We start from the raw sequence: 54,374 nt of genomic DNA, 5'->3' as shown, positions 1-54,374 counted from the left end.
AAAAGTTCACCTTGCTTACTTGTAAGGTGAATTTTTGTTATACTATAAAATAAAATTTTAAAAACCGGCTAATTGTTGAGAATAAGTCTCTTTATCCCGGAGCAACCGTCCGTAAGGCTCCCACTTCAAAACAACGAGAATACCAAGTAGTTTATAGTTTAAGTGGGAGTAACGGACGCTAGCACCCCGAATGGTTCAAGGGCCTTTAGGTCATCCTTTAGGACTAACAATCAGTGGGGGAGTACCTAAAAACACCCACTGATTGAAGTTTCCCTTTAATACGAAAGGGAATCGATGTTTAGCGGTTTGTACTATAGCAAGAAGGGAATGCTAATTTTATATAAGTTTTCACTAATAAAGGAGGGGGAAAACATGCGGAATGTAACGATAGAGCAACTGTATCATCATCCAATCGTTCAGAAATATGTAAACCGCTCTGGAATGGCGCATGCAATTGAGGTTGCTGAACACGCGGTGACTATTGCTGACCAAATGAACGTCAATCCTGATCAAGCAGCAAAAGCAGGGTTCCTCCATGATATTGGTCACTACGAATGGTATCAAGATGGAGAGTGGGATTTTGATCGGTATAAAGAGAATGACATCCATGCGATTAAAGGAGCGGAACGAGCACACAAATTATTAATTCGAAACGGAGAAGAACATAAAGCAGCTAAAGCAATTGCTTTGGCAGTATTGTTGCATACAGATTCCTACTTGCCAGAAGGCGACTTACAGCTAACACCATTGCAACAAGTGGTGGCAAAGGCCGATACAGCTGTAGAAGAAGAAAAAGGAGCTCATCATTACCGAACGATCAGTGAAGAAGAAGCAATCAACAGAATCAAGCAATTAGACAGAAAGGTTCAGCAGTTACTAAAATCGAAGCATGATATCGAACAAACCCATTAGCTCACCTAAAACTTAAGGTGTGTTAATGGGTTTTGTAATGACCTATTTAATTAGTGTGCTTCATTAGCATAATGATGATAGGTCTCCATTGCTAAGGTAACTCCTTGGGCAAAAGCAGCTCCCCCACCTAAAGCTGCACAAACACCAATTGTTTCTGCAATTTCTTCTTCTGTTGCGCCATGCTCCACTGCACCTTTTGTATGGTACATAATGCAATATTCATCTTGCGCATATACACTTATTCCTAGGGCGATTAACTGTTTTTCTTTTTGATTAAGTTTCCCTGGTTCGAAACAGTGTTCAGTAAACTTCATGTAAGCCTTGGTGACCTCGGGTAACTTTTCTTCAAAATAAGCAGTGCCCTCTTTATAGTCCAAAATTGATGCGTCAAAATAATTGACATATTGCTCGTTATTTTCTATATCCATGTCACAACCACCTTTGCAATTTTTTTTAGTTTCTGCAAGTTTGCCATAGTTATGCTTTTGTTTATCCATAATTTTTCTCGGGTATGGATAAAGTGAAACTTCAATCAGTGGGGGTTTTTAGATATTCCCCCACTGATTGTTAGCCCTAAAGGATGACCTAAAGGCCCCGGGGGGCTAGCGTCCGTTACTCCCACTTAAACAACTTGCTTTTCTCGTTGTTTTGAAGTGGGAGTCTTACGGACGGTTGCTCCGGGATAAACAAAGCAGAATAAAAAGGAGTGAGGTAAATGGTCGAAGATAAAGATGTAGAAGTAGATAAGCGGGAGAAGAAATCCGATCCAAGTAAGGTCGGCGTAGCTTTCATCAAATACGCGGCTTACTTAATTATTTTCTTTGGGATCCTTTGGTTTGTGATAAATTATATTATGAATTGATCCTCAGAACTGAAAGATGATGCTCTATCTAATAGGTGCAATAGATTTTCTAATATCACAGTAGGGTCTGATGGTGTCACGTTATAGCTTGTCACCATCAAACCCTTACAAAATATTGCATCTTATTAATATTAAAAAACTGGACTGGTTTCCCTGATTTTTCTTTCAAAGAATATTCATCGCGTGTCAAACAGCAAAGCAAAACGTAACCATTCTCATGATTGATGTAGTGTTACTCCCCACGTTCCGCAAAAAGTTGACTAATCTTCACAATGGTCTGAACGGCTTTTTCCATGTTATCAACCGAAATGTATTCATATTTGCCGTGAAAGTTCTCTCCACCAGTAAACAAATTCGGTGTAGGAAGTCCCATATAAGAAAGTTGTGAGCCATCTGTACCACCACGGATCGGCTCAATAACTGGTTCGATATCTAATTGGCGCATCGCATCAGCTGCAATGTCGACAATATGGCGAACAGGTTCAATTTTCTCACGCATATTATAATACTGGTCTTTAAGTTCCAAAGATATTGCCGCATCCCCATACTTTTGCTTGAATTCTATCACTAACTTTTCCATGGTGTGTTTCTTTTCCTCGAATGCTTTCCGATCATGATCTCGTATGATGTAATACAATTTGGAAGCTTCTGTATCGCCATTGAAAGAAAGCAAATGATAAAACCCTTCATACTCTTCTGTGAATTCTGGTGCTTGCTCTGCTGGTAAACGGTCTTGAAATGCCATCGCTAGTTTAATCGAATTCAGCATTTTGTTTTTTGCTGTGCCAGGATGTACGTTATTCCCCTGAAAAGAAACTTTAGCCGCTGCTGCATGAAAGCTTTCGTATTGCAATTGACCGATTGGACCACCATCAACGGTATATGCATAATCTGCTGCGAAAGCATCTACATCAAATTGATGTGGTCCTCGCCCGATTTCTTCATCCGGTGTAAAAGCTACTCGAATTTTGCCGTGTTCAATCTCGGGATGCTCGATTAGGTAAACCATTGCGGTCATAATTTCCGCAATCCCAGCTTTGTTATCTGCACCGAGTAGGGTAGTACCATCTGTAGTAATCAGTGTGTGTCCATGATATTTCTTTATTTCCGGATATTCACTAGTTTTTAAAACGACCTGTTTTTGTTCATTAAGCACGATATCGTTTCCATCATAATTATCGATTCGTTGAGGGTTTACATTCTTACCCGTGAAGTCCGTTGCCGTATCTAGGTGTGCTAAAAAACCAATTGTTTCTACTTTTTTATCGGTATTAGCTGGTAATGTCGCCATCACATAGCAATGCTGATCAATCGTTACATCAGTCATTCCAATTTGCTTTAATTCTTCAACTAATTGTTTCGCTAATGTCCACTGTCCTTCGGTTGAAGGGCAGGAGGGGTTATCTTCATTGGATTGTGTGTCAATTTTTACATAAGAAATAAAACGGTCCACTATTTGTTCTTTCATTTTCTTCAGCTCCATTCTAGAATCTTCCTTTATTTTAGCATAGCTTAAACAAAAACAATAAGGCAATGACTTTATTGCTTATGTTGCTCAAACCATCGTTCCCAAGTAGCTAAATCTCCATCTAAAACAAAGTGTTGATACTGTTCAGGAAGTTTAGATGCACCGGATCCTCCAATGACAATGGAAGGGCTTTGTTTTTCTTTTTCTAGTTCGCTTAGTAACGCGGTTAAATAATTCCTATTTGATGCAAGCGTTACGGATAGACAAACGATATCAAGGCTATCTTTCTTTAGCATCGTTAGGATTGCATCTATTGGTGTATTTTCACCAATAAAAATAACATCCACTCCCCGTTTTTTTAGAAATAACGAAAAAAGCAATAATCCAATCTGATGCATTTCGTTTGGGGGACAAATAGCGATTGCTTTGCCATGTTTCCCTGAGGATTCCAATCCATAAAATACTTGAGAAATCTGCTGTTCAATAAAATGACTAATGAAATGCTCGTGAGCGACGGTCAGATCTTTGCTCTCCCACTGGTCGCCTACCTTTACTAAAATAGGAATGAAAATATGATGAAAAATTGCTTCGGCATCATGAATAGTAAATAGTTGATTGGTAAGCTTTGTAGCATTTCTTATGTCATAGCTAGTCAAAAAATCAAAAATAGTATCAATGAAATATCGATAATCAATGGTTTCGCTTAGTGGCTTGGCTTTTTGTTTTCGCAACAATTCCATCGCTTGTTTGACTGTTATTTTTTTGGCTTGTTTTTGATGAATTACCCATAATAGATCATCTAAATCTTCTTGTTGGTAGACTCTTGCTCCACCTTCTGTTCTATTTGGGATGATAACACCATATCGTTGTTCCCATGCACGTAAAGTAATCGGAGACATTCCCGTTAACTCAGCTACTTTTTTGATGCCATACATTGTGTTACCTCTTTTCTTTACCGTATCAATATATTCCTTATTTTAGTTGATTCCGAATCAAATTACTAGATATGTATGCAAAAGACTATGCAAAAGTTATACAAAAAGGATATAATTATGGTAGAGGAGTCGTCAAATCACTAGTACAGTGCAAGTTAGGAAGTGGACACTTTTTATCGCTTCCATAACTAAAGTATCTGCTAGATACAGTTTCGACAGAGGAGGAGAACGTGATGAAAAAGATTGTCGTTGTAGGAGCGGGACCAGGTGGATTAGCAGCAGCGATGCAACTGAGTGCAGCTGGACACCACGTTACCGTTTTTGAAAAGCAAGGTCAATTAGGTGGACGAACGTCAAAGTTAACGCTAGGAGACTATCAATTTGACTTAGGACCTACCTTTTATATGATGCCAGAAGTACTAGAAGAAGCATTTGAAAGGTCAGGACGAAATCTACATCATTATGTGAATATGAAAGAAGTTGATCCACTGTATACATTAAAATTTGGCGATGTGTCGTTCTCCCCCAGTCGGAATGTCGAAGAAACGAGAGCTCAAATCGAACGTTTATTTCCCGGTAACGGAGAAGGGTATCAACGGTTTTTAGCGTTAGAAGAAAAAAAGTTTGAACGGGTTACTGCTTTGTTAAAACAACCGTTCACAAGATTTCGTGATTTTTTCACAAAAGAAATGATCCTTGCTTTGCCTCGCTTAAACGCATTTGACACTGTCTATGGCCGGTTATCTACCTATTTTACTGATGAACGCTTAAAGTGGGCATTTTCTTTTCAAGCAAAATATCTCGGGATGTCTGCTTGGGATTGTCCAGGGACTTTTACGATCTTATCTTTTCTCGAACATTATCATGGATTGTTTCATCCGATCGGTGGAGTAAATCAAGTGTGTGAAGCAATGGGACGTGTCGTTCGTGAGTATGGCGGAGAAATCTACTTGAACACCCCGGTGAAACAAGTGCTTGTTGAAAACGGATCTGCACACGGGGTCTTGCTAGAATCAGGCGAAAAAATTGCCGCAGATGATGTGGTAATTAATGCAGATTTTGGTTATGCTGCGAGCCATTTATTTGATCAGAGCAATCTGAAAAAATACAAAAAAGAAAAACTAGCAAAGAAAAAACTATCACTCTCTACTTTTATGTTATATCTAGGGGTAGATAAGCCGTTAGATTTACCCCATCATATGGTGTTTTTTTCTGAAAACTATCAAAAAAATGTTGAGGATATAACCAAGCGCGGCATTGTTTCCGAAGATTTATCGATCTATGTGCATAATCCGTCTAAGCTAGACCCAACACTTGCACCAAAAGGGAAATCTTCTTTATATATTCTCGTTCCTGTACCTAACTTGGATGCCGGGATTGATTGGGAAACGGTTAAGCCAAAGTTAAGAAAACAGATCCTCGATCGATTGGTAAAAGAATCAGGTTTAGAAGACTTGCGTGAGCATGTTGAAGTGGAAAAAATCATTTCGCCATTAGAATGGGAGCAAGATTATCATGTCTATCGAGGCGCAACGTTTAATCTGGGGCATCAGTTGAAACAAATGATGTATTTCCGACCACATAACAAATTTGATGATGTCGATCATTGTTTCTTGGTTGGTGGAGGAACACATCCGGGAAGTGGCTTGCCGACAATTTTTCAATCTGCCATTATTAGCACAGACTTGTTACAACAACAATACTCTTCTGGTGCAGATGCATCACGAAGCGATCAGGAAGAAGTTATCCCAATGAAGGAAACAGTCTAATGAATATAGCTGTTGTCGGTGCTGGGGTTGGTGGATTAACCACTGCTTTATTGTTAGAACAAGCAGGCCATGAGGTAACGATTTATGAAAAAGAACCGAGATTAGGTGGAAGATTAACCTATCAAACCAATGGAGAGTATACCGTCGATCAAGGGCCGACGATTGTGTTGTTACCAGACTTGCTATTAGAGATTTTAGCTGAAGTCGGGATATCTTCAGATGCAGTCGATCTTATTCGCTGTGATCCGTTGTATGACATTCATTATTCGGACGGAACGACATTACGAAAATGGCAAGACCAACGTAAACAGACAGAGGAAATAGCCCGCACATTTCCAAGAGAGGTAGCAGGATACGAACAGTATATGGAAGAGATGCGCAAAATCTATCATTTTGGAACCAAGGCATTCTTATCACGTACTTTTTCCTTGAAGCGTGAGTTTCTCTCTTTTGAAAATGTAAAATTTGTCTTAGCCTCCCAATCTTATAAAAGTGTCACCGCCTATTTAACAAGGTTTTTTGACGACATTCGAATGCGTCATGCTTATGCGTTGCAGACACTCTATATCGGTGGCGCCCCCCATCAAGTGCCGGCCCTTTATGGTCTTATTTCATATAGTGAGCACGAGTTTGGAATTTGGTATGTCAAAGGGGGTTATTATTCGCTTGTAGACGTGTTGGAAAAAGCATGTCAAGAGCGTGGGATTCGTCTCTATAAAGGCACACAGGTAAACCGAATACTTGTTGAACAAAAGAAAGTCCATGGTATTTCAACAGAACAAGGGGATTTTCATTACGATAAAGTTATTTATAATGGCGATTATCCAACGATTGAATCGCTGATTCCAAATGAAACAGTTGTGCAAAAAAAACTAAAACCTTCTTCAGGCTGTGTGATGGTTTATTTAGGGGTAAATAAACGGTATGACCAAGTGTTAACTCACCAGTTTTATTTATCGGATGATTTTGATCAGTATATGGAAAAGGTTGCCCAAGATAATCGTTTACCAGTGGACCCGTCGTGTTATGTTTTTAATCCTGTAACTATCGATGCCGAGGCTGCGCCTGATGGGAAAAGTGTCTTGTACGTCCTCATTCCGGTTTCGGCAGGTGTTGAATATGATCAAGCAGAATTAGAGCAATTCGTAGAAAAACAAATAACCCGGCTCGAACAGGTGAGTTTTCCTGATTTACGTGAAGTGATCGAGTGGAAATCAATCCGTACACCAAAAGATGCGTTAGCAGAAGGTTTGTTTGGTGGAGGGAGCTTTGGAGCTGCACCAACAATTACGCAGTCCGGAGCATTTCGCCCCCAACTCGTTCATCCGACGATTAAAGGTTTATATGCAGTAGGTGCATCGGTTCATCCAGGTGGAGGCATTCCCATTGTCATGCAAGGTGCTCGTTTATTAAGTGAAGCAATAAAAAAAGGAGAGTAGAAGGCTATGTTATTAGAGAAAAACATTTCACTTCAGTGTAAAAACATGATGAAAAAAGGTTCTTCTAGTTTTTATCAAGCATTTAAATGGTTACCACGAAAAGAACGGGAAGCCGTTTATGTAATCTACTCTTTTTGCCGAATGATTGATGACTCTGTAGACGAACCAGAAAACTCCCCGTATACTTTAGATGAGCTAGAGTACCATTTGAACAAACTTGAAGAAGCGGATGGACATTTTATTTGGTCTGCGTTACGCTGGGTATTCGATGAATTTTCATTGAAAAAAGAGCCATATCATATTCAGATTAGTGGCCAGCGGTTAGATTTCGTTCAGAAAAGTTATCCTTCCATGACGGAGTTAGAGGATTACTGCTATCGTGTTGCTGGTTCTGTAGGGGAGATGCTCATTCCTATTTTACACCCTAACCCAAATCAGTCGCTCATCGATGCTGGAATCAGTTTAGGAAAAGGAATGCAGATTGTTAATATCATTCGTGATATTGGAGCGGATCAACGGTTGGGAAGAAGGTATGTTCCGCTTGAATTAATGAAACAATATGGCTATAGCGAAGCGGATTGGCACGATCAAGTGGTTAATCAAGCGTTGAAAGAGGTAATATCAGCATTAACAGATCAAGCAGATCAATGGTTTTTTGAAGGTCTACGTTATATAGATGAGTATCCAAATAAAAGCGCATTTGCGATGAAATTAGCTGCCGGCTATTATCGTGAAATCATCGCTGTTGTGAAGGAAAATGATTATCAAGTGTTTACAGAAAGAGCTGTCGTGACAAGCCAACGAAAAAGTCATTTATTACTACAGCTAACGAAATAGCGTAAGGAGTTGTATCGATGACAAATGAAATTACGATTCGAAAGTCGGAACATATTAAACTATGTTTGACAGATCAAGTATTAGGAGAGGGAATAACAACAGGAATGGAGTCAGTCAGGCTTGTACATAACGCATTACCAGAGCTTGATTTTGACTCGATTTCTTTGGCGACCTCTTTTTTAGATCATAAACTAAAAGCCCCTTTTTTTATTAGTTCGATGACTGGTGGTGCACAACAGGCAACCGAGATTAATCGCAACCTTGCCCAAGCGGCAGAACACAATGGGTGGGCATTTGCCCTAGGTTCAACGCGAGCACTGGTAGAGGATAAAAGTTATCGATCTACCTTTCAACTTCGCAAATATGCCCCAACGATTCCTATCATCGCTAACTTAGGCGCTGTTCAGTTGAATTACGGCTTTGGAGTGGAACAATGTAAAGAGATCATCCATGAGACAGGAGCTGATGCTCTTGTTTTGCATTTGAATGCGATCCAAGAAGTGATTCAAACGGGGGGAGATACGAATTTCGCTCAGTTGTTATCCAAAATAGAACACTTGTGTAATTCCTTAACGATTCCTGTTGGAGTAAAAGAGGTTGGCTGGGGTATCGATGGAGCCACCGCCCTTCGTTTGCGTAATGCCGGCATCGCATTTATTGATGTTGCAGGTGCTGGCGGAACTTCTTGGAGTCAAGTAGAAAAATTGCGTTCACAAGATCCGGTGCGAAAAGCAGCTGCAGAAGCTTTTGTGGATTGGGGAATCTCAACCGTTGAGAGCTTAATTAGTGTACGAGATAAGATAAGCGATGCCCCAGTTTTTGCGAGTGGTGGAATGAAAACAGGCGTGGACGCAGCGAAGGCAATTGCGCTAGGAGCTGACGCGGTAGGGTTTGCCCGTTCAATATTACGAGAAGCGACTACCTCAAAAGAGCAAGTAATCGAAATAATGAATACACGCGAATTGGAGCTAAAAATGGCTATGTTTGGCTTAGGATCAGGGACAATTGCGGATTTAAAGAAAACCGATCGTGTAATCGTAAAATAAGTGCTAGCTCTATCGATCATCTCCTTTCGTTTCTCTTGTGATACAATAGGATAAGTTAACGGTTATTACCTTGAAGAACGCCTAATTTTGATTCACTAAAAAAAGGAGAGGATAGAGTGCGAACTGCTTTTTTACAACTATTTTTCGGTTATCTCATTGTGCTGATTGGTATTGATGTTGGAGGTTTTGATTTATTATTTGATCCAATTGGTTATCTTTTAATCGCAGCGGGATTAGTGAAATTAGCTCAACGATATGATTATGCTGATACAGCTTACCGTTTAGCCTTTTTCTTAGCTTTTTTTGGTATAATTCATGTGATTGTTCCTATATTTTTAGGGAGCATTCCTTTTTTGTTTTTCGGTGTCGATCTTTTTGATCTTATCATAAGTATACTGAAGTTACTGCTTGTCTATTTTATTTTTCAGTTACTTTTACAATATAGTGAAAGAAAGCAAGATTTTCAATTACGAGCATCAACAGGTGCACTACAAAAAATGTATTTTATTTTTGCATTAGCTAGTATCATCTTGTCCCCCGTATTCCTTATTGCTTTCCCCTTTGCACCAATCGGGTTAATAATATTGATATTTGTTTTGGGATATGCGGTGGTAGAAGTGATATTTCTTGTTTGGTTGTTTAAGTATAGCCGCTTGGAGGGTTGAAAAAATGGATTTTTTACTATCGGCAGAAGAATTGTATTATAAGCTCGGGCAAGTAGTTGTCATCGACACGCGCTTTGAGCTTCTTCACCCCACGAAGGGAAAAGCACTCTACCAGAAGTCGCATATTCCTGGAGCACAATATTTTGATTTAAATGAAGATCTAGCTTCTCCGATAAGAAAACATGGAGGTAAACATCCTCTGCCGGACTCGGCTGCTTTTCTAGCAAAGCTCGGGGAAGCTGGTATCGATCAAGATACGACGATCGTCATTTATGATCAAGGGAATGCAATGTTTGCCGCGCGCTTGCATTGGTTGTTGGATTATTATGGTCATAAGCGTAAATATATTCTCGATGGTGGGTTTACTGCATGGGAAAAGGCTGGCTATGCTACAACAGACAGCATTGTTATTCCTACGCCAAAAAGTTACCATGCTGAAGCGAAGCAAGACATGATCGTGAATATCGAGCAAGTTAAAGAACGACAAGCAAGTCGTGATTCAACATTAATTGATGCACGTTCTTGGGAGCGATATTTAGGGAAGACCGATCCGTACTATGAAAAAGCAGGGCACATTCCAGGAGCAAAGAGTTTTGATTGGCAGCCACTTTTAACGGAACAGGGAAAGTGGAAGACGAAAAAAGAAATACGCGACTATTTTTCTGAGCTCAAACCAGGGGGAGAAATTGTTGTCTCTTGTGGTTCTGGAGTGTCCGCATGTATGAATATTTTAGCATTGCGAGCATTGGGATATACCAATGTAAAACTATATCCTGGCAGTTTTAGTGACTGGATTTCCTATCCGGAAAATAAGGTGGAAACAAAAGCGGAATAGTTTATTCTGTTTTTTTTCAATATAGGAAAACCTCGGGTGTTTTAATCTTTAAATAGAAGTGACAGATTTTCTAGTACAACAGTAAGGTCTGATGGTGACTGACAAAATTGTTTTACAATAGGACCCGATGGTGTTAGATTGGTTTTTCTTAAACCTACTTCAAAATATAAAATGAACCAAGGTGTGGGGGTAAAACAGTAAAATTCTTAATAAAAAAATTTAGTATGGTCTCTTTGTAGAGAATGAGTAAATTTCCCAGTTTCGTCTATGGAAACGCTCGCCTTTTTCAGAATATTTTTTTATGAATAAAAATGTACAATGACTGATAATTATGTGTTATTATGTGTTATAATAATTCGCATATATTCAGAAAATTTGAACAGTTAGTAAAGAGGGGAGTTATTCTAATGAAGAAAAAATATTGGTTTACTTTATTCGCTATTATTAGTATGTTATTTTTAACAGCGTGTGGTTCGGATGATAATACAGGGAGGACCAATGAAACAGAAAACGGAAATGAAACGACAGAAACTTATAAGATTGGTGCATCACAATTTGTTGAACACCCATCTTTGGATGCTGCTTATGAAGGATTCCAAGCAGCAATTGCTGACGCAGGACTGGATGTTGAGTATGATTTGCAAAGTGCTCAAGCAGATCAAAATAATACCGGAACAATTGCACAGAACTTTGTAGCAGATGATGTTGATTTGATTTTTGCCAATGCTACACCTAGTGCACAGGCTGCTTTGCAAGCTACAAGAGAAATTCCGATTGTCTTTACATCGGTAACTGATGCAGTTGGGTCTGGTTTAGTTGATGCGATGGATCAACCGGGTGACAACATTACCGGCGTTATGGATATGCATCCAGACGCAATCATTGAAACCATTGCATTTATCGAAGAATATTTCGCAGGAGTTAATATTGGAGTAGTCTATAATGCTGGTGAATCAAACTCGGTTACTCAAATAGAACATGTAGAAGCAGCAATTGAAGGAACAAGTTTATCTTTAACAGAAAGAACGGTTTCGACTTCTGCTGAAGTACAACAAGCAGCCACTTCACTAGTTGGTGATGCGGATGTTATCATGATCATAACAGATAATACCGTTGTATCTGCATTAGAAAGTGTTATCAGTGTTGCGAATGAGCAACAGATTCCGTTATTTGTTGGGGAACCTGATTCTTTAGAGCGTGGTGGTTTTGCAACGTTTGGAATTGATTATTATACAATTGGTTATCGAGCAGGGGAAATGGCTGTTGAAATATTAACAGGAGCAAAGGCACCAAGTGATATTCACGTTGAATACCCACCAGAAATGCAGTTGTTCATCAATCGAGATGCAGCTGAGAAACAAGGTGTTGAATGGAATAGTACATGGGATGACATTGCTTCCTTTATAGAAGAATAAACAAGAGGTAATACAATGAAATAGAATGAAAAGATAAACCGACCTTTGCTTTTGTGGTTTAATGGTCGGTTTTCTTTTCTTTTAATTAAGGAGAGAGTTAGAGATGTTTATCGCGATTTTTAATGCAATCGATTCAGGTTTAATCTATGCAATTATGGCACTAGGTGTTTACCTGTCCTTCCGTGTTTTGGATTTTCCTGATTTAACAGTAGATGGAAGCTTTGTAACAGGAGCCGCTGTGGCTGCGATAGCAATCATTCATGACGTACCAACAGTTATTGCAACACTGTTAGCGATTGTAGCTGGATTTTTAGCTGGCTGTATCACGGGAATTCTAAATACAAAAGGTAAAATCAATCCGTTGTTATCAGGGATATTAATGATGACTGCATTATATTCAATTAATCTGCGTATTATGGGTCAATCGAATATCCCTTTATTAAATCAACCTACTGTTTTCACGCAACTACGTGGAACTTGGGGAGACTTAGGTATTGATCAAGCAATAAATAATATGTTAATTTCTACATTTGGTTTAGAACGCACTCCTAGTACATGGTCTATTCTTTTTGTTATGATTATTATTACAGCAATTATCAAGTTATGTACGGATTTTTATTTAAAAACAGAGGTTGGCTTGGCGTTACGAGCAACTGGTGACAATGAGAAAATGATTCGGAGTTTTTCTGCAAACACGGATACGTTAACAATCATTGGTTTAGGGATCTCCAATGCTTTGGTAGCATTAGCTGGAGGGCTTTTTGCACAATATGGAGGTTTTGCTGACCTGAACATGGGGATTGGAATGATCGTGATTGGTTTGGCATCCGTAATTATCGGTGAGTCCTTATTCGGTACCAAATCGATCATGCGCACAACATTTGCCGTCATCGTCGGAGCGGTTATTTATCGAATGGTTGTTGCCATGGCACTACGTTCTACTTTTTTAGATACAGGAGATATGAAGCTGATCACTTCTGTTTTAGTCATCACAGCTCTTGTAGTTCCAAAGTTAATTTCTACTCATAAAGAAGTTAAACGAAAACGAAAGAAAAGATTAGAATTACAGACTCGATTGAAGGGAGAGGCATAAATGTTAGAAGTAAAAGATATATCATTGACATTCAATGAAGCCACTCCTGATGAAAAAAAAGCTTTACAAGGCATTAACCTACGCTTAGAAACTGGTGATTTTGTTACGGTAATTGGTAGTAATGGTGCGGGGAAATCAACAATGATGAATGTTATTTCTGGCGCACTATTTCCAGACGTTGGGGACGTGCAAATAAACGATAAAAAGGTGACGATGTTACCAGAATTCAAACGTTCTAATTATATTGGCCGAGTATTTCAAGATCCAATGGCAGGTACAGCACCAGCGATGACAATTGAAGAAAACTTAGCCATTGCCTACGCACGTAACAAAAAACGTACGTTACGTCCAGGTGTAAATAAGAAAAGAAGGGAACTATTTAAGTCTTATTTAGCTAGTTTAAATTTAGGATTAGAAGATCGCCTAACAGCAAAAGTCGGACTGTTGTCTGGTGGGGAGCGCCAAGCTTTATCTCTATTAATGGCGACGTTCACCGAACCTGATATTTTATTGTTAGATGAGCATACTGCAGCTCTAGACCCATCGCGTGCGGAGTTAATCACAAATTTAACGCGTGATGTTGTAGAAAAGACGCATTTAACCACTCTTATGGTTACCCACAATATGCAGCAAGCATTGGATCTCGGGAATCGACTGATTATGATGGACAAAGGTCAGATTATTCTTGATGTTTCTGGTGATGAGAAGAGCAATTTAACAATTGAAAAACTTTTACACGAATTCCAAAGAATCCGCGGTACGCAGATGGAAAATGATCGTGCAATTTTAGGTTAGGAGAAAAAATGACAGTATGCAATCATGTGCTGTCATTTTTGTTATAATAGTAGGTGTTCAATTAGAAAAACGCGTGATTACAAGATTGCATTTAAATAACAAAGTGAAAAGTTCATGGATAAAGGTGGGGTATAGATAATGAAATATGGTTTTTCAGATCGAGTAAGATATTTTGATTCATCCGCGGTACGAGATATTCTAAAAGTAGTAAACCAAGGAAATGTCATTTCTTTTGCTGGGGGGCTACCAGATGAAGATTTGTTTCCGGTTGAAGCAGTGAAAGATGCTTTTCAAAAGGCAATTACTTCTGGTAATAAGGCATTGCAATATGCAGAAACGGAAGGTTTAGAGGCACTAAGAATGCATTTAGTGGAACGAATGAAGCGAAAATCTATTTATCGTAATCCAGAAGATGTTTTAGTTACCTCTGGTTCACAACAAGCGATTGATTTGTTTTCACGAGTAATGTTTAATCCAGGCGATGTGATTCTTACTGAAGATCCGACGTATTTAGCAGCATTACAAGTATTCGCATCTTATGAAACAAAAGTGGTTGCAGTTGATTCAGATCAAGATGGCATGCTAAAAGAAGATCTAGAAGAGAAAATTAAATTATTAAAGCCGAAATGTATTTATGTTGTTCCAACGTATTCCAACCCAGAAGGTAAAGTTTGGTCATTGGAGCGAAGAAAAATGTTGCTAGAATTAGCTGAGAAGTATCATGTTGTTGTTATGGAAGATGATCCTTATGGAGATATCCAATTTGATCCTGAAGCAGCACCATCCTCTTTGGCAGCATTGGATGAAGCGAATCAATATGTCGTATATACGAGCACTTTTTCAAAAACAGTAGTACCAGCGATGCGGATTGGTTGGATTGTTGGTCCTAATCAAATTATCCGCTTGATTGCACAAGCGAAACAAGCAGCCGATTTACACACGAACTCAATTAGCCAACACGCACTTGTTCATTTATTGAACGATTTTGATCTTGATCAACATGTTCGAAATATTACGTCTGTGTACTATGAACGGATGAAGATAATGAAAAAAGCTTTGGATGAGATCGAACTAGAGGGATTGACTTATTTAGAGCCAAAAGGTGGCATGTTCTTCTGGGTGAATCTACCAAAAGAAATGAACACAACCGACTTGTTAAAGGCAGCCGTTGATCAAGGTGTGGCATTTGTTCCTGGAAAGCCATTTTATGTTGGAGAGGCAGAAGGAAATACTTTGCGATTGAACTTTACTAACTCGACTCCAGATAAAATTGAAACCGGTATGAAACGACTCGTTCATGTAATCCAAGAAGCATATTTACAAGTGAATTAATACAAAGCTAGTCATAACCAAGATAAGGTTTTGGCTAGCTTTTTTCGATCTTGAAGATGGAAAGGATTACGAAAAAAACGCGGAGAATGCGAATAAATTAGAAAAGATGCGAACAAATCGTAGAGAATGCGAATAAATCGTAGAGAATGCGAATAAATTAGAAAAGATGCGAACAAATCATGGAGAATGCGAATAAATCTGAAAAGATGCGAATAAATCATGGAGAATGCGAATAAATCGGAAAAGATGCGAACAAAATGCAGAGAATGCGAACAAATCGGAAAAGATGCGAAGAATTCATGGAGAATGCGAATAAATCGGAAAAGATGCGAACAAAATGCGGAGAATGCGAATAAATTAGAAAAGATGCGAACAAATCGTAGAGAATGCGAATAAATTAGAAAAGATGCGAACAAATCATGGAGAATGCGAATAAATCCGAAAAGATGCGAAGAAATCATGGAGAATGCGAATAAATCGGAAAAGATGCACGCAAAATGCGGAGAATGCACGTAAATCGGAAAAGATGCACGCAAATCTCGAAGAATGCACGTAAATCCGAAAAGTCGCGAGTAAATCCCAGAGAATGCGAGCAAACCCTACAATCAAAAAAGGAACCCTAGTACTAGGATTCCTTTTTTATCTATTAAGCCATTAATCTTCGTCAACAGGATAAACACCGTTTTCATCATGTACCTCATTACCTGATAAGGCAGGATTAAATACACAAACCATACGCATATCTGTTTTCGCACGCAAAAGGTGCTCATCATTTTTATCTAGTGCATATAATTGATCTTTTTTAATTGGCCACACTTTATTATCGCTAAGTGTTACAACTTCGCCTTCCCCTTCAATACAGTAAACGGATTCTAAGTGGTTTTGATACCAGATATGAGTTTCTGTACCTGCTTTAATGATTGTATCGTTAACAGAATAACCCATTCCATCTTTTTTTGTAATTAAACGACGGCTAATCCAGTTACCTCCGTCTACCTCGTGCTTTGTTCCTAATACTTCTTCTAGTGATACAACTTTCATTTCGCCTGCCCCCTATATTTTTTGTATATATTATTCGTGCCAACTGGACCGATGGCTCACTTTTTCTAAGTAAGCGCATCAACGATTTTTCACAGCTATTATCTTAATACTTCTTTGATACTATCTTCAATAATTGCTAAACCTTGTCGTAATCCTGCTTCATCAATGTTAAGTGCAGGGAAGAGTTTGAATACTTCATCATTAGGCCCCGCTGTCTCCATAATCAGACCACGTTGAAATGCCTCGGCAGCAATTTTCCCAGCTAATCCGTCTGCACCACAAGCAACTCCGACCATTAATCCGCGACCGCGAACTTCTCCTTCAAGAGCTGGATATTTTTCTACCAGTTGATTTAGGAATGCTAGTGTGATTTCAGATTTTTCATGAATATTTTGTTCTAATTGATCGTCTTTCCAATAATCAAGTGCAGCAGATGCTGTAATGAAAGCATGGTTGTTTCCACGGAAAGTACCATTATGTTCACCAGGTGAAAATTTATCAATATCTGGACGGATAAGCGTTACAGCTAATGGCAAGCCATAACCACTTAACGATTTAGATAAGCAGATGATATCTGGTTTAATTCCAGCTGGTTCAAAACTAAAGAATGATCCAGTTCGCCCAATACCAGCTTGAACATCATCGACAATTAAAAGAATTCCCCAACGCTTACAAACGCGTTCTACTTTTTTTAACCATTCAAAACTTGCTGCGTTAATACCACCCTCGCCCTGAACCGTTTCTAAAATCATTGCTGCCGGGATCGCAACACCACTACCGCTATCTTCTAAAAATCTTTCTAAATAATCAATCGAATCTTGTTCGTTCACGTAGTTATCGTATGGCATGGTAACAACGTTTTGAAGTGGGATTCCTGCTCCTTTACGTTTCATCGAGTTTCCTGTAACAGATAAAGAACCGATCGTCATTCCGTGGAATCCATTCGTGAAACTAATTACATCAGTTCTTCCAGTTACTTTACGTGCTAATTTCAACGCACTTTCAACCGTATTGGTTCCAGTAGGTCCTGGGAACATGATGCGATAGTCCAGGTTACGCGGTTGTAGGATGATATCATTGAATTTTGTTAAAAATTCAGCTTTTGCTTCAGAAGCCATGTCTAGTGAATGCGTAATGCCATCACTTGTAATGTACTCAATTAACTTTTGTTTCATATGATCATCGTTATGACCGTAATTTAACGCACCTGCTCCAGAGAAGAAATCAATATATTCTTCACCCTCAGCATTCCACATCTTATATCCTTTTGTTTTTGTGAAGACAGTTGGGAAGCTTCGTACATAACTACGAACTCCTGATTCTAATTGTTCAAAAACTTCCATATCTTTGTTCAATACCATTTCTTTGCTCACCACATTTTCCCCCTCGGTTAATTTTTTAAAATAAATTTATCGCAATTTTCTCAAATTTATCCTTACAAAAATCTTTTCTCTAATCTATTGGACCAATTCTAAACTTTAATTCTTCTTCAAAACTATTGTCTGGAAACAGGTCTTCGGTAAAGAATGGTTGAATAAGGCAATCTGTTTGATGTTTTCGTGCGAATTTTTTAAATAGAGTTTGTGATGCTTTGTTGGATGGAGTAATAGTAGCTTCAACAAATCGAATTTGATTGGATTTCTGCTGGTCAAGAAGAGCTTGTAATAATTTTGATGCAATTCCTTGTCCTTGAAAATCCGGATCGACGCCAATTTGCCAAACAAATATCGTATCGGTTTGTTCTGGTGGGACAAATCCAGTAATAAATCCTACTAACTGGTTTTCATGTTTTGCTACAACGCATGTTTTTGAAAAATAAGAACTCATCATAATGTATTTATAAGCGGAATTTTCATCTAATGTTGATCGATTTACTAATTTCCACATTGCCGCGCCATCTTTACTAGAGGGCGGTGCGAATTGTATGTTATCTATCTTCGCAATAGTTTCAGTTTGATTATTAATGATAACAAACTCCTTTCCTGTGAGAAGTAATAACAAACGGACACGTATATTATCATAACGATAATAATGAATTAACTCAAACGAGATAAATGGTGATTAATCGTCTTTAATTAGGAAAACCATGGGTGACGGGTATCTGATTCCACCAACTTTATTATTGCTCGTATTTATTAAAGGATTCTCTGGATAAGAGCAAATTTACCATTTGAAAGAAAAAAATATCGAAAAGCTAGAGAATTATCCTCGAAATAATTAAATTTATACGTCATAATAGGAGTAAAACACCGTCGAGGAGGGTCTTCATATGGTATTAGAGCTCAAAGGGGTAGGGTTACAGCGAAACGGAAGTTGGATATTACAAGATATAGACTGGACAATCAAGAGCGGAGAGAATTGGGTGCTCTTAGGTTTAAATGGCGCAGGAAAAACAGCACTACTACATATGTTATGTGGTTATTATTTTCCGACAAAAGGTGAGGTAACCGTATTAGGACGGCGGTTTGGTAAAGATATCATGGGGGATGAACTAAGGAGACAAATCGGTATTGTTTCTTCAACGATTCAAGAACGATTCTACGATTCGGATAGCGCTTATCAAATTGTTCTAAGTGGTGGATTTGCCTCGATTGGCTTATATGAGACACCGACTGATGCAATGCGAGACAGAGCAAAGGAGTTATTAAAAGAACTGGGTTGCTATGGTTATGCGAACAGATCATTTTATACTTTATCGCAAGGAGAGCGTCAGCGTGTAATGATTGCACGCGCGCTAATGGCTGATCCTAAATTACTAATCTTAGATGAACCAACAAATGGATTAGATTTTCTAGCAAAAGAACAGTTGTTAAGCTCCATTGAGCAAATTAGTCAGTCAAAAGGAAATCCGACAATTATTTATGTGACACATCATGTAGATGAGATCTTGCCATCCTTTCAGAAGACGCTCTTGTTAAAAGAAGGACGTGTTTTTAAAGCAAATAAAACGAGCGAAATTCTTACCGAACAAGTATTAATGAATTTCTTTGGAGTTGAAGTTTCTTTAAACTGGTTGCACGAACGCCCTACCTTATTAAAAAAATAAAGAAGTATGCTTAGGCCTTCCTCACATTCACTTATTACTTTGTTGGAATAGAGTAATAGTAGGAAGAGAGGTGGGACTGTTGAGTGTATTTCAATTCTGCTTGCTGTTTTTAGCAACTTTTCGATTGATGCGGATGATCCGCTATGACTATATAACGAGCAGGATTCGCCCGTTCTTTATCAAGGAAACCGAACGTGTACGTGAAGATGGATCGATTGAGGTAACAAACGAAGGAAGAGGAAGTGGATTTCGCTATCATTTTGGAGAGATGCTGGCATGTCATTGGTGTGTAGCGGTCTGGTCAAGTATTCTTTTGTATACTGGTTTTTCTGTTTGGCCAATTGTATTCATACCTATTATTACGATATTAGCCATTGCTGCCGTTGCAAGTATTATTCAGATAATTGTCGATATAGTGTATTATGAATAAAGGCTTTTAAGACTAGAATAAAGTGTAACTTCAATCAGTGGGGGTATTTAGGTATTCCCCCCACTGATTGTTAGCCCCAAAGGATGACCTAAAGGCCCTTGAACCATTCGGGATGCTAGCGTCCGTTACTCCGGGATAAATCAAAAAAGAAGCGTCTGATCAATTTTGAATCTGATCAACGCTCTTTTTTTATTACACTAGCAAGCTTATGATAAATCTGTTGCATAATTCCTTTTTCTTCTGAAATAGGTTCCTTGCTTTCAATTGGTTCTGCTCCTTGTTCGTCTGTTTTTTTCTGTGTTATTTCTTGATTCTTTTGTTCTTTACTCACTGTGTTGTTCGTATGATTGGTCTTCTCTTCACTGATTTCAGGTTTATTAACCTCTAATTTCGCTTTGATTTCAAGACTCCTATTCTTTTTCTGTGGATCTCCTTTTTTTTCTAGCTTCTTTCGTATGCTTTTTTTATCAAAAAGTTGTTGTGAATTTGTCTGTTTTTTTGGTTTGGGTAGTAGATAAGCGGAATCATAGGATTGTAAATCTCTATAATTGAATGTTCTTTTTGTTGGTGTTGAGTCCTCTGTTTGCTGTTGTTTATCTATCCTTGTTTTATTACTTTCGGTAATTTCCCCTTTTTTTTTAAGATCTTCATTCATCGTTTGAAGCAGCTCCTTTTCTGTTTGATTCTCTTCAACTGTAGAAAAATCACTATTTGAATAATCAACGGATTGAAAATAGTGTAAAAGTGCTATGAGCAGAATATATTCACAATAATTGAATGATTCTTGGTTCGATGAGTTTTCTTTTATTCCTTCTATTTCTTCTTTTAATAGGTGAATTTCTTTCTCTTTTTCTGCTAATTCCCAATACAATTGAATGTTCTCATCTGATTTCTGAGTTAGCCTATCATTAATTCTCTTTAATTCTTCTTCAAGTTTTTCATACGCCTTGCTCATATCATTTTTTTGGTAACTTCTAATTAGTTTTTCGTATCTTTTTTGTTGTTCGAACCATTGCTCATTTTGATATCTCAATGTTTCTCACCTCAAACCCTGTGCTCTGTAATAATAATATATGCAGACTTTTTGATTATTGTGTACCTGTCAACAACATAGTGACAATCGACTATTTTTTGTAAGGAATAATGAAAAATAGACCTTTGTACATTACCAAATAGGGTTATTCACATATTTTGATAGTGGAATGAAAATCTATGTAAAGGAGAAGGTCAAATGAAGAATCAACCAGCACAACTACCAGTTGAGTTATTATGTTTTAATGCAGAAAAAGTCTATGACTGGGTTCTATTACAAGAATCCGTTACTGAGAATGTGTCAGCAGACGATATTGGGGTATTACCGATTGATCCATGTGACCCAGCGGTAAGCAATTTATCTATCAATTGTTATTTAGTTGATCCATTAACAGGAAATCAATTGCCTCCAAATGCGGAAATTGTCATTGACGAAGACCCAGATGATCGGGAAGACCGGGATTTTGTTATTGATGGTACACAAGTCACTTTACAACAGGTGAATTTTGAAAAGACGCTCTCTCTTGTTGTTGAATTTAGTGGATTTGATGGTACTACACCATTCTTGGAAATTTCGGATCCTATCGAAATTAATGTATCTGAATCAGTATTTTTATGTGCTCCAGAAGGAACAAGTATTGTAGTACGTGTATCTGATGTAATCTGTAATGCAAGTGTAAATTGTGATAATGGGGAATTAGAAAGTGTTGATGTGTCATTAGATGTATGTCAAAGTGTTCAAAGTGTTGCAAATGTAACATTAGAATTAGAAGCAGGATTCTGTCAACCACGTGATTTATTAGTAACGGAAGAATGCCCGACACCAGTAATTCCACCACAATGTCCAATAGTATTCCCGGGTATAACTAACAACCAGTCACCATCAGTAAGATCTACAGACGAGTAATTAATGTAAAACGAGTTATTTTCAATATTGAAAATAACTCGTTTTTTTTATGTCTTAAGTCTAATTGAAGTGAGGGGTTTTACAAATCGGACTTATGTCCTTTGGGTTGAAAATAAATAAAATTATTTTTTTGATGACTTAAGATCATTTTCTTTTCGTTGTGTATAGAAAAAGACCATGGTTGCCAGTGCTGTTGCTGACAAAAACAAGGCTCCTTTTGTTGGTTTGATCGCAGGTAAATCAGATAAAGACATATTTATTCCTCTTTTCCTTTTTTGATTTAGTGAGAAAAACCTAATGAAGATTGTACAAGTAATGCTCTTTCCTTAAAAAGCTAGCCAATCGCCAAGTTTTCTTTATACTATTTGAAATCAAAAGAATGAACGAAAATAGTATAAGTGCAACTAAGCCTCTGTCTGCGCTTTGCAAGCTAGCCAATCGCCAAGTTTTCTTTACACTATTTGAAATCAAAAGAATGAACGAAAATAGTATAAGTGCAACTAAGCCTCTGTCTGCGCTTTTGCAAGCTAGCCAATCGCCAAGTTTTCTTTACGTGAATTCGATAAAGTCATTGATGATGCGTTCTGTTTCTCGTTCGCTTGGTTTTCGTTTCTCACCTCCGAACAACGGACCACCAACAACTATGGTAAATCTCCCGAAAGTTATATAAGTTCCAATCACATTAATTTTATCAGTGAGTAGAGCTAGAGAAGTGAGGATGTCAACAACATCGATGGTTGCATCGACGATTGGGCGCTTCCCTTTGCTTTCAATTCGTGTACCCCCTGTGATTGGTCCAGTCAACGATAACGCAAACGCACTTTCTGGCTGAATAAAAACTCCTCCAATGGTGATTTGACCAGACAAAAGTAGAGCAGCTGTTATAAAATCAACTTTTCGTAAGATATCTTCAAGTTCTTTGCTCAATGAAAATCGCCACCCTTTGTATTCTGCCAATGAAGAGGTTTCTTCCCTTCAATAATATATGCACCGAAATATAGTGATGTACGTGTGGTGCGCCAATAGATAATGACCTTATTGCTTGAAAAACAGTTTCTTCTGTAATTAATTACAACTACTCTGTTCTAATTAATCATCAATACATAAGTGACGACATATTTTTAACTGAAGGGAGGATCGAATATGAGTAGAATTAACGAATTAGAAGAAAAACTTAATCACTGGGATAAACAACTTAGTGCATATATTGAAAAAATAAAGGAAGCAATTAGTAATAACACCGAATCAAAAACTGTTGAGCAGGTACATGGATATTTTACTAGCTCGATTAACATCAGATCAGAAGAAGAAGGTGATAATTGTGTGATCGGGAGTTTCTATGTTAAAAATATGTCTCCGAAAACATTGAAACAATTGTCCATTTGTTTAATTATGAAAGCGGATATTTCCTATAAGTTTTCCGGAAAATATGCAACAACATCCATGATAAACCAAAAAAAATCAGTTCCATTTCGATGGGAGCAGGTTGAGGGGCCAGAGGAAAAAGAGGGTGTATATTGGTTTCGTTTATCTAATGAAGAAGGTTTAGGTTCCTTCAGTAAGGTATCCTTTCCAGACTTTATGATTACATGGGATAATCAGATGCCATGCTCTTTGAATATTAATGGTTTTGTCTATTCAGAGGAGAATCCAGATGGAGTTCCTGCTGAAAATTCCATTCATCTAGCTATCCAGTAACGGGGAGGGAAGGATATGTCTGAAAATATACTTTGGGATTGGATGGAAGAATATATAAAGAATGCAATTTCAAATGAAAAAGAAAAAAATTTATCTGATTTGATTTTATTGCTACTTATTCAAAGGCAACGTCGTTTAGATGTGGAAGATCGAGCGACCATGAATAACGACGAGCATATAAGTGGAGATTTGGAGGGACGTATTGATCAAATAGTTTTTAAGCAAAAACAAGCGTTTGAAGCATTGATCAACCAATTATCCGCTGACTCAAAGTAAAAAGGGTATTGCTTAAGATGATCTCATCATAAATTCTATGTGAAAAATAAACCTAGTGTTTCGGCGGATTAGCTCTTGTTTACTGCCTACACTTTTAACAATGATTATGCTTAGATTACAGCCAAAGAAACTACAAACTCGTCTAAACAATCAGTGGAGATTTGAAGTTTTCAAAGCGGGAACACAACCCTAGTCAATAGTTAACAAAATGAAAAAACCTCCTGATCAAAAAGATCAGGAGGTTTTTCGGTATATTTATAAAACATAGGGGACTTAGGGATTAACCTTTAAATGCGTTACGATAAACTTCTGCTAATTCAGTTACAAGTGGTAACTTAGGATTTGCAGTAGTACATTGATCTTCGAATGCGCGATCAGCTAAATAATCTACTTTTGCTTCAAAGTCTTTTTTGTCAACGCCATTTTCTGCGATACTCATTGGAATGTTAAGCTCTTTTGCAAGTTTGTAGATTGCATTGATCAAGCTTTCTACTCCTTCTTCCGTTGTGCTTGCAGGTAAACCTAATGCTTTTGCAATTTCTGCATAACGTTGGTCAGCGATAAATTTCTCATATTTAGGGAATGAAACGAATTTACTTGGTTTTTGCGCGTTATAACGAACAACGTGTGGCATTAAGATTGCATTAGCACGACCGTGAGCGATGTGGAACTCAGCTCCAAGTTTGTGCGCTAAACTATGGTTAATACCAAGGAACGCGTTTGCGAACGCCATACCAGCAATAGATGATGCGTTATGCATTTTTTCTCTTGCTAATTCGTTGCTTCCATCATGGTATGCTTGTGGTAAATATTCAAATACAAGTTGAATTGCTTTGATTGCTAATCCATCTGTATAGTCATTTGCCATAATAGATACATACGCTTCGATGGCATGAGTTAATACGTCCATACCAGTATCTGCAGTAACTGTTTTAGGAACTGTCATAACAAATTGTGGGTCAATGATTGCCACATCTGGAGTCAATTCATAATCAGCTAATGGATACTTGATATTTTGTTGTTTATCTGTAATAACCGTAAATGGTGTTACTTCAGAACCAGTACCTGATGTAGTAGGAATAGCAACGAATTTCGCATTTCTACCTAATTCAGGATATTTGTATACACGTTTACGGATATCTAAGAATTTTTGTTTGATTCCGTTGAAGTCTGTTTCAGGGTATTCGTGGAATAACCACATACCTTTCGCAGCATCCATTGCAGAACCACCACCAAGAGCGATAATTACATCTGGTTTGAATTCGTCCATTGCTGCTTTACCACGCATTACAGTTTCTTTTGATGGATCTGGCTCAACATCAGAGAATACTTTACAGTGAACATAGTCAGAACGTTTACGTAAGTTATATAAAACTTTATCTACATAACCTAATTCAACCATCATTGGGTCAGTAACGATCATTGCTTTCGTAATGTTAGGCATTTTTGCTAAATATTGAACAGAGTTTTTCTCGAAATAAACTTTTGGTGGAACTTTAAACCATTGCATATTATTATTCCTTCTCGCCATCTTTTTAATATTGATTAAGTGAACTGCTCCAACGTTAGTAGATACAGAGTTTCCGCCATAAGAACCACAACCTAATGTTAGGGAAGGCATGTAAGCATTGTAAATATCACCAATTGCACCTTGAGATGATGGTGCGTTAACGATAATACGACCTGCTTTCATTTTTGCTCCAAAGGCATCAATCACATCTTGATTTGCTGAATGAATTACTGCCGAGTGTCCTAATCCACCGAATTCTAGCATTTCTTCTGCACGTTGTAATCCTTCTTCGTTACTATTAACTTTAATAGCAGCAAGAACAGGACTTAATTTCTCGCGAGATAGTGGGTGGTCTGGACCAACGCCATTGATTTCAGCAACAAGAATCTTCGTGTTTTCTGGTACTTTAACGCCAGCCATTTCAGCAATCTTAACTGGTTTCATACCAACAATTTTCGGGTTAACTGCACAAGTATCTTCATTGATAACTAATTTCTCAACTTTTGCTTTTTCAGCTGGTGTTAAGAAGTGGCAGCTATGATAGATCATTTCTTTTTTCACTTCTTCGTAGATCTCTTTGTCTACGATCATTGCTTGCTCTGAAGCACAGATCATACCATTATCAAAAGTTTTTGATAGCATTAAATCGTTTACTGCACGTTTTACGTCAACAGATTTTTCGATATAACATGGAACATTACCTGCACCTACGCCCAATGCTGGTTTACCAGAGCTATATGCTGATTTAACCATTCCTGGCCCACCAGTTGCAAGAATAGTAGCAACGCCATCATGCTTCATTAATGTTTGTGTAGCTTCAATCGATGGCTTTTCAATCCATTGAATACAATGTTCAGGCGCACCAGCTTTTACAGCTGCTTCGTATAAAATACGTGCTGCTTCTGAACTACATTTTTGTGCGGATGGGTGGAATGCAAAGATAATTGGGTTACCAGTTTTAATAGAAATGATAGATTTGAACATTGTTGTTGAAGTTGGGTTTGTTACAGGAGTTACCCCAGCAACTACACCAATTGGTTCTGCAATTTCTACAACACCATCTTGTTCGTTTTCACTGATTACACCGATTGTCTTGTCATACTTTACGTTATGATAAACATATTCTGTTGCGAAAATGTTTTTGATGATTTTATCTTCGTATACACCACGACCAGTTTCTTCAACTGCAAGCTTTGCTAGATACATGTGTTGATCTAAACCAGCTAACGCCATTTCTTTAATGATGTCATTTACTTGATCTTGGTTAAGTTTTTTCATTTCTTTTAGAGCTTGTTGTGCGTTATTTGCTAATTTGTCGATGCTTTCTGCTACAGTAACTTCGTTTTTCTTTTCTGCTTTTGTAACCATTTGAAGACCTCCTAATAAATTATGTGAATTAATGAGCATGTAAACCCAAAAAATAAACTATCTGATTACCGACGGGTCACGGGGGATTTTAATAAAAGAAACGTCATTAATCATCCGTGTATTGTTTTTAATGACCACCACATATTGTTTTGTCCAAATGTAGTTTGGAATATCTTTACCTTCTTCTAAACACATCGCTTCAAACACATCGTCAACTTGTTTTTCAAAACTTGATTTTGTGTAAAACTCAGCATCTGTTCCAAAGTCTTTCCATTCTTTTAAAATCATTTTATCACCCCTTCGCTCTTTCTGATTTCATCATATCATCTGTTAGCGCTTACAATATAACGAATTTGTGACAGGTTTGTGAAATGTTTCACATTAGAATGAAGGTGGAGGAGAGAGATGCTTAGAAACGTTGTTATATCAACGTTTCTAAGCGGTGATGAAAATGTGCAGAAAGTAAACTGATGAATATTTTTATAAAAAACTGTTACGTATTGACACAAAGAAGCGTTATAACAGATTGAAATGTGTCGGCTGAAGTTAGTTTTGTTGCAAATGAAAAACGCTTGGGTTTGTAGTGTTTTTCAAACGAATTTCGGAAGGTTCAATTTTCAAAATGGTGTAATTGGGATCTTCAGGACCGTCAAACCATGGCTCAAGATGACTATTCCATAATTTTTCTTTCATAGAATCCTCGTTATGAATCGATGCTACACCTTCTATTTCAATATACTCATCATGTGTTCCGTCGTAAGTATAACCAAGCAAAATGTGAACATGTGGATTATCTTTAATGTCATCAACTTTATGTGTGTTACGATTGGTAGCCGTATACAGGATTAATTCATTGTGAAAGAAAGTCATATAACGGGAATAGGGACGATTATTTTCTACGGTTGCCAACGTCCCGATTTGATGGTCGTCCATTATTTTTTCGATTTTACTTTTTATTTGTTGTTGTTCCAAATTTGTCATCTCCTATCGAGTAGTCCTATACTGTTCTTTCTATTATGGCATGATAGGTATTTTCTTATGCAATAGGATAAAAAACCGAGTTTCTTCTATATAATAGTTAAATTTAATTTGGACGACCTTTTGAAGAGATAAGTAATACAATCTAAGTGGAAAAGAAATGTAGTTTCATTTTGGACAAAAAAAGGACTCCATTAAATATGGAGCCCGAATTCAGCGAGAAGATATGGACGCTAGCCTTATAAACTTTCTTTAAAAATTGCAACAGAGTCATTTCGGTTTAATTTTTTGAAATTTCCATATTCCGAATTTGCAATGACCGTTTTATCAGCCATTTCCTCAATGCTGTCTTCAGAGATTTCATAATCTGCTAAGGTGCTTGGAGCGCCTATACTATTCCAGAATTGGCGTAATGCTTGGATACCTTCTAAAGCAATTTCACGATCGGACTTTCCTATTTCGTCAATATCAAATACACGGACTGCCATTTGCTTAAAGCGAGCTACATTGGCATCTAATGTATGCGTCATCCAATTTGGGAATAGAATGGCTAATCCACCGCCATGAGGAATATCGTGAACAGCAGATATAGCATGTTCCAAGTTGTGTGTTGCCCAATCACCTTGGTACCCCATGTTCACCATGCCGTTAAGTGCCATTGTACCACAATACAGTATAGTAGCACGGTGCTGATAATTCTCTAGGTCCTCTAATAATTTGGGTGCAGTATCAATTACGGTACGAAGGATTCCCTCCACCATTCGATCTTGTAGTAGAGTGTTTTCCTTATGATGAAAATAATGTTCAAATGCATGGGACATAATATCAACGATTCCATATACCGTTTGATCACGTGGTACAGTATATGTATAAACCGGATCAAGTATGGAAAAAGTAGGGTAAGAGTAGGGGCTACCCCAACCGTGCTTTTCTTTGGTTTCCCAGTTTGTAATAACGGACCCTGCATTCATTTCGGATCCAGTAGCTGCAAGCGTTAAAATCGTGCCAAAAGGTAAAGCATCTTTTGCTGGCTTCCTTTTTGTAACAATATCCCAGATGTCATCATCTGTTTTCGCACCTACGGCGATCGCTTTGACACAATCAATTGTGCTCCCGCCACCGACAGCTAAGATAAAATCGATCTTTTCTTTCTTGCAAATTTCAATTCCTTCTCTAGCTGTTGACACGCGAGGGTTTGGTTCAACACCTGGAAGTTCAAATACCTCTGCGTTATGATCCGTTAAAATCTCAATAACTTGATCATAGAGGCCATTACGTTTGATGCTTCCTCCACCATAAACAAGTAATATTTTTTTGTTAAAAGCTTTCAATTCTTCTTCAAGGTGTGAAATCATGCCTTTACCAAAAAGTAATTTTGTTGGGTTATGAAAGGTAAAGTTATTCATTTTTTATCATCCTCCTACTTTATATAATGGTGATTTTGTTTCGATAAGTAAAGCGAAAACTATCGTAGTATGAATAGTTAAAGTATAGTGTATCCATTAATCACAGAAAGATAACTGTGTTATATATAATGAATGCACATAACTATAACAGTATAATACAGTTTTGCTGTACCATAAAAAAATACACTTCATTTATGACAGTCGTTATTGTAAAATCCTTAATATAATAACAAATAAACCGGTATCATTAGGAGTATTATATAGCGATACTTTAGTGTGATAAAATTTGAACATTTTTAGAACTTTTAATATAACAGTTTGAATTTGTGATCTTTTTCACTTCATTTTATTGTCGAAAGGGTATATAATCATAGTAAGATAATCAATAGCTCAAGAAAAAAGTGGCAATTTGATTAAAATTTGAGGAGGTAACGGAAATGAAAGTAGCAGAAGAAGTTACAAAGAATAATCCTTGGAATGGTTTCCGTAACGGTAACTGGCAAAAAGAAATTGACGTCCGTGACTTTATTTTAAAGAACTTTAATTTATATGAAGGTAATGAAGAATTTTTAGCAGGTCCAACTGATGCAACAAAAGCTTTGTGGGATCAAGTAATGGATCTTACGAAACAAGAACGTGAAAATGGTGGAGTATACGATTTAGATACAAAAATCGTTTCTACTATTACATCACATGATGCGGGTTATTTAAATAAGGAAAAAGAGAAAGTTGTTGGTGTACAAACAGATGTACCTTTCAAACGTTCACTACAACCATTTGGTGGTATTCGTGTAGCAGCTGCAGCGGCTGAATCCTATGGTTACAAATTAGACGATGAAGTAGAAAAGATTTTCTCCGATTATCGTAAAACGCATAACCAAGGTGTTTTTGATGCATATACACCTGAAATCAGAGCTGCACGTAAAGCTGGTGTTGTAACTGGTTTACCAGATGCTTATGGCCGTGGTCGTATCATCGGGGACTATCGCCGTGTTGCGTTATATGGAACAGATAAATTAATCGCAGCAAAGAAAAAAGATTTAGACATTATTGGTGGAAATGGTGTAATGTCTGAAGATGTTATTCGAGATCGCGAAGAAACAATGGAACAAATTCGCGCGTTATCTGAATTGAAACAATTAGGTGACACTTACGGATTTGATATTTCAAAACCTGCAACAACTGCTCAAGAAGCATTCCAGTGGTTATACCTTGGATACCTTGCTGCAATTAAAGAGCAAAACGGTGCGGCGATGAGTCTTGGTCGTGTTTCTACATTCTTAGATATTTATGTGGAAAGAGATCTTGAAAATGGAGTCATTACAGAAGAAGAAGCACAAGAATTAGTGGATCACTTCGTTATGAAGTTACGTCTTGTGAAATTTGCAAGAACACCTGAATACAATGAATTATTCAGTGGAGACCCAACTTGGGTAACAGAATCACTAGCTGGTATGGCTGAAGACGGTCGTCCATTAGTAACGAAAAACTCTTATCGTTTCTTGCATACGCTAGATAACTTAGGTCCTGCACCAGAGCCAAACTTAACGGTTCTTTGGTCAGTGAATTTACCAGATAACTATAAAAAGTATTGTGCTAACATGTCGATCAAAACAAGTTCGATTCAATATGAAAATGACGACTTGATGCGTTCTCACTATGGTGATGACTATGGAATCGCATGTTGTGTATCTGCAATGCGTATCGGTAAGCAAATGCAATTCTTTGGTGCACGTGCTAACCTTGCTAAAGGTTTACTTTATGCAATCAATGGTGGAGTAGATGAAAAACTGAAAATGCAAGTAGCTCCAAACTATGCACCAATTACTTCTGAGTATTTAGATTATGATGAAGTTATGAAAAAATACGATACGATCTTAGATTGGTTATCCGGTGTTTATGTGAATGCCCTAAATATCATTCACTATATGCACGATAAATACAGCTATGAGAGAATCGAAATGGCATTACACGATCGTGAAGTATTGCGTACAATGGCATGTGGTATTGCAGGCTTATCTGTAGTAGCTGACTCATTAAGCGCAATCAAACATGCGAAAGTTCGCACGATCCGTGATGAAGATGGATTAGTAGTAGATTATGAAATCGAAGGCGATTATCCGAAGTACGGTAACAATGATGACCGTGTGGATCAAATTGCTGCAGATCTAGTTAAAACATTCATGAACAAAATTAAGCAACACAAAACGTACCGTGATTCTGTACACACACAATCAATTCTTACAATTACTTCTAACGTTGTATATGGTAAGAAAACTGGTAATACACCAGACGGACGTAAAGCTGGTGAACCATTTGCACCAGGTGCGAACCCGTTACACGGTCGTGACCAAAACGGTTCATTAGCATCACTTAGCTCTGTTGCTAAAATGCCATATGAATATGCATTGGATGGTATTTCTAACACGTTCTCCATCGTACCAAAAGCACTTGGTAAAGATGAAGAAACGCGTAAAGCAAACTTGGCAGGTATGCTTGATGGTTATGCGAAGAAAAACGGGCACCACTTAAACGTAAACGTGTTTGATCGTGAAACATTGTTAGATGCAATGGAGCGCCCAGAGGAATATCCTCAATTAACGATTCGTGTATCTGGTTATGCTGTTAACTTCATCAAGTTGACTAGAGAACAGCAAATTGATGTAATTAACCGTACGTTCCACGATAGCTTATAATTTTCACTAATTGTAGGAGGAGACTAGTCTCCTCCTATATTCTTATGTCAGGAGGGCGACAACATGAAAGCAAGAGTACACTCAATAGAGACGCTAGGAACAGTGGATGGCCCTGGTTTACGATATATTATTTTTACACAAGGTTGTTTATTGCGATGTAAGTTTTGTCATAATCCCGATACTTGGAAGCTTAATGAGGGAAAAGAGATGACGGTTACCGAATTGGTGAACGACATTGAGGAGTACCTTCCTTTTTTCCAATCATCAAATGGCGGGGTAACGGTAAGTGGTGGGGAACCACTGATTCAGGCAGAGTTCTTACTAGAGCTGTTTACAGAACTGAAAAAATTAGGTGTCCATACTTGTATAGATACATCTGCTGGTTGTTTCAGTCGCTCTCCACGTTTTCTCGAAACATTGGACAAATTGATGAAGGTTACTGATTTGGTCTTACTTGATTTGAAACATATAGATACTGTTGAGCATAAAGAATTAACAGGAATGTCGAATGAACATATTATCGATATGGCTAGGTATTTAGATGAAAAGAAAGTGCCGGTTTGGATTCGCCATGTACTCATTCCTGGCGGTAGTGACAATGATCAGTATTTACAAAGGCTATCAGATTTTATTGCCACCTTATCGAATGTGGAAAAAATCGATGTACTTCCTTATCATAAGCTCGGTGTTTACAAGTGGGAAAGTTTAGGTCTAGACTACCCGCTTGAAGGTGTAGAACCACCAACTGAAGATCGTGTAAAAAATGCCGAAGCTATCTTAAATCGAGAGAAGACAGTAAAATAATAAAAAAATCTATTTGGTTATTAAGTTCATACATGATATATAGTGACATAGAGTAGAAAAAAGCAGGGGCTTCCTCTGCTTTTTTCTATTGAATACCTACATGCTTCGGATGCGAAGGTAAATAACATTTTGTACTATTTTTTCTTCTTTCATATTCTTATCATTTTAGGAACTTGTAACTGTTATTAGTTAAACGAGAAGGGTTGATTGGATAAGAAGCGGTTAATTACAATCTTTCACACAGAATCAAATAATGTTTAAAGATAGTGAGAAAAGGAATACTCTCTGTAGTAGTAATTAAAATTCTAAGAAGGAGTGTGTTCTATTCATGAGTGATGTAATGTTCACTTCACATGCCAGTGCACGAGGTGGGCGTGAAGGTCATGTGAAGTCAGACGATGGTTTAATTGATTTAAAACTGGTGGACCCTGGTGCGGATAGTGGTGAAAAAGGATCGAATCCTGAACAGTTGTTTGCCGCAGGTTATGCTGCTTGCTATGATGGAGCGCTAAACTTAATGGCTTCAAAAGTTAATAAAGAAATAGATTCAACAACACAAGCCGATGTTAGCCTGATGAAGGATCCTTCAGATGACGGATTCCAAATTGGTGTCACCTTAAATGTTGAAGTGAAAGGAGTAAGTCAGGAGGAAGCGGAAGAATTAACAAAAAAAGCCCATGATTTCTGTCCTTACTCAAAAGCAACGAGAGGTAATATTAATGTGGAAATAAAAGTGAAAACACAATAATTTAGTGAGGTGGAGCTAGCTCGGAAAAAGAGCTAGCTCCTTTTTCCCTTTTGCCACCATCAGTTACTATTATTGTACTATGACCATGACAGCAATGTGTTTCCGTGATAAAATACCAAGTATATCCACGTTCGAAATAGAAGTAAGGAAAGGGAGCGGGAAATATGTCTACACTAATTGTATATGCGACAAAGCATGGTACGACAGAGAAAGCTGTGGAGCGGTTAGAAGAAATGCTTAGTGATACGATTGACAAAGTGAATATAGGTAAAGAAAGAATTAACAACATAGAAGAATATGATTGTATTGTTATTGGTGGTTCAATACATATGGGGAATATCCAAAAAAAGATTAGAAAATTTATCAAAACGAATGAGCAATTATTAATAACGAAAAAAATCGGCCTGTTTTTGTGTTGTATGCGTACAGATCAAGAAGCGGAAGATCAATTTAATGCTGCGTACCCAGAAATCTTAAGAAATCAAGCGATAGCAACAGAATTATTTGGAGGAGAATTTATCATTTCTAAAATGAGCAAACTAGATAAAATGATTATAGAAAAGGTGAGTGGGGAAACTGAAGATAGTTCCAGCCTAAATGTGAAAGTAATTGAGCGTTTTGCAAAAAAAATCAATGATCAGCTTGTATTGGAAAGATAGAGGGGCAGATTTTTAAGAGTAGGAGTTTTTATATGAGCAAAAGTAAAATTGTATTTATTGGTGCAGGAAGAATGGCGCAAGCGTTAATTGCGGGGATGTATCAACTGAATGATTTAGAAATAACCGTGAGTAATAATGGAAATCGAAAACGTCTAGAAAAAGTAAGCCAGACATATCATGTGAAGATAACTGATAGATGGGAAGATGAAGTGGAAGATGCTTCTATGATTGTTTTGGCAATGCCACCGGAAGTTCATGATCCTGTTTTGCAAAAATTACAATCTCTTGTTGGTCAACAATGTATCGTGACGGTAGCGGCAGGAATTGATGTTGATTATTTACAATCTAAATTGCCGCCACAAACACCAGTAGCTTGGGTGATGCCAAACACCGCTGCTTCAAAAGGAGAATCAATCTCTTTGTATGCAATAGGAAGTGCGGTGAATACTGATCACGAACAATTACTTCAAACGATGCTTGCAAGTGTTGGAGAATTTGAAAAAGTTACCCAACAACAAATTCATCAGTTAACACCGATTACTGGCAGTGCCCCTGCCTTCATTTACCGCATGGCACAACAATTAATTGCTGGAGCAAAAGATACCGGAATTACCGAAGTACAAGCACAAAAGATGGTTGCACAAATGATTAAAGGATCGGCTGTTATGTTACAAACAGATGAAACTCCAATATCCTTAATTGATCAAGTGGCTAGTCCTGGCGGTGTAACTGCAGCGGGGTTAGAAGTGTTTGATCAGTATCAATTTGATCAGATGATGATTGATGTACTTCAAGCATGCTATGATAGAGCGGAAAAATAACCACTCCTTGACATTGAAAATCATTATCAATTAATATAGTGAGAGAGGAGTGGTAGCAAAATGAAAGTTGCGATCGTATTTACAAGTATGACTGGGAACACAGAGGAGATCGCTGAGATTATTGCAAAGCACTTGAAAGCATCTGATATTACTGTAGATATGTTTCAAATTAATTATGATGATATTATGGCAAGTGATTTAAGTAATTATCAAGCGATTTTATTCGGTACGTATACATGGGGAGATGGGGATTTACCTTATGAGGTTGAGGATTTTTCTGATGACTTAGCGGAAGAGGATATGTCTGGGAAGTTCGTTGCTTTGTTTGGTTCTTGCGATTCTTATTACCCTCAATATGGTACGGCGATTGATAGGATGGCGGAACAATTTCAATCTATCGGCGCAACGGTAATTCAACCGTTATTAAAGGTTGATTTGGCACCAAATGAAGAGGATATTGAACGTTGCGAAGTTTTTGCCAAGAGTTTTATCGAAAAAATAAAATAATAAAAAAATCGTCCCTTGCAATGACTTGTCGGACGATCTTTTTTTATAGTTTTTCCAGTTGTTGCTTCTAAGATCAGCCAACCGATGATAGCGAATACCAGTCAAAGCGATATGAAAGGTTAGAATTTCAATAGATTCTGGTCTGGTCGTTATTTTACCAACGTGCGGTCTATCTTCCGGATCAGTAAACTCTCAAAGCCTATCTTCGGAAAGGTTTTGGGGATCTTTCAGTATATTAGTATAATTTGTATGAACTCCCCAATTAATGATAATGATTGCAAAAACAACAAGCGTTGGAGTTGCAACTGTTTTCGCATTTTAACAGCGAGTAGGGAAATTATTTTGTGTGTTATGATGGGAATTTCATGAAATTAAAGGTATAATAGACAAAAGAAAGATTCACATAAGGACAAGGTAGAGGATGACGCAGATGGTAAAAGAAATATTTTCATGGCTAAAAGCGATCGTGATTGCTTTGATCATTGTTTTTGTTGTAAGGGAATTTCTTATGACGCCTTCCATTGTTAAAGGTGATTCCATGATACCGAATTTAAATGATGGTGATCGTATTATTATCAGTAAGATTAGCTCAATTGATCGCTTTGATGAGATAGCTTTTCTTGCGCCGGACACGGATGATAATTATGTAAAAAGGGTTATTGGCTTGCCGGGTGATGAGGTGAAGATTAAAGACGATCACTTGTATGTCAATGGTGAACGTTTTGAAGAATTCTATTTATCGTCATCGAAAGAATTGCTTGGATATCAAATAATGACAGATGACTTTGACCTCGAGAAAGAGACGGGTTCTCGAATTGTGCCGGATGGACAGTATTTTGTTCTAGGTGACAATCGGCGGATAAGTCGAGATAGTAGGGACTTTGGTTTTGTTTCAGAAGAAACTATCATTGGTAAAGTGGTATTTCGAATTTGGCCATTGAATGCGTTGGGAACAACCAATTAGTAGACCCTTTCGTTTGACAAGATCGAGTATAGATGATTTAGTAATAATAGGTGTTAAAAAAAGCAACCAAAAGTTAAGTGCACATTTCTTCGTTTGTTCATCAGGTTTTTGAAAGCTTAACCATTGTTGCTAATCAATTGATTTTTGAACACGTATTCTATGTACAATAATATATTTTTACCACTAGGGGCGCTAATTAGCTGAGATAAAGAGTATACTCTTTGGTCCCTTTGAACCTGAATTTGGTTAGTACCAACGTAGGGAAGTGGAGCTGGTAGCTATGCTTGTTTTTTAGGATAGCGATAGGTTGAACCGCTCCATATTTATGGATGCGGTTTTTTGTGATTTTTCATGCGATATTTTGAATTAGATTATGAAATAGATTCAAGTAAGTTCTTTCATCCTGTTCTCTGATGGGAAAAGGTGAGCACAATAATGTGAGGGGGATATATGATGACGAAAATAGTAACCGCACTTACGATTGCTGGGACAGATCCGACTGGAGGGGCTGGAATTCAAGCTGATTTAAAAACATTTCAGGAACGTGAAGTTTATGGGATGAGTGTAGTGACTTCGGTGGTCGCGCAAAACACATTGGGGGTAAAGGCTGTTGAGCATTTACCGATCGACTTTATTGATCAGCAACTTCAAGCGGTTTTTACAGACATTGAACCAAGCGCGATAAAAACTGGAATGATATCAACAATTGAGATGATGGAGTTAATTGCATCTTATGTAAAAAAACATCCTGACATCCCTTATATAATCGATCCTGTTATGGTAGCAACGAGTGGAGATGCGTTAATGAATGAAGAATCGCGTCGTGTCATTCGTGAGTTGCTAGTTCCACTTGCAACTATCGTTACGCCAAATGTCCCGGAAGCAGAAATTCTTGTTGATTTTAAAATTTCTGATTTATCTGATCTAGAAAAAGCTGCCCAGACCATTGTGAAAGATTTAGGTGCAAAGGCAGCGGTTGTAAAAGGGGGGCATCTAGCTGGAAAGGCAGTAGATGTGCTCTACGTTGATGGTAATGTCCATTATCTAGAAGCTGATCGTTTTGAAACGAAGCATACACATGGGACTGGGTGTACTTTTTCTGCGGCGATTTCTGCTGAATTAGCGAAAGGGAAATCAATTGTTGAAGCAACTGCACTAGCGAAGGATTTTATCACAGATGCGATTCAGTATCCACTGAATCTTGGGTTAGGTAGTGGACCTACGAACCATTGGGGTCACCGATTAAAAGAATTACCAAACAAAAAGGAGGACTAATAATGAAAGAAGAGATTGGGGAAATCATCGAACAGATAAAGGTAAAGCAGCCGTTGGTGCACAATATTACGAATCAAGTAGTAATGAACTTCACGGCTAACGGATTGTACGCGATTGGCGCAGCTCCTGTTATGGCGAATGATGTAAGAGAAGTGGCGGATATGGCAAGCATTGCGGATGCATTATTAATTAATATCGGTACACTAACGATCGATCAAGTTGAAGCAATGATATTGGCGGGAAGATCGGCAAATGAGAAAGGAATTCCGGTAGTGTTTGATCCGGTTGGTGTAGGCGCAACGCCGTTTCGTAATCAAGCGGCAGAAAGAATTTTAAATGAAGTATCCATCACGTTAGTTCGAGGAAATTCCGGTGAAATTAGTCAATTAGCTGGTATGGATGCAGAGGTTAGAGGGGTGGATGCGACTGGTAATATGGATGCTGTCAAGATAGCTAAAACAGCTGTAAGAAAGTTAGGCACGGCTGTGCTTGTTACTGGTGAGCAGGATGTCATTGCGGATCAAAACGCTTTGGCTATCTTGTCGAATGGCACACCATTATTGACAAAAGTTACGGGGACTGGCTGTTTATTGAGTTCTGTAGTAGCTGCATTTTTAGCAGTAGGAAAAGAGACGGTTGTTAGTGCGGTGGCAGCGGCTAGTTTTTATAGTGTAGCGGCCGAATTTGCGGTCGAGAAGGCCGATCAACCAGGTAGTTTTCAAATGGCTTTTCTCGATGCTCTGTCCCAAACAACAAGTGTTCATGTATTGGAGAAAATGCAGTTAGAGGTACAAAATCATGAAATTTGATGTTTCACAATTAGCAGTATATTTTATTATGGGTAGCAATAATTGTGGCGGCGAAGATCCGCTAGAAATATTGTCAGAGGCACTAGCTGGTGGGATAACGTGTTTTCAGTTTCGTGAAAAGGGAATGTATGCGAAAACAGGTGAAGAAAAAGAAGAGTTAGCTCGCCAAATGCAAGAGATGTGTCAATCTTACCAAGTTCCATTTATTGTGAATGATGATATTGATTTGGCGATAAAGCTCAATGCAGACGGTGTACATGTGGGGCAAGACGATCAAGCGGTAGAGGAAATTAAAAAACTCCGTTCGGATTTAATCATCGGTGTATCAGCAACATCAGTTGAAGAAGCCGTTCAAGCGGTAGATGATGGTGCCACATATATAGGTGTTGGTCCTGTTTTTGCAACAGCTACAAAATCGGATGCAAAAACCCCGATAGGGTTATACGGAATACGTAGCGTTCGAGCTGCAGTTCCATCGATACCAATGGTGGCAATTGGTGGTATCGATTTGTCTAAAATACGTTCCATCAGACAAGCTGGCGCAGACGGAGTATCTGTTATTTCTGCGATTAGTTTAGCTCGTAAACCTCGTGTCATGGTTGAATCCATGCGTCGTGAATATCGAAAATAGTAGATCGATAATTTTTTCAATACGTGTATTTTTTGCAAAAAAGCATCCCTACCTTATGATTTCGCTCTTCAAGACGGAGGGATAAGCCTTTTTTGAAGTGTTAAGTAGCTATGTTATAGAGGGTGTTGAAAAAGTCATCAAATGATAAGTGGTGCGTCACTTTACCGCACTTACTTCTTATTTAACGACTTTTTGAACGCGACTTATAGATCAAAAATGAAACTTTTCGGCGTTAAGATCGTATATATATATGATTTTTAAAACGGAGGATATGAGTATGATGCATTTTCTGGTAGTGTTATTGTTTATGTTTCTTGGTTACTTGATTAAATATAGACAATATAGTTGGTTAATTGCCGGTTACAATACGTCAACGAAAAAACAAAAAGAAAAATATAATCAAGACGCTCTTTGTCGTGGTGTAGGAAATTTAGCGTTTATTCTTGCAGGAATTGCTTCCGTTGGTTCGATTGGTGAATTTTTTTCCCTTAATCGGGTCATGTTGTTTAGTTGGATTTTATTCTCAATCGTTATAATTGTTGAGCTATTTAACATGAACATCGGAAATCGTTTTCGGAAATAAAATAATTTTGTATCCCTGAGCGAGCGCTCGCAAGACTCCTACGCTAAAACGGTGTCAAAACCAAAGCTGATTAAGTGGAAGTAACGGACGCTAGCACCCCGAATGGTTCAAGGGCCTTTAGGTCATCCTGTAGGGCGAACAATCAGTGGGGGAATAACTAAAAACCCCCACTGATTGAAGTTTCGCTTTATTGTAGTCTTGTTTCGATGGCAGATGTTTGTTTTTCTTGCTAAAGGGTAAATTATTAGAAGCGACAATATTTATTATTCATTAGCAAGGAGGTAGAGGATGCGATTAAAAAACAAAAAAATCATTGCGCTTGTTGATCATGATTTTGAAGATTTGGAATTATGGTATCCAGTTTTGCGGTTGCAAGAAGAAGGAGCTATGGTTGATTTGGTTGGAGAGATTGCAGGGAAAAAGTATGTGGGAAAATACGGTGTGCCTGCAAATTCTGATCGGAGCTTTTCCGATGTAAATGTAGATAAATATGACGCAATTTTAGTGCCGGGTGGTTGGGCTCCAGACAAGTTACGTCGATATCCAGAAGTACTTGCGTTTATTAAGCACTTTGATCAAATGAAAAAACCGATTGGACAAATTTGTCATGCGGGATGGGTGCTGATCTCTGCAGGGATTTTAGATGGGGTAAGAGTAACAAGTACGCCAGGGATTAAAGATGACATGACTAATGCAGGGGCTACGTGGCATGACGAGCCTGTTGTAGTAGATGGTCATATTATATCAAGCCGCAGGCCGCCGGACTTACCGCCGTATGTAAAAGCTTTTGCGGACAAGTTGGCAGACGAATAAGTAGTAGAACAGATACACCTCCTGATAAAGGGGGTGTATTTGTGTTTCTGCGGTATTTCACAAACATTGTTGCTTTCGGAATGTTTAGGAGTTCATTATGACCAATAAAAATTTGTAAAAAAAGAAAAAATGCGATTGCACTGCGTTGTGCAATCGCCAAATATATATATATAGGGGGAAAACAAATGGTAAATCAATTATTATTAACGTAACATCACTAACTAAACATTACGATTAAGATGGAACTTTATCTTCCGAAAGATTATTCAAACGATCTGCTAATCCGAACCCACTGTTTGAGGAAACAGACTCTTTCGTTACTAATGAATCTTTAAACTCATAAGCGTTAGATCCATGTTCAGCGATATCCAAGCCTGAAATTTCTTCTTCTTCTGATACGCGAATAGAAGAGAAGCGAGTGATGATAAAAGTGACTAGCCCTACTGTAGCCATTGTCCAAGCGATAACTGCAATAACACCAATTGCTTGAACACCTAGTTGTTCAGGTCCGAATCCGTAAAATAAACCAGTATCTAGAGAGAATAACCCGACTGCTAGTGTACCCCAAATACCGCAAAGACCGTGAACGGAAAGAGCACCTACAGGATCGTCAATTTTTAGTTTGGTATCAAAGAAGGTAATCCCTTCTACTAAAATAACACCAGAGATTAAACCGATGATAATAGCTCCGACAATAGAAACTTCTGCCGTACCTGCTGTAACCCCGACTAAACCAGCTAACACACCATTAAGTGATAACGATGCATCCACATGTTTAAAGCGTAGTTGTGAATAGAGAGCAGTTGCGATTAAACCACCAGCACTTGCCATTAAGGTTGTCGCAACAACCATTGGAATTAGTGTTGGATCTGCTTCTAATGTACTACCACCATTAAAACCAAACCAACCCAACCAAAGGATAAATACCCCTAATGCGCCCATTGGAATATTGTGTCCAGGGATAACATTAATTTTATTGCCAGTATATTTACCAAGACGAGCTCCTAAGAATAGTACAACGGTAAGAGCTCCGACAGCACCAGTCAAGTGAACGACTGTTGATCCTGCAAAATCACTGAAGCCTAAGTTTACTAACCAACCGTCATCTGACCAAATCCAGTGACCGACAACAGGGTAAATGAAAGCAGTCATTGCGATAACGATTAATACGTACATACCTAACTTCATACGCTCTGCTACTGCACCTGAAATGATCGTAGCACAAGTTGCAACGAACATTGCTTGGAAGACGAAAAATCCGATATCTTCAACGCCGTCTAGTAAAAATCCATCAGATCCAATAAATGAACCAGCTGAACTACCAAACATAATTCCATAACCGATGAGGAAAAATAAAATCGGTCCAATGCTGATTGTTAAAAAGTTTTTCATAATGATATTTAATGAGTTTTTCGCTCTAGTAAAGCCTGACTCAACCATTGCGAAACCTGCATGCATGAAGAATACTAAAAACGCAGCAAGCATAACCCAAATCATATCAACCGTACCTTGTGTTACTGCTTCTCCTGTTTCTGCATATGCTGGAGCTGCGAGTAATAAACTGATAAAAAGTAAAAGTCCAACTTTCTTTAACATAGAAACCCTCTCCTTTTTTTATTAAAGAACTGCATCTTGGCCGCGTTCGCCTGTTCTAATACGAATAGCATCTTCGACTGGATAAATGAATATCTTTCCGTCTCCGATTTTTTCAGTGCTACAAGTTGCAAGAATCAAATCAACAACTTCTTCTAACTTTGTGGCGGGGACGACTGTTTCCACTTTAATTTTTGGTAATAATTGAATTTCAAAAGTCGTTCCGCGGAAAACACCTGTCTGTCCTTTTTGTTTTCCGGTACCAGCAACCTCTGTAACCGTAATACCTCCAATTCCAATTTCAGCTAATTTGTCGCGCAAAGCTTGAAACTTTTCAGGCCGAATAATCGCCTCAACTTTTTTCATTTTACAACTCCCCTTTCATGTAAGGTTTTATAACATTACAAGTTATGTTAATTATCATAAGCTTAATTTTCTGAAATTTCAAGTGTTTTGACCGAATTTTTTGAAAAAAATTAAAGTAAACGCTTTCTTGTCGTAAGTTAATGAGAAAACCAGAGGATACACGTGTTCTTTTTCTAAAAAGGCCTGCGGAATAATTGTACTTTGTTTCATTCTTAAAATCTTTCTCCATCAAGTTTTGCTTTTTCTCGGAGTAAGCAACCTTCAGTAACAATCCTGATTTGAAACAACAAGAATATAAAGTTGTTGAGGTTGAGGAGAGAAAGGCTAGCACCTCAAATGGTATAAGGGAACAATCAGTGAGTACATTCTCCCTGATTAAAATTTTCTTCTATAAGAAATTGCTCAAAATATAGTGAATATCATATGGAAAGTAATAGTGGTTTACTGTGTGAATATGATAAAATAGAATGGAATGAAAAAAATGCTCATCTAGTTATTGTGGTCAAATTAATGAGAGGGGAAAAATATTAATATGAAACGTACAGGTGAAATAGTACTAGGAATTATTGGTGCTGTAATTTATGGCTTCTTTGGTTTGATTGGTATAGGGATGATAATGCTTCAAAATTATGATGAATTCTCTGAGAATGTGTATCAAGAGTTAGTAGCATCGAATCCTGAGGTCAATTTTCCCGACTATGAAACGATGTTAGAAACACTAAGCTTCAACGGAACAATGATTGCGGTTGTGTCTATTCTTGCTCTAATCGCAGGTATTGTTGCATTAGTCTTCTTAAAAGGAAACAAAAGACCGAAAGCGGCAGGGATCATCTTCATCCTAACGGGAGTTATTTCCGCACTTGGTCTGTTAGAAATGGCCTTGTTTGCTAGCGTATTTTACATCGCAGCAGGTATTATGTGTTTAGTACGTAAACCAAAAGAAGAACGATTGGCTGATTTATAATCAGTAAAGGCGGCTTTGGTACATGTGAAGACTAGAGTCGCCTTTCTATGAAAAATAGTATTTGTCAAAAAAATAGAATGAATAAGAGAAACAAAAAAGTTTAACGCAGTTTTATTTTGTCAAACTTTTTTAGGTAACCTTTAATAAGGAGGATCATCATGAGTAAAATAAGAGTGGGTATTGTTTTTGGTGGTAAGTCAGCAGAACATGAAGTATCCTTGCAATCTGCGAAAAACATTGTTGATGCAATTGATCGAGAAAAATACGAAGTGATTCTGTTGGGAGTAGATAAGGCTGGAAAGTGGCATGTAAGTGATTCTTCCACTTATTTAGAAAATGAAGATGATCCGAAAACAATTCGTTTAAATAAAACAAATCAGCAAGTGGCAGTCATTCCAGGACAAACGCGAGATCAATTACTGAATGTAGCAAGTGAGTCGTTACTAGAGCAAGTAGATGTCATTTTTCCGATTGTTCACGGAACGTTAGGGGAAGACGGTAGTTTACAAGGGTTGCTTCGGACATTAAATATGCCGTTTGTCGGCACAGATTTATTAGGATCAGCAATTAGTATGGATAAAGATATCGCGAAACGCTTATTAAGAGAAGCGAAGATAAATGTTGCCAAAGGACTCACATTCAAAAAACATCAACAAAAGGATATTTCTTTTGATCAAGTAAAAGCAGAACTTGGTTTACCTTTATTTATTAAACCAGCTAATCAAGGTTCTTCTGTTGGTGTCAGTAAAGTCGAGAATGAAGAATCTTTTCATGCGGGATTAAGTGAAGCCTTCTTATTTGACCATAAAGTATTAGTGGAAGAAGCGGTTGTTGGTCGTGAGATTGAATGTGCAGTTTTAGGGAATGAACATCCCATTGCGTCTTTACCAGGTGAAATATTACCACAAACAGATTTTTATTCTTATGAATCGAAATACATTGATGAAACAGGGGCGAAATTGGCAGCTCCTGCCGAAATGCCAGAGGAACAAACGAGTAGAGTCCAAGCAGCGGCAATTAACGTATATCAAACCCTAGAATGTGAGGGGATGGCTCGGGTTGATTTCTTTATGAAGGAAGATGGAAGTTTGGTTGTGAATGAAGTGAACACGATTCCTGGTTTCACAAAAATTAGTATGTATCCAAGATTATGGGGCATTAGCGGAATTTCGTATCCGGACTTGATCGATCGCCTGATCAACCTTGCGTTCGAGCGATATGAACGAAATAACCAATTACAAAGCAACGTCTCACATCAATAAACGAGGATGTTCAAAAAGTTACCAAATGATAAGGCGTATGTTGCTTCGTTTACTGGTTCTTGTGGTTCTCATGTGGGGGAGCCCGCGCTAAAATAGTTTTTTGACAAAAGAAAGGGCGCTACTATTCGCGCCCTTTCTTTTTTCTTTTCCAATAAAAATATACAGGTAATCCAATTAACAAGAAAACAGCTAAGACTGGTAAGTTACCGATGAAAAAAACGATGAGATTGGAACCAGCCACAAAAATAAAATTATAGCTTCTTAACAATTGTTGCTTTGTCCGTTCCCAGGTGTTTAAGTCTTGATCGCCAATTCTGTCCACGCGGTCTTCATAAATAGAGAGTGTTATCGTTGCTAAGTCTGTTTTGTTATCGAGATAATTCATTCGACCAGTTATTTGTTCAATCTCCTCTTGGATTTTGGCTAAGTCTCTCGATATGTTCAGTAAGTCTTCGGTTGTCTCCGCTTCATCCATAAAATTAAGCAGTCTTTCCTCTACAACCATTTTAGAATTTAGTCTAGACTCTAAATCAACATACTGTTCAGTAACATCTTGTCCGGAAGTATTATGATGAATGATTTTGATGTCATCGGACTCCAGTAGTGAAGGGAATGACTGAAAATATTGTTGAGGGATGCGGGCGGTAATCCTTCCTTCACGCAAATCATTGTCCAATTGCCATGTTTCGTTATGAATGACATAACCATTCTGTTCGGCAATTTGCGTTTCGATCTTTTGTAGTGCTTCTTGGTAATTTTTTACTTGCAGTTCAAAATAACCTTCATTAATAATTTTTTGTTCTTGATTAATAGTATTATCTATCTGCATCGTGTCGTCTTGGTCGTAGTCTCCAGATTCAACATGATCCATTTCTTGATCATATTCCTCTGTTGAACGAACATCTCTAGTCGCTTCTGGTACGCTTGAATCATCGGAATTGCTACACGCGATCATTGTAAGCGCTGACGTGGATAGCAATAGGAAAAGAAAGAGCTTTTTCAATGTAATTCCTCCTTGAAATCATTGATTATTGCATTAGACGTAGATTTAGGTAAATAGTTACAAGAAAATCAATTATACAAGTGCCTATTCTTATGCAACTATTTTTTTGTCGGAGTATAACGCATAATAAATTATATCTAATAGATCATCTTTTAAGACTAACAATCAATAAGAGGAACCTAAAATCCCCACTGATTGAAGTGTCACGCTATAGCTTGTCACCATCAGCCCTTTACAAAATATAGATTTAAAAGAATTGGGTGGTGTTCCTCCAGTTTATCTTATGTATAAATATTAATAATTCTTGCATATTCTGATGAATGTTATAAAAAAAGACTGAACGCACTGTATTCAATCTATTATATTATCCTTACTACAGAAAACTAAGAAAAAATAAGAAAAAAATTGTTATTACCCCTTGAATTTTTATTCTGTATAGTGCATAATAATTCATACACAAGTGATGAAGAGCGAAATGAACTTAATATAAAGGTTGGGGGAGATTTAAAATGGCAAAAGAAAAAGTAGTTTTAGCATATTCAGGTGGATTAGATACATCGGTGGCGATTAAATGGTTACAAGACCAATACAATTATGATGTAATCGCTGTTGGTTTAGATGTTGGAGAAGGTAAAGATTTAGAATTTGTGAAAAAGAAAGCATTGGATGTTGGTGCAATAAAATCTTATTCTGTCGATGCAAAAGCATTGTTCGCTGAAGAATATGTGTTGCCAGCATTACAAGCTAACTTACTATATGAAGGGAAATACCCATTGATTTCTGCATTATCACGTCCGTTAATTGCAAAAGTACTTGTTGATATTGCTGAAAAAGAGGGTGCGGTAGCAGTTGCGCATGGTTGTACAGGAAAAGGGAATGACCAAGTTCGTTTTGATGTAGCATTTACGGCATTAAAACCTTCTCTGAAAATTGTTGCACCGGTAAGAGAGTGGAAGATGACAAGAGATGAAGAATTTGCTTACGCGAAAAAACATGGTATTCCAGTTCCTGTTGGAATCGAAAGTCCATATAGTATCGACCAAAACCTATGGGGACGCAGTAATGAATGTGGCATTCTAGAAGATCCTTGGGCAGAAGCACCAAAAGACGCTTTTGAATTAACAACAGACCCAGTAGATGCACCGGATGAAGCGCAAGTAATCACACTAACTTTCGAACAAGGAAAGCCAACAGCTATTGATGGAGAAGAATTGCAATTAGATGAATTGATTTTAAAATTAAATACAATCGCCGGAAAGCACGGAGTTGGTAGAATTGATCACGTGGAAAATCGTCTCGTTGGGATTAAATCACGTGAAATCTACGAAGCGCCAGCTGGGGTTACGTTAATTGCTGCACACCAAGAACTAGAAGCACTTACGTTGCCAAGAGAAGTTGCGCAGTTCAAACCGATGATTGAGCAAAAACTAGCACAAACTGTATATGATGGTCTATGGTATTCGCCATTAACAGACGCGCTACAAGCATTTATTAAACAAACACAACAATTTGTATCAGGAAATGTGAAAGTGAAACTATACAAAGGATCAGCTTTTGTCATTGGACGTGAATCCAAACATTCCTTATATGACATGGATTTAGCAACGTATTCAACTGGTGACGCATTTGATCATGATGCTGCACTTGGATTCATTAAATTATGGGGATTGCCTACACAAGTACACGAAACAGTAACGGGAGCGCAGCAAAACAAAAAAGCTTCCATTACAAAAACTACGATTGATGTAAAGGAAGCGGTAAAGCAATGAAACTATGGGGCGGACGATTTACAAAACCAACGAATCAACTAGTAGATGAATACACAGCATCGATCACATTTGATCAGAAATTAGCACAATTCGATATTCAAGGTAGTCTCGCCCATGTTAAAATGCTTGCTAAATGCGAAATCATTTCTCAAGAAGATTCGGAGCAAATTGCTAAGGGGCTACTTGTTGTTGCAGAGAAAATTGCTAATGATCAAGTAGAACTAACTGAGGAAAATGAAGATATTCATATGAATGTGGAGAAATTGTTAATTGATGAGGTAGGACCGGTTGGCGGTAAACTTCATACAGGTAGAAGTAGAAACGACCAAGTAGCGCTTGATATGCGTTTATATTTGAGAGATGCGCTTGTAACCATCAGTCAATTGCTTTTCGATGTACAACAAGCATTGGTAAAGCAAGCAGAAGCAAACTTGGACACTGTCTTACCTGGTTATACGCACTTGCAGCGTGCCCAACCTGTTCTATTCGCACATCATATGATGGCCTATGTATTTATGTTTCAACGGGACTTGGAGCGATTAGCAGATAGTTGGAAGCGTGTCAACAAGTCTCCGTTAGGCGCTGGTGCATTAGCGGGTACCTCATTTCCGATTGACCGGGAATATGTCGCGGAACAGTTGAATTTTGATGGGATTACGGAAAATAGTTTAGATTCAGTTAGTGATCGTGACTTTGTTGTAGAATTTTTAGCGGATGCATCTTTAGTCATCATGCATTTATCTAGACTGTCGGAAGAGCTTGTACAATGGTCGAGTGCAGAATTTAATTTTATCGAATTGGATGATGCTTTCTGTACCGGAAGTAGTATGATGCCACAAAAGAAAAATCCAGATGTACCAGAATTGGTGCGTGGAAAAACAGGTCGGGTATTTGGGCATTTAAGTGGAATGCTTACAACATTAAAAGGCTTACCGCTTGCTTATAACAAAGATATGCAAGAAGACAAAGAAGGTATGTTTGATACAGTGGAAACAATCAAAGGAGCACTTGCGTTATTTGCCCCAATGATTGAGACGATGGAAGTGAAGAAAGAAACCATGTATCAAGCGGTCGCTAAAGATTACTCGAATGCAACAGATCTTGCGGACTATTTAGTAGGAAAAGATATTCCTTTCCGAGAAGCACATGCGATTGTCGGTCAAACGGTTTTATATAGTATTGAACAAAACAAATATTTGCTCGATTTATCGTTAGAAGAATTCATGCAATTTTCTGATCAAATTGCTGAAGATATCTATCAAGTATTATCGCCAAAAGCGGTTGTTAATGCTCGTAATGTAGCTGGAGGAACAGCGAAGAATCGAGTAGAAGATCAATTGAAACAGGCGAATGCACTTTTTGAACAGAATCAAGCATGGATTGAAAAGAAAATTCAACAAATTGATCAGCTTCTTCTTACAAATAAATAGAAAAAGTGAAAACTAGCTTCGGCTAGTTTTCTTAGCACTAACATGTATATTTATAAGTTTTTTAGTATAAAAATTAATTTTGGATAGCGATGTGGAGGTAAAAGTGATGCAGGAGAAAATAGGGTACCTTGTCCTAAATACAGGGGATGTATTGGTCGGGAAATGGCTTGGAGAGCCGATAGAAAAAGAGGGAGAAATGGTTTTTAATACTGCGATGACGGGTTATCAAGAAGTTGTGACAGATCCTTCTTATGCAGGACAGATTGTAACACTCACATATCCCTTGATCGGAAATTATGGCTGTAGTGATGTGATGAAAGAAAGTGTTCATACGGCATTAGCAGGTCTGATTATTTCATCTGCTTGTTCCGATCCAGATCATTATCAATCCAATTATTCATTCATTGATTTTATTAAGCAAAATAAACTTCCTACCTTGTATGATATTGATACACGGGCGTTAACAAGAATTATCAGAGAGAATGGTGAGGTTTACGGGAAAATTACAACTAAACCAACCAACAAGCCAAAACAATGTGCAGTGGACCCGATGATTGTGTCGAAAGTATCTGTAGCTGAAATTCAACAGTTTACATCAATAACAAAATTTGAAAACCACTCGAAGAAACATATTGTCCTAATGGATTTTGGCTATAAACAATCAATCGTAGAAGCGTTGCTCGAACAAGGTTGTGATGTTACCGTTGTTCCTTATCATATTCAGGCAGAAACGGTTGAAAAATTAAACCCAGACGGTGTGATCCTTTCCAACGGCCCTGGAGATCCGAAAAACTTGCAAGCCCAATTAGCAACGATAAAGCAAATTGCCAACAGCTATCCAACCCTCGGAATTTGTTTAGGACATCAGCTAATTGCCTTAGCGTTTGGCGGATCAACCAAGCGTCTTCCTTATGGCCACCGAGGCAGCAATCATCCTGTAAAAGATCTTTTGACTGGCAAAGTGGTGATTACTTCGCAAAATCATGGCTACGTTGTAGATGAAGCTTCGATTGATTCAGACAATTGGTATGTTTCTCATATTAACGTGAATGACAAGTCGGTGGAAGGATTGAAGCACAAAACAAAACAGGTGAGCAGTGTTCAATTCCATCCAGAAGCACATCCAGGTCCAATTGATTCCCATGATATTTTTGTCCAATTTATCGAACAGTTACCTGCAAAGGAAGTGAAGCAACATGCCTAAATTACAGCATATAAAAAAGGTAATGGTAATTGGTTCAGGTCCAATTGTGATTGGGCAAGCAGCAGAATTTGATTATGCAGGAACGCAGGCATGTTTAGCTTTGCGAGAAGAAGGAGTCGAAGTTGTTCTTGTCAATAACAATCCTGCAACCATTATGACAGATGAAAATATTGCAGATAAAGTGTACTTAGAACCACTAACCTTAGCCTCCCTTCGAAATATAATAGCAAAAGAAAAACCAGATGGCCTGTTGCCTACATTAGGGGGGCAAACAGGCCTAAACCTTGCAACCGAACTAACAGAAGCAGGTGTGCTAAAAGAGCACAATGTGGAATTGTTGGGAACTCCTTTAGAAACGATTCAAAAAGGAGAAGACCGTGAGATTTTCAAATCAATGATGAAAAGTATCGGAGAGCCATCGGCGGAAAGTGTCTCTACAAGCTCGATCGAACAAGCAATCCAGTTTGCCAATCGAGTTGGGTATCCGCTAATTGTTCGTCCTGCATACACATTAGGTGGTGCGGGTGGTGGGATTGCAAATAATGAGGCTCAATTAAAGAAAATTGTGAAGCATGGTATTTTTGCAAGTCCGATCAATCAAGTGTTAATCGAACAGAGTGTAAAAGGTTGGAAAGAAATCGAATATGAAGTAATGCGTGATGATAATGATACGTGCATCATTGTTTGTAATATGGAAAACCTTGATCCAGTCGGTGTACATACAGGGGATAGTATTGTTGTTGCACCATCACAAACGTTAACAGATCAGCAATATCAAATGTTACGAACTTCTTCTGTCAAAGTAATTCGTGAGTTAGGTGTTGTTGGCGGTTGTAATATTCAGTTTGCCTTAAACCCCGCAAGCAATGAATATATTATTATCGAAGTAAATCCACGTGTAAGTCGTTCCAGTGCGCTAGCATCAAAAGCAACGGGATACCCGATTGCGCGAATTGCAGCAAAAGTAGCGCTTGGATATCATTTGGATGAAGTGATCAATCCGATTACAGCCGATACGTATGCTAGTTTTGAGCCAGCGATTGACTATATTGCCGTGAAAATTCCTCGTTGGCCATTTGATAAATTCAAACAAGCGGATCGTTTGTTAGGAACTCAAATGAAGGCAACGGGAGAAGTTATGGCATTGGCTCGTAATTTCCCAACGGCCTTGAATAAGGCGATACGTTCATTAGAAGTTGGTTTAGATTCGTTATATTTACCAGGCGTGGAACAATTGTCGGATGAAGCTTTGGAACAAGCACTGGCAGCACCGACTGATGAACGTCTGTTTATCCTTGCAGAGGCGTTACGTCGTGGCTATTCGATTGATCAACTTCATCAAATTACAGAAATCACAAAATATTTTCTACACGAGTTATCTTTGATGATTGAGATGGAACAAACATTACAACGACTACCTTGGGAAAAAGTAGCTGTTGGTGATTTAAGAAAAGCAAAACAATATGGCATCTCTAATAAACGATTAGCACAACTTTGGCAGGTGTCCATAATAGATATCGAAGGTCAATTAAAGCGCAAAACGGTCTTTCCGTCCTATAAGATGGTAGATACATGTGCTGCAGAGTTTTCTGCGGAAACACCATATTTTTATAGTTCATGGAATGAAATGGACGAAGTAGAACCTTTGACTGGTGAGCGTAGAATGGTCGTACTAGGATCTGGACCGATTCGAATTGGTCAAGGGGTCGAGTTTGATTATTGTTCTGTTCATGCGGCCATGTCGTTAAAAGAACAAGGAATTGATGCTGTAGTCGTGAACAATAATCCAGAAACGGTTAGTACCGACTTTAATGTAGCCGATCATCTATATTTCGAGCCATTAACGGAAGAAGACGTATTGCAAGTGGTGAAAAAGGAGCAAGCAGATGGTGTGCTCGTTCAATTTGGTGGGCAAACAGCTATTAATCTAGCGGATGGTTTAGCGAAGCAAGGGGTCAACATTATTGGAACCGAGTTGCGTGTGATTGAAGCGACAGAAGATCGGGATCAATTTTATCAACTATTGAAAGAATTAGATATTCCGCACATTCCTGGCGATACGGTCATGAGTATGGAGGATGCCAAAGCAATGGCGGAACAAATTGGTTATCCAGTTTTGCTTCGTCCATCTTATGTAATTGGCGGACAAGGAATGGTAGTTTTGCATGATGAAGCGGAATTAATCGATTATTTAACACAATTAAAAGGTTCGGTAAGCTCACAACGAATCTTCCCATTATTAATTGACCGATTCATTAAAGGAAGTGAAGTGGAAATTGACGCTGTCTGTGATGGTGGAGATATCCTGATTCCGGGAATTTTTGAACATGTGGAACGAGCTGGTGTTCATTCGGGAGATAGTGTAGCAATCTTTCCATCTCCTAGCTTAACAGAACAAGAGAAGAACATGATTGAATTATATACAGAAAAAATCTCGGCTGCCCTTAATGTGAAAGGAATCATGAATATACAGTTTGTTATTGGTGCAGATAGTCGAACGATTTACGTATTGGAAGTGAATCCTCGAGCATCAAGAACCGTACCGATTGCGAGCAAGGTTACCGGTGTTCCGATGATTGACTTAGCAACAAGGGTACAAATGGGAGAAAGTTTACGAGATCAAGAGTGGCAACTTGGCTTACACAAAGAGGTTCCTTTCTATGCAGTAAAAATGCCGGTCTTCTCGACAAACAAATTACCAGGGGTTGACCCAATCTCAACACCGGAGATGAAATCAACTGGTGAAGCAATTGGTCTTGGTTCAGCTGTTGAGGAAGCAATGAATAAAGCGTTTGGTTGGAAAGCAGGATTTTTGCAAGAAATTGGGCAAGATACATCAATTTATCTAGCATTGGAAGAGATTGATGTAGCCCTTTGCTCGGAATTAGCCAAAGCAAAAGGGAAGTTAGTTGCTGATGAGTCAACAGCTAATCTCTTGTCAAAGCAAGGATTGAAAGTTGATCAGGTAATGGCTGTTGAAGCGGCGATCGATGCCAACAATGAAGAAGCATTTGCCGTCGTTTGTAGTACGAAAACAACTGCTGTTGATCAGCAGTTACGAGAAAGTACACTGCAAGCGGGTGCGGTCTGTTTAACAGCGAATGAAACGCTAACGGCATATTTACAAGCGGCTAAAGTGGAGTTGAAAAATCCTCATACGGTACAGCACTATTTGAAAGATGGAAACCAGCAAAATAAAAAGGAGCGTGTGTTACGATGACGACGGTAGCGGAGAAAGATTTGCAAGCACAACTAGCAGGGAAAGACTTCTTGACTTTACTCGACTATAGCAAAGAAGAATTACTTTACTTGTTAAAGTCAGCTATAGAAATTAAAGCGAAACATAAACAAGGGATTGTGTATCAGCCGTTAAAAGGAAAAGTACTTGGCTTGATTTTTGAGAAATCATCAACACGTACACGTGTATCTTTCGAAGCTGGTATTTATCAGTTAGGTGGAACTGGACTATTTTTAAGTTCAAAAGATATTCAGCTTGGTCGAGGAGAGCCTATTTCCGATACGGCAAAAGTCTTGTCTAGTTATCTTGATGGTATCATGATTCGTACCTTTGCCCAATCAGATGTAGAAGAGCTTGCAGAGAATGCTACCATTCCTGTTATCAATGGACTAACAGACCTTTATCATCCTTGTCAGGTACTAGCAGATTTGCAAACGATTGAGGAAGCAAAAGGAAAGTTAGCAGGTTTGAAAATTGCTTATATTGGTGATGGGAACAACATGGCACATTCATTAATGATTGGTGCAGCCAAAATGGGCATGCATTTTAGTACCGCGGCACCAGCAGGTTATTTGCCTGATGAATCGATTGTTGCAAAAGCAAAAAAGATTGCAGAAGGAACAGAGATCACAATTACAACCGATCCTGTTAAAGCAATCAAAGATGCGGATGTTATTTATACCGATGTTTGGGCAAGTATGGGTCAAGAAAGTGAGCAAAAGGAACGCGAGAAACTCTTTGCGAATTATCAAGTGAATGCTAATTTAGTGCAACATGCAAAAGCCGATTATCTGTTTATGCACTGTCTTCCTGCTCACCGTGGGGAAGAGGTAACAGCAGATATTATTGATGGCGATCACTCCGTGGTCTTTCAAGAAGCAGAAAACCGTCTACATGCACAAAAAGCATTGATGGTCGCATTGATGGGATAATATAGAAGAGCTAATGCTGAAGTGTAGAACTTTGGTGTTAGCTTTTTTAATATCATAATATTTGATAATTACTAAGAAGAACTTATTGTTTTTTCATAAGTATCGGTTAGCATACCTGGTATAATGATGAAAATTATGAGATTAAATAGGTAGTAAGACAGGGAAAAGTAGTGACCTTTAATAAATTTAATCAAAATGGAATAAAATA

53 protein-coding genes and 1 riboswitch are annotated in these 54,374 nt (G+C 38.1%); of the genes, 37 read left to right on the top strand and 16 right to left on the bottom strand.

The features are described 5' to 3' along the window. Nucleotides 1–372: 372 nt before the first annotated feature. Nucleotides 373–912, top strand: a complete 540-nt coding sequence (locus tag OWO01_RS06130; protein ID WP_268779549.1) for an HD domain-containing protein — start codon at nt 373–375, stop codon at nt 910–912. Nucleotides 913–962: 50 nt separating this feature from the next. On the opposite strand, the gene OWO01_RS06125 is transcribed toward OWO01_RS06130, so the two are convergent. After that, a complete protein-coding gene (locus tag OWO01_RS06125) occupies nt 963–1,340 on the bottom strand; it encodes a carboxymuconolactone decarboxylase family protein (protein WP_268779548.1) in 378 nt (125 codons plus the stop codon). A gap of 287 nt (nt 1,341–1,627) precedes the next feature. Between OWO01_RS06125 and OWO01_RS06120 the strand changes: the two genes are divergently transcribed. Beyond that, the gene (locus tag OWO01_RS06120; RefSeq protein ID WP_268779547.1) at nt 1,628–1,774 is read left to right on the top strand and encodes a hypothetical protein; all 147 of its coding nucleotides are present in this window, start codon (nt 1,628–1,630) and stop codon (nt 1,772–1,774) included. Between the two features lie 232 nt (nt 1,775–2,006). Here the strand turns inward: OWO01_RS06120 and pepT are convergent, their stop codons facing one another. Together pepT and OWO01_RS06110 are read right to left on the bottom strand one after the other, a co-directional pair. Continuing rightward, the gene (gene pepT / locus OWO01_RS06115) at nt 2,007–3,242 is read right to left on the bottom strand and encodes a peptidase T (protein ID WP_268779555.1); all 1,236 of its coding nucleotides are present in this window, start codon (nt 3,240–3,242) and stop codon (nt 2,007–2,009) included. Between the two features lie 71 nt (nt 3,243–3,313). After that, nucleotides 3,314–4,177, bottom strand: a complete 864-nt coding sequence (locus tag OWO01_RS06110) for a MerR family transcriptional regulator (RefSeq protein WP_268779546.1) — start codon at nt 4,175–4,177, stop codon at nt 3,314–3,316. A 233-nt stretch (nt 4,178–4,410) separates the two neighbouring features. Here OWO01_RS06110 and OWO01_RS06105 point away from each other — a divergent pair, with 233 nt between their 5' ends. The 11 genes from OWO01_RS06105 to OWO01_RS06055 all read left to right on the top strand — a co-directional run bounded on the left by OWO01_RS06105 (nt 4,411) and on the right by OWO01_RS06055 (nt 15,799). Further along, entirely contained in the window at nt 4,411–5,946 is a 1,536-nt protein-coding gene (locus OWO01_RS06105) for a phytoene desaturase family protein (protein WP_268779545.1), read from the top strand. Continuing rightward, nucleotides 5,946–7,385: a phytoene desaturase family protein gene (locus tag OWO01_RS06100; RefSeq protein WP_268779544.1), complete on the top strand. Its 1,440-nt coding sequence runs from the start codon at nt 5,946–5,948 to the stop codon at nt 7,383–7,385. The genes OWO01_RS06105 and OWO01_RS06100 overlap by 1 nt, the downstream gene beginning before the upstream one ends. 6 nt (nt 7,386–7,391) lie before the next feature. Further along, entirely contained in the window at nt 7,392–8,222 is an 831-nt protein-coding gene (locus OWO01_RS06095) for a phytoene/squalene synthase family protein (RefSeq protein WP_268779543.1), read from the top strand. 17 nt (nt 8,223–8,239) lie between these two features. Next, nucleotides 8,240–9,268 carry a type 2 isopentenyl-diphosphate Delta-isomerase gene (gene fni / locus OWO01_RS06090; RefSeq protein ID WP_268779542.1) on the top strand — a complete coding sequence of 343 codons (1,029 nt, stop codon included), beginning with the start codon at nt 8,240–8,242 and terminating at the stop codon, nt 9,266–9,268. Between the two features lie 116 nt (nt 9,269–9,384). After that, nucleotides 9,385–9,933: a hypothetical protein gene (locus tag OWO01_RS06085; protein WP_268779541.1), complete on the top strand. Its 549-nt coding sequence runs from the start codon at nt 9,385–9,387 to the stop codon at nt 9,931–9,933. Nucleotides 9,934–9,937: 4 nt separating this feature from the next. Continuing rightward, on the top strand, nt 9,938–10,768 hold the full coding sequence (locus OWO01_RS06080; protein ID WP_268779540.1) for a sulfurtransferase: 831 nt from the start codon (nt 9,938–9,940) through the stop codon (nt 10,766–10,768). Between the two features lie 407 nt (nt 10,769–11,175). Then, nucleotides 11,176–12,183 carry an ABC transporter substrate-binding protein gene (locus tag OWO01_RS06075; protein WP_268779539.1) on the top strand — a complete coding sequence of 336 codons (1,008 nt, stop codon included), beginning with the start codon at nt 11,176–11,178 and terminating at the stop codon, nt 12,181–12,183. Between the two features lie 103 nt (nt 12,184–12,286). Further along, nucleotides 12,287–13,276, top strand: a complete 990-nt coding sequence (locus OWO01_RS06070) for an ABC transporter permease (RefSeq protein ID WP_268779538.1) — start codon at nt 12,287–12,289, stop codon at nt 13,274–13,276. Next, nucleotides 13,277–14,071: an ABC transporter ATP-binding protein gene (locus OWO01_RS06065; protein WP_268779537.1), complete on the top strand. Its 795-nt coding sequence runs from the start codon at nt 13,277–13,279 to the stop codon at nt 14,069–14,071. It abuts the gene before it with no gap. A gap of 138 nt (nt 14,072–14,209) precedes the next feature. After that, nucleotides 14,210–15,403 carry an aminotransferase-like domain-containing protein gene (locus OWO01_RS06060; protein WP_268779536.1) on the top strand — a complete coding sequence of 398 codons (1,194 nt, stop codon included), beginning with the start codon at nt 14,210–14,212 and terminating at the stop codon, nt 15,401–15,403. Nucleotides 15,404–15,622: 219 nt separating this feature from the next. Then, nucleotides 15,623–15,799 (top strand): hypothetical protein, encoded by a 177-nt coding sequence (locus OWO01_RS06055; RefSeq protein WP_268779535.1) that lies wholly within the window; start codon nt 15,623–15,625, stop codon nt 15,797–15,799. Nucleotides 15,800–16,057: 258 nt separating this feature from the next. Here OWO01_RS06055 and OWO01_RS06050 read toward each other — a convergent pair whose 3' ends face one another. The 3 genes from OWO01_RS06050 to ectA form a co-directional block, all read right to left on the bottom strand. Continuing rightward, a complete protein-coding gene (locus OWO01_RS06050) occupies nt 16,058–16,444 on the bottom strand; it encodes an ectoine synthase (protein WP_268779534.1) in 387 nt (128 codons plus the stop codon). A 98-nt stretch (nt 16,445–16,542) separates the two neighbouring features. Beyond that, nucleotides 16,543–17,805 carry a diaminobutyrate--2-oxoglutarate transaminase gene (gene ectB, locus OWO01_RS06045; protein WP_418936205.1) on the bottom strand — a complete coding sequence of 421 codons (1,263 nt, stop codon included), beginning with the start codon at nt 17,803–17,805 and terminating at the stop codon, nt 16,543–16,545. Nucleotides 17,806–17,896: 91 nt separating this feature from the next. Then, a complete protein-coding gene (gene ectA, locus OWO01_RS06040) occupies nt 17,897–18,445 on the bottom strand; it encodes a diaminobutyrate acetyltransferase (RefSeq protein ID WP_272506016.1) in 549 nt (182 codons plus the stop codon). 268 nt (nt 18,446–18,713) lie between these two features. Between ectA and OWO01_RS06035 the strand changes: the two genes are divergently transcribed. Together OWO01_RS06035 and OWO01_RS06030 are read left to right on the top strand one after the other, a co-directional pair. After that, entirely contained in the window at nt 18,714–19,490 is a 777-nt protein-coding gene (locus OWO01_RS06035; RefSeq protein WP_268779533.1) for an ABC transporter ATP-binding protein, read from the top strand. Nucleotides 19,491–19,560: 70 nt separating this feature from the next. Beyond that, entirely contained in the window at nt 19,561–19,920 is a 360-nt protein-coding gene (locus OWO01_RS06030; RefSeq protein ID WP_268779532.1) for a DUF1360 domain-containing protein, read from the top strand. A 175-nt stretch (nt 19,921–20,095) separates the two neighbouring features. Here OWO01_RS06030 and OWO01_RS06025 read toward each other — a convergent pair whose 3' ends face one another. Beyond that, the gene (locus OWO01_RS06025) at nt 20,096–20,953 is read right to left on the bottom strand and encodes a hypothetical protein (protein WP_268779531.1); all 858 of its coding nucleotides are present in this window, start codon (nt 20,951–20,953) and stop codon (nt 20,096–20,098) included. 198 nt (nt 20,954–21,151) lie between these two features. On the opposite strand from OWO01_RS06025, the gene OWO01_RS06020 reads away from it, so the two are divergent. Beyond that, on the top strand, nt 21,152–21,859 hold the full coding sequence (locus OWO01_RS06020; protein ID WP_268779530.1) for a BMQ_0737 family morphogenetic spore coat protein: 708 nt from the start codon (nt 21,152–21,154) through the stop codon (nt 21,857–21,859). Nucleotides 21,860–21,981: 122 nt separating this feature from the next. Here OWO01_RS06020 and OWO01_RS06015 read toward each other — a convergent pair whose 3' ends face one another. Further along, on the bottom strand, nt 21,982–22,113 hold the full coding sequence (locus tag OWO01_RS06015) for a hypothetical protein (RefSeq protein ID WP_268779529.1): 132 nt from the start codon (nt 22,111–22,113) through the stop codon (nt 21,982–21,984). A gap of 295 nt (nt 22,114–22,408) precedes the next feature. Then, nucleotides 22,409–22,786: a hypothetical protein gene (locus tag OWO01_RS06010; protein ID WP_268779528.1), complete on the bottom strand. Its 378-nt coding sequence runs from the start codon at nt 22,784–22,786 to the stop codon at nt 22,409–22,411. A 216-nt stretch (nt 22,787–23,002) separates the two neighbouring features. On the opposite strand from OWO01_RS06010, the gene OWO01_RS06005 reads away from it, so the two are divergent. Continuing rightward, a complete protein-coding gene (locus OWO01_RS06005; protein WP_268779527.1) occupies nt 23,003–23,557 on the top strand; it encodes a hypothetical protein in 555 nt (184 codons plus the stop codon). Nucleotides 23,558–23,572: 15 nt separating this feature from the next. After that, the gene (locus OWO01_RS06000) at nt 23,573–23,833 is read left to right on the top strand and encodes a hypothetical protein (protein WP_268779526.1); all 261 of its coding nucleotides are present in this window, start codon (nt 23,573–23,575) and stop codon (nt 23,831–23,833) included. 280 nt (nt 23,834–24,113) lie between these two features. Here OWO01_RS06000 and adhE read toward each other — a convergent pair whose 3' ends face one another. The 4 genes from adhE to OWO01_RS05980 all read right to left on the bottom strand — a co-directional run bounded on the left by adhE (nt 24,114) and on the right by OWO01_RS05980 (nt 29,095). Then, entirely contained in the window at nt 24,114–26,711 is a 2,598-nt protein-coding gene (adhE, locus tag OWO01_RS05995) for a bifunctional acetaldehyde-CoA/alcohol dehydrogenase (protein WP_268779525.1), read from the bottom strand. A 57-nt stretch (nt 26,712–26,768) separates the two neighbouring features. Further along, nucleotides 26,769–26,999 (bottom strand): hypothetical protein, encoded by a 231-nt coding sequence (locus tag OWO01_RS05990; RefSeq protein ID WP_268779524.1) that lies wholly within the window; start codon nt 26,997–26,999, stop codon nt 26,769–26,771. Nucleotides 27,000–27,257: 258 nt separating this feature from the next. Continuing rightward, nucleotides 27,258–27,683, bottom strand: coding sequence for a pyridoxamine 5'-phosphate oxidase family protein (locus tag OWO01_RS05985; RefSeq protein ID WP_268779523.1), 426 nt, complete (start codon nt 27,681–27,683; stop codon nt 27,258–27,260). Between the two features lie 245 nt (nt 27,684–27,928). Then, nucleotides 27,929–29,095 (bottom strand): iron-containing alcohol dehydrogenase, encoded by a 1,167-nt coding sequence (locus OWO01_RS05980; RefSeq protein WP_268779522.1) that lies wholly within the window; start codon nt 29,093–29,095, stop codon nt 27,929–27,931. A 437-nt stretch (nt 29,096–29,532) separates the two neighbouring features. On the opposite strand from OWO01_RS05980, the gene pflB reads away from it, so the two are divergent. The 12 genes from pflB to OWO01_RS05920 all read left to right on the top strand — a co-directional run bounded on the left by pflB (nt 29,533) and on the right by OWO01_RS05920 (nt 40,405). Next, nucleotides 29,533–31,791, top strand: a complete 2,259-nt coding sequence (pflB, locus tag OWO01_RS05975; RefSeq protein WP_268779521.1) for a formate C-acetyltransferase — start codon at nt 29,533–29,535, stop codon at nt 31,789–31,791. A gap of 63 nt (nt 31,792–31,854) precedes the next feature. Beyond that, nucleotides 31,855–32,595, top strand: coding sequence for a pyruvate formate-lyase-activating protein (gene pflA / locus OWO01_RS05970; RefSeq protein WP_268779520.1), 741 nt, complete (start codon nt 31,855–31,857; stop codon nt 32,593–32,595). 328 nt (nt 32,596–32,923) lie between these two features. Beyond that, nucleotides 32,924–33,343 (top strand): organic hydroperoxide resistance protein, encoded by a 420-nt coding sequence (locus OWO01_RS05965; protein WP_268779519.1) that lies wholly within the window; start codon nt 32,924–32,926, stop codon nt 33,341–33,343. A gap of 164 nt (nt 33,344–33,507) precedes the next feature. Further along, on the top strand, nt 33,508–34,002 hold the full coding sequence (locus tag OWO01_RS05960) for a flavodoxin domain-containing protein (protein WP_268779518.1): 495 nt from the start codon (nt 33,508–33,510) through the stop codon (nt 34,000–34,002). 32 nt (nt 34,003–34,034) lie between these two features. After that, the gene (gene proC, locus OWO01_RS05955; RefSeq protein WP_268779517.1) at nt 34,035–34,823 is read left to right on the top strand and encodes a pyrroline-5-carboxylate reductase; all 789 of its coding nucleotides are present in this window, start codon (nt 34,035–34,037) and stop codon (nt 34,821–34,823) included. Between the two features lie 60 nt (nt 34,824–34,883). Beyond that, the gene (locus OWO01_RS05950) at nt 34,884–35,330 is read left to right on the top strand and encodes a flavodoxin (RefSeq protein WP_268779516.1); all 447 of its coding nucleotides are present in this window, start codon (nt 34,884–34,886) and stop codon (nt 35,328–35,330) included. 430 nt (nt 35,331–35,760) lie between these two features. Further along, nucleotides 35,761–36,294, top strand: a complete 534-nt coding sequence (gene lepB / locus OWO01_RS05945; protein ID WP_268779515.1) for a signal peptidase I — start codon at nt 35,761–35,763, stop codon at nt 36,292–36,294. Nucleotides 36,295–36,469: 175 nt separating this feature from the next. After that, nucleotides 36,470–36,575, top strand: a riboswitch (TPP riboswitch). A 172-nt stretch (nt 36,576–36,747) separates the two neighbouring features. After that, nucleotides 36,748–37,569, top strand: coding sequence for a bifunctional hydroxymethylpyrimidine kinase/phosphomethylpyrimidine kinase (gene thiD / locus OWO01_RS05940; RefSeq protein ID WP_268779514.1), 822 nt, complete (start codon nt 36,748–36,750; stop codon nt 37,567–37,569). Between the two features lie 2 nt (nt 37,570–37,571). Beyond that, nucleotides 37,572–38,378, top strand: a complete 807-nt coding sequence (gene thiM, locus OWO01_RS05935) for a hydroxyethylthiazole kinase (RefSeq protein ID WP_268779513.1) — start codon at nt 37,572–37,574, stop codon at nt 38,376–38,378. Next, the gene (gene thiE / locus OWO01_RS05930) at nt 38,368–39,009 is read left to right on the top strand and encodes a thiamine phosphate synthase (RefSeq protein ID WP_268779512.1); all 642 of its coding nucleotides are present in this window, start codon (nt 38,368–38,370) and stop codon (nt 39,007–39,009) included. Before thiM ends, thiE begins: the two co-directional genes overlap by 11 nt. A 277-nt stretch (nt 39,010–39,286) precedes the next feature. Next, the gene (locus OWO01_RS05925) at nt 39,287–39,592 is read left to right on the top strand and encodes a DUF3784 domain-containing protein (RefSeq protein WP_268779511.1); all 306 of its coding nucleotides are present in this window, start codon (nt 39,287–39,289) and stop codon (nt 39,590–39,592) included. A 288-nt stretch (nt 39,593–39,880) separates the two neighbouring features. Next, nucleotides 39,881–40,405 (top strand): type 1 glutamine amidotransferase domain-containing protein, encoded by a 525-nt coding sequence (locus tag OWO01_RS05920; protein WP_268779510.1) that lies wholly within the window; start codon nt 39,881–39,883, stop codon nt 40,403–40,405. A gap of 234 nt (nt 40,406–40,639) precedes the next feature. Here OWO01_RS05920 and OWO01_RS05915 read toward each other — a convergent pair whose 3' ends face one another. Continuing rightward, complete coding sequence (locus tag OWO01_RS05915) at nt 40,640–42,001, bottom strand: ammonium transporter (RefSeq protein WP_268779509.1); 1,362 nt, start codon at nt 41,999–42,001, stop codon at nt 40,640–40,642. Nucleotides 42,002–42,022: 21 nt separating this feature from the next. Continuing rightward, complete coding sequence (locus OWO01_RS05910; RefSeq protein ID WP_268779508.1) at nt 42,023–42,364, bottom strand: P-II family nitrogen regulator; 342 nt, start codon at nt 42,362–42,364, stop codon at nt 42,023–42,025. Between the two features lie 532 nt (nt 42,365–42,896). Here OWO01_RS05910 and OWO01_RS05905 point away from each other — a divergent pair. Further along, on the top strand, nt 42,897–43,328 hold the full coding sequence (locus OWO01_RS05905; protein WP_268779507.1) for a DUF4064 domain-containing protein: 432 nt from the start codon (nt 42,897–42,899) through the stop codon (nt 43,326–43,328). Nucleotides 43,329–43,486: 158 nt separating this feature from the next. After that, entirely contained in the window at nt 43,487–44,590 is a 1,104-nt protein-coding gene (gene ddlA / locus OWO01_RS05900; protein ID WP_268779506.1) for a D-alanine--D-alanine ligase, read from the top strand. Between the two features lie 121 nt (nt 44,591–44,711). Here ddlA and OWO01_RS05895 read toward each other — a convergent pair whose 3' ends face one another. Next, nucleotides 44,712–45,593 carry a DUF4349 domain-containing protein gene (locus OWO01_RS05895; RefSeq protein WP_268779505.1) on the bottom strand — a complete coding sequence of 294 codons (882 nt, stop codon included), beginning with the start codon at nt 45,591–45,593 and terminating at the stop codon, nt 44,712–44,714. Nucleotides 45,594–46,102: 509 nt separating this feature from the next. Between OWO01_RS05895 and OWO01_RS05890 the strand changes: the two genes are divergently transcribed. The 5 genes from OWO01_RS05890 to argF all read left to right on the top strand — a co-directional run bounded on the left by OWO01_RS05890 (nt 46,103) and on the right by argF (nt 54,166). Beyond that, nucleotides 46,103–47,362 carry an argininosuccinate synthase gene (locus OWO01_RS05890; RefSeq protein ID WP_268779504.1) on the top strand — a complete coding sequence of 420 codons (1,260 nt, stop codon included), beginning with the start codon at nt 46,103–46,105 and terminating at the stop codon, nt 47,360–47,362. Beyond that, a complete protein-coding gene (gene argH / locus OWO01_RS05885) occupies nt 47,359–48,792 on the top strand; it encodes an argininosuccinate lyase (protein WP_268779503.1) in 1,434 nt (477 codons plus the stop codon). The genes OWO01_RS05890 and argH overlap by 4 nt, the downstream gene beginning before the upstream one ends. Nucleotides 48,793–48,898: 106 nt before the next feature. Next, the gene (locus OWO01_RS05880; protein ID WP_268779502.1) at nt 48,899–49,996 is read left to right on the top strand and encodes a carbamoyl phosphate synthase small subunit; all 1,098 of its coding nucleotides are present in this window, start codon (nt 48,899–48,901) and stop codon (nt 49,994–49,996) included. Further along, entirely contained in the window at nt 49,989–53,216 is a 3,228-nt protein-coding gene (carB, locus tag OWO01_RS05875; protein ID WP_268779501.1) for a carbamoyl-phosphate synthase (glutamine-hydrolyzing) large subunit, read from the top strand. The genes OWO01_RS05880 and carB overlap by 8 nt, the downstream gene beginning before the upstream one ends. Next, nucleotides 53,213–54,166, top strand: a complete 954-nt coding sequence (argF, locus tag OWO01_RS05870; protein WP_268779500.1) for an ornithine carbamoyltransferase — start codon at nt 53,213–53,215, stop codon at nt 54,164–54,166. Before carB ends, argF begins: the two co-directional genes overlap by 4 nt. Nucleotides 54,167–54,374 lie beyond the last annotated feature (208 nt).

The sequence above is a fragment of the Natronobacillus azotifigens genome, assembly GCF_026805325.1.
Taxonomy (GTDB): domain Bacteria; phylum Bacillota; class Bacilli; order Bacillales; family Amphibacillaceae; genus Natronobacillus; species Natronobacillus azotifigens.
The sequence above is the reverse complement of the archived record's forward strand: the minus strand, read 5'-3'. Positions and strand labels throughout refer to the sequence as shown.

Bases quoted from the DNA above. Each gene is read 5' to 3' on its own strand.
- OWO01_RS06130 (WP_268779549.1), top strand. From the start codon at position 373: ATGCGGAATGTAACGATAGAGCAACTGTATCATCATCCAATCGTTCAG.
- OWO01_RS06125 (WP_268779548.1), bottom strand. From the start codon at position 1,340: ATGGATATAGAAAATAACGAGCAATATGTCAATTATTTTGACGCATCA.
- OWO01_RS06120 (WP_268779547.1), top strand. From the start codon at position 1,628: ATGGTCGAAGATAAAGATGTAGAAGTAGATAAGCGGGAGAAGAAATCC.
- pepT (WP_268779555.1), bottom strand. From the start codon at position 3,242: ATGAAAGAACAAATAGTGGACCGTTTTATTTCTTATGTAAAAATTGAC.
- OWO01_RS06110 (WP_268779546.1), bottom strand. From the start codon at position 4,177: ATGTATGGCATCAAAAAAGTAGCTGAGTTAACGGGAATGTCTCCGATT.
- OWO01_RS06105 (WP_268779545.1), top strand. From the start codon at position 4,411: ATGAAAAAGATTGTCGTTGTAGGAGCGGGACCAGGTGGATTAGCAGCA.
- OWO01_RS06100 (WP_268779544.1), top strand. From the start codon at position 5,946: ATGAATATAGCTGTTGTCGGTGCTGGGGTTGGTGGATTAACCACTGCT.
- OWO01_RS06095 (WP_268779543.1), top strand. From the start codon at position 7,392: ATGTTATTAGAGAAAAACATTTCACTTCAGTGTAAAAACATGATGAAA.
- fni (WP_268779542.1), top strand. From the start codon at position 8,240: ATGACAAATGAAATTACGATTCGAAAGTCGGAACATATTAAACTATGT.
- OWO01_RS06080 (WP_268779540.1), top strand. From the start codon at position 9,938: ATGGATTTTTTACTATCGGCAGAAGAATTGTATTATAAGCTCGGGCAA.
- OWO01_RS06075 (WP_268779539.1), top strand. From the start codon at position 11,176: ATGAAGAAAAAATATTGGTTTACTTTATTCGCTATTATTAGTATGTTA.
- OWO01_RS06070 (WP_268779538.1), top strand. From the start codon at position 12,287: ATGTTTATCGCGATTTTTAATGCAATCGATTCAGGTTTAATCTATGCA.
- OWO01_RS06065 (WP_268779537.1), top strand. From the start codon at position 13,277: ATGTTAGAAGTAAAAGATATATCATTGACATTCAATGAAGCCACTCCT.
- OWO01_RS06060 (WP_268779536.1), top strand. From the start codon at position 14,210: ATGAAATATGGTTTTTCAGATCGAGTAAGATATTTTGATTCATCCGCG.
- OWO01_RS06055 (WP_268779535.1), top strand. From the start codon at position 15,623: ATGGAGAATGCGAATAAATCGGAAAAGATGCGAACAAAATGCAGAGAA.
- OWO01_RS06050 (WP_268779534.1), bottom strand. From the start codon at position 16,444: ATGAAAGTTGTATCACTAGAAGAAGTATTAGGAACAAAGCACGAGGTA.
- ectB (WP_418936205.1), bottom strand. From the start codon at position 17,805: ATGGTATTGAACAAAGATATGGAAGTTTTTGAACAATTAGAATCAGGA.
- OWO01_RS06035 (WP_268779533.1), top strand. From the start codon at position 18,714: ATGGTATTAGAGCTCAAAGGGGTAGGGTTACAGCGAAACGGAAGTTGG.
- OWO01_RS06020 (WP_268779530.1), top strand. From the start codon at position 21,152: ATGAAGAATCAACCAGCACAACTACCAGTTGAGTTATTATGTTTTAAT.
- OWO01_RS06015 (WP_268779529.1), bottom strand. From the start codon at position 22,113: ATGTCTTTATCTGATTTACCTGCGATCAAACCAACAAAAGGAGCCTTG.
- OWO01_RS06005 (WP_268779527.1), top strand. From the start codon at position 23,003: ATGAGTAGAATTAACGAATTAGAAGAAAAACTTAATCACTGGGATAAA.
- OWO01_RS06000 (WP_268779526.1), top strand. From the start codon at position 23,573: ATGTCTGAAAATATACTTTGGGATTGGATGGAAGAATATATAAAGAAT.
- adhE (WP_268779525.1), bottom strand. From the start codon at position 26,711: ATGGTTACAAAAGCAGAAAAGAAAAACGAAGTTACTGTAGCAGAAAGC.
- OWO01_RS05990 (WP_268779524.1), bottom strand. From the start codon at position 26,999: ATGATTTTAAAAGAATGGAAAGACTTTGGAACAGATGCTGAGTTTTAC.
- OWO01_RS05980 (WP_268779522.1), bottom strand. From the start codon at position 29,095: ATGAATAACTTTACCTTTCATAACCCAACAAAATTACTTTTTGGTAAA.
- pflB (WP_268779521.1), top strand. From the start codon at position 29,533: ATGAAAGTAGCAGAAGAAGTTACAAAGAATAATCCTTGGAATGGTTTC.
- pflA (WP_268779520.1), top strand. From the start codon at position 31,855: ATGAAAGCAAGAGTACACTCAATAGAGACGCTAGGAACAGTGGATGGC.
- OWO01_RS05965 (WP_268779519.1), top strand. From the start codon at position 32,924: ATGAGTGATGTAATGTTCACTTCACATGCCAGTGCACGAGGTGGGCGT.
- OWO01_RS05960 (WP_268779518.1), top strand. From the start codon at position 33,508: ATGTCTACACTAATTGTATATGCGACAAAGCATGGTACGACAGAGAAA.
- proC (WP_268779517.1), top strand. From the start codon at position 34,035: ATGAGCAAAAGTAAAATTGTATTTATTGGTGCAGGAAGAATGGCGCAA.
- OWO01_RS05950 (WP_268779516.1), top strand. From the start codon at position 34,884: ATGAAAGTTGCGATCGTATTTACAAGTATGACTGGGAACACAGAGGAG.
- lepB (WP_268779515.1), top strand. From the start codon at position 35,761: ATGGTAAAAGAAATATTTTCATGGCTAAAAGCGATCGTGATTGCTTTG.
- thiD (WP_268779514.1), top strand. From the start codon at position 36,748: ATGACGAAAATAGTAACCGCACTTACGATTGCTGGGACAGATCCGACT.
- thiM (WP_268779513.1), top strand. From the start codon at position 37,572: ATGAAAGAAGAGATTGGGGAAATCATCGAACAGATAAAGGTAAAGCAG.
- thiE (WP_268779512.1), top strand. From the start codon at position 38,368: ATGAAATTTGATGTTTCACAATTAGCAGTATATTTTATTATGGGTAGC.
- OWO01_RS05925 (WP_268779511.1), top strand. From the start codon at position 39,287: ATGATGCATTTTCTGGTAGTGTTATTGTTTATGTTTCTTGGTTACTTG.
- OWO01_RS05920 (WP_268779510.1), top strand. From the start codon at position 39,881: ATGCGATTAAAAAACAAAAAAATCATTGCGCTTGTTGATCATGATTTT.
- OWO01_RS05915 (WP_268779509.1), bottom strand. From the start codon at position 42,001: ATGTTAAAGAAAGTTGGACTTTTACTTTTTATCAGTTTATTACTCGCA.
- OWO01_RS05910 (WP_268779508.1), bottom strand. From the start codon at position 42,364: ATGAAAAAAGTTGAGGCGATTATTCGGCCTGAAAAGTTTCAAGCTTTG.
- OWO01_RS05905 (WP_268779507.1), top strand. From the start codon at position 42,897: ATGAAACGTACAGGTGAAATAGTACTAGGAATTATTGGTGCTGTAATT.
- ddlA (WP_268779506.1), top strand. From the start codon at position 43,487: ATGAGTAAAATAAGAGTGGGTATTGTTTTTGGTGGTAAGTCAGCAGAA.
- OWO01_RS05890 (WP_268779504.1), top strand. From the start codon at position 46,103: ATGGCAAAAGAAAAAGTAGTTTTAGCATATTCAGGTGGATTAGATACA.
- argH (WP_268779503.1), top strand. From the start codon at position 47,359: ATGAAACTATGGGGCGGACGATTTACAAAACCAACGAATCAACTAGTA.
- OWO01_RS05880 (WP_268779502.1), top strand. From the start codon at position 48,899: ATGCAGGAGAAAATAGGGTACCTTGTCCTAAATACAGGGGATGTATTG.
- carB (WP_268779501.1), top strand. From the start codon at position 49,989: ATGCCTAAATTACAGCATATAAAAAAGGTAATGGTAATTGGTTCAGGT.
- argF (WP_268779500.1), top strand. From the start codon at position 53,213: ATGACGACGGTAGCGGAGAAAGATTTGCAAGCACAACTAGCAGGGAAA.